At 64.3% G+C, this 57,671-nt stretch carries 37 protein-coding genes, 4 tRNA genes, 3 rRNA genes, 1 other RNA gene, 12 pseudogenes and 1 other annotated feature; of the genes and pseudogenes, 17 read left to right on the plus strand and 40 right to left on the minus strand.

Annotated elements, in window-relative coordinates; all coding sequences use genetic code 11:
• Together AD428_RS03850 and argS are read right to left on the minus strand one after the other, a co-directional pair.
• Window positions 1–239, minus strand: a pseudogene (locus AD428_RS03850) (SPOR domain-containing protein); the annotation flags it as partial.
• A 9-nt stretch (window positions 240–248) separates the two neighbouring features.
• Window positions 249–1,935 (minus strand): annotated as a pseudogene (gene argS, locus AD428_RS03855) (arginine--tRNA ligase).
• A gap of 236 nt (window positions 1,936–2,171) precedes the next feature.
• Between argS and AD428_RS03860 the strand changes: the two are divergent.
• Together AD428_RS03860 and AD428_RS03865 are read left to right on the plus strand one after the other, a co-directional pair.
• On the plus strand, window positions 2,172–2,519 hold the full coding sequence (locus tag AD428_RS03860) for a DUF1840 domain-containing protein (RefSeq protein ID WP_053244253.1): 348 nt from the start codon (window positions 2,172–2,174) through the stop codon (window positions 2,517–2,519).
• 82 nt (window positions 2,520–2,601) lie between these two features.
• Window positions 2,602–2,919, plus strand: a complete 318-nt coding sequence (locus AD428_RS03865) for a hypothetical protein (protein WP_053244254.1) — start codon at window positions 2,602–2,604, stop codon at window positions 2,917–2,919.
• Between the two features lie 84 nt (window positions 2,920–3,003).
• On the opposite strand, the gene AD428_RS03870 is transcribed toward AD428_RS03865, so the two are convergent.
• The 7 genes and pseudogenes from AD428_RS03870 to AD428_RS03895 all read right to left on the minus strand — a co-directional run bounded on the left by AD428_RS03870 (window position 3,004) and on the right by AD428_RS03895 (window position 9,046).
• Entirely contained in the window at window positions 3,004–3,804 is an 801-nt protein-coding gene (locus AD428_RS03870; RefSeq protein WP_053244255.1) for a carbohydrate ABC transporter permease, read from the minus strand.
• Window positions 3,801–4,676, minus strand: coding sequence for a carbohydrate ABC transporter permease (locus AD428_RS03875; RefSeq protein ID WP_053244256.1), 876 nt, complete (start codon window positions 4,674–4,676; stop codon window positions 3,801–3,803). The genes AD428_RS03870 and AD428_RS03875 overlap by 4 nt, the downstream gene beginning before the upstream one ends.
• A gap of 12 nt (window positions 4,677–4,688) precedes the next feature.
• Window positions 4,689–5,984: an ABC transporter substrate-binding protein gene (locus tag AD428_RS03880; protein ID WP_053244257.1), complete on the minus strand. Its 1,296-nt coding sequence runs from the start codon at window positions 5,982–5,984 to the stop codon at window positions 4,689–4,691.
• A gap of 32 nt (window positions 5,985–6,016) precedes the next feature.
• The gene (locus AD428_RS29235; RefSeq protein ID WP_235489036.1) at window positions 6,017–6,649 is read right to left on the minus strand and encodes an ABC transporter ATP-binding protein; all 633 of its coding nucleotides are present in this window, start codon (window positions 6,647–6,649) and stop codon (window positions 6,017–6,019) included.
• Window positions 6,650–7,072 (minus strand): annotated as a pseudogene (locus AD428_RS27440) (ABC transporter ATP-binding protein); the annotation flags it as partial.
• Between the two features lie 123 nt (window positions 7,073–7,195).
• A pseudogene (locus tag AD428_RS03890) lies at window positions 7,196–7,992 on the minus strand (phosphodiesterase).
• 40 nt (window positions 7,993–8,032) lie between these two features.
• A complete protein-coding gene (locus tag AD428_RS03895; protein WP_053244258.1) occupies window positions 8,033–9,046 on the minus strand; it encodes a LacI family DNA-binding transcriptional regulator in 1,014 nt (337 codons plus the stop codon).
• 292 nt (window positions 9,047–9,338) lie between these two features.
• Between AD428_RS03895 and AD428_RS03900 the strand changes: the two are divergent.
• A pseudogene (locus AD428_RS03900) lies at window positions 9,339–10,672 on the plus strand (amidase).
• Window positions 10,673–10,762: 90 nt separating this feature from the next.
• Here AD428_RS03900 and leuA read toward each other — a convergent pair.
• Window positions 10,763–12,472, minus strand: a complete 1,710-nt coding sequence (gene leuA, locus AD428_RS03905; protein WP_053244259.1) for a 2-isopropylmalate synthase — start codon at window positions 12,470–12,472, stop codon at window positions 10,763–10,765.
• A gap of 395 nt (window positions 12,473–12,867) precedes the next feature.
• Window positions 12,868–13,747, minus strand: a pseudogene (locus AD428_RS03910) (tripartite tricarboxylate transporter substrate binding protein).
• On the opposite strand from AD428_RS03910, the gene AD428_RS27445 reads away from it, so the two are divergent.
• Window positions 13,650–13,850 carry a hypothetical protein gene (locus tag AD428_RS27445; RefSeq protein WP_235489038.1) on the plus strand — a complete coding sequence of 67 codons (201 nt, stop codon included), beginning with the start codon at window positions 13,650–13,652 and terminating at the stop codon, window positions 13,848–13,850. The pseudogene AD428_RS03910 and the gene AD428_RS27445 sit on opposite strands and share 98 nt — an antisense overlap.
• Window positions 13,851–13,902: 52 nt before the next feature.
• Here the strand turns inward: AD428_RS27445 and AD428_RS03915 are convergent, their stop codons facing one another.
• From AD428_RS03915 to rng, 10 genes and pseudogenes are all read right to left on the minus strand, one after another.
• Window positions 13,903–14,694 carry a hypothetical protein gene (locus AD428_RS03915; RefSeq protein WP_053244260.1) on the minus strand — a complete coding sequence of 264 codons (792 nt, stop codon included), beginning with the start codon at window positions 14,692–14,694 and terminating at the stop codon, window positions 13,903–13,905.
• Window positions 14,691–16,484, minus strand: a complete 1,794-nt coding sequence (locus AD428_RS03920; protein WP_053243763.1) for an ATPase, T2SS/T4P/T4SS family — start codon at window positions 16,482–16,484, stop codon at window positions 14,691–14,693. The genes AD428_RS03915 and AD428_RS03920 overlap by 4 nt, the downstream gene beginning before the upstream one ends.
• On the minus strand, window positions 16,481–17,044 hold the full coding sequence (locus AD428_RS03925; RefSeq protein WP_053243762.1) for a hypothetical protein: 564 nt from the start codon (window positions 17,042–17,044) through the stop codon (window positions 16,481–16,483). Before AD428_RS03925 ends, AD428_RS03920 begins: the two co-directional genes overlap by 4 nt.
• The gene (locus tag AD428_RS03930; RefSeq protein WP_053243761.1) at window positions 17,028–18,371 is read right to left on the minus strand and encodes a hypothetical protein; all 1,344 of its coding nucleotides are present in this window, start codon (window positions 18,369–18,371) and stop codon (window positions 17,028–17,030) included. Before AD428_RS03930 ends, AD428_RS03925 begins: the two co-directional genes overlap by 17 nt.
• Window positions 18,372–18,373: 2 nt before the next feature.
• The gene (locus AD428_RS03935; RefSeq protein WP_053243760.1) at window positions 18,374–20,089 is read right to left on the minus strand and encodes a hypothetical protein; all 1,716 of its coding nucleotides are present in this window, start codon (window positions 20,087–20,089) and stop codon (window positions 18,374–18,376) included.
• 28 nt (window positions 20,090–20,117) lie between these two features.
• Window positions 20,118–20,942: a toxin co-regulated pilus biosynthesis Q family protein gene (locus AD428_RS03940; protein ID WP_053243759.1), complete on the minus strand. Its 825-nt coding sequence runs from the start codon at window positions 20,940–20,942 to the stop codon at window positions 20,118–20,120.
• Between the two features lie 39 nt (window positions 20,943–20,981).
• A complete protein-coding gene (locus AD428_RS24330; RefSeq protein ID WP_235488640.1) occupies window positions 20,982–21,335 on the minus strand; it encodes a hypothetical protein in 354 nt (117 codons plus the stop codon).
• The gene (locus AD428_RS03950) at window positions 21,319–21,609 is read right to left on the minus strand and encodes a hypothetical protein (RefSeq protein WP_152967943.1); all 291 of its coding nucleotides are present in this window, start codon (window positions 21,607–21,609) and stop codon (window positions 21,319–21,321) included. The genes AD428_RS24330 and AD428_RS03950 overlap by 17 nt, the downstream gene beginning before the upstream one ends.
• Window positions 21,610–22,018: 409 nt before the next feature.
• The gene (locus tag AD428_RS03955; RefSeq protein ID WP_369798663.1) at window positions 22,019–23,134 is read right to left on the minus strand and encodes a tyrosine-type recombinase/integrase; all 1,116 of its coding nucleotides are present in this window, start codon (window positions 23,132–23,134) and stop codon (window positions 22,019–22,021) included.
• A gap of 157 nt (window positions 23,135–23,291) precedes the next feature.
• A pseudogene (gene rng, locus AD428_RS03960) lies at window positions 23,292–24,777 on the minus strand (ribonuclease G).
• Between the two features lie 1,030 nt (window positions 24,778–25,807).
• Here rng and AD428_RS03965 point away from each other — a divergent pair.
• The 3 genes from AD428_RS03965 (at window position 25,808) to AD428_RS03975 (ending at window position 27,655) form a co-directional block, all read left to right on the plus strand.
• Window positions 25,808–27,338: ribosomal RNA gene (locus tag AD428_RS03965) — 16S ribosomal RNA — on the plus strand.
• Between the two features lie 131 nt (window positions 27,339–27,469).
• Window positions 27,470–27,546, plus strand: a tRNA-Ile gene (locus AD428_RS03970).
• Window positions 27,547–27,579: 33 nt separating this feature from the next.
• A tRNA-Ala gene (locus AD428_RS03975) sits at window positions 27,580–27,655 on the plus strand.
• Between the two features lie 318 nt (window positions 27,656–27,973).
• Window positions 27,974–29,356: a sequence feature (most likely nonfunctional fraction of RNA operon), on the plus strand.
• Window positions 29,357–29,542: 186 nt separating this feature from the next.
• Here the strand turns inward: AD428_RS03975 and AD428_RS03985 are convergent.
• The 5 genes from AD428_RS03985 to AD428_RS04005 all read right to left on the minus strand — a co-directional run bounded on the left by AD428_RS03985 (window position 29,543) and on the right by AD428_RS04005 (window position 36,079).
• Window positions 29,543–32,424: ribosomal RNA gene (locus tag AD428_RS03985) — 23S ribosomal RNA — on the minus strand.
• A 318-nt stretch (window positions 32,425–32,742) separates the two neighbouring features.
• Window positions 32,743–32,817: transfer RNA gene (locus AD428_RS03990), tRNA-Ala, on the minus strand.
• 33 nt (window positions 32,818–32,850) lie between these two features.
• A tRNA-Ile gene (locus tag AD428_RS03995) sits at window positions 32,851–32,927 on the minus strand.
• Between the two features lie 131 nt (window positions 32,928–33,058).
• Window positions 33,059–34,589 (minus strand): 16S ribosomal RNA (locus AD428_RS04000).
• A 1,013-nt stretch (window positions 34,590–35,602) separates the two neighbouring features.
• The gene (locus AD428_RS04005; protein ID WP_053243999.1) at window positions 35,603–36,079 is read right to left on the minus strand and encodes an Lrp/AsnC family transcriptional regulator; all 477 of its coding nucleotides are present in this window, start codon (window positions 36,077–36,079) and stop codon (window positions 35,603–35,605) included.
• A gap of 157 nt (window positions 36,080–36,236) precedes the next feature.
• Between AD428_RS04005 and hppD the strand changes: the two genes are divergently transcribed.
• Entirely contained in the window at window positions 36,237–37,349 is a 1,113-nt protein-coding gene (gene hppD, locus AD428_RS04010) for a 4-hydroxyphenylpyruvate dioxygenase (protein ID WP_053243998.1), read from the plus strand.
• 123 nt (window positions 37,350–37,472) lie between these two features.
• Here hppD and msrA read toward each other — a convergent pair whose 3' ends face one another.
• The 3 genes from msrA to ilvD are packed head-to-tail and all read right to left on the minus strand — an operon-like array spanning window position 37,473 to window position 40,083.
• Window positions 37,473–38,027 carry a peptide-methionine (S)-S-oxide reductase MsrA gene (gene msrA / locus AD428_RS04015; protein ID WP_053243997.1) on the minus strand — a complete coding sequence of 185 codons (555 nt, stop codon included), beginning with the start codon at window positions 38,025–38,027 and terminating at the stop codon, window positions 37,473–37,475.
• A gap of 51 nt (window positions 38,028–38,078) precedes the next feature.
• Window positions 38,079–38,414 (minus strand): c-type cytochrome, encoded by a 336-nt coding sequence (locus AD428_RS04020; protein ID WP_053243996.1) that lies wholly within the window; start codon window positions 38,412–38,414, stop codon window positions 38,079–38,081.
• Window positions 38,398–40,083 (minus strand): dihydroxy-acid dehydratase, encoded by a 1,686-nt coding sequence (ilvD, locus tag AD428_RS04025; protein ID WP_053243995.1) that lies wholly within the window; start codon window positions 40,081–40,083, stop codon window positions 38,398–38,400. Before ilvD ends, AD428_RS04020 begins: the two co-directional genes overlap by 17 nt.
• A 131-nt stretch (window positions 40,084–40,214) precedes the next feature.
• On the opposite strand from ilvD, the gene lgt reads away from it, so the two are divergent.
• Window positions 40,215–41,003, plus strand: coding sequence for a prolipoprotein diacylglyceryl transferase (lgt, locus tag AD428_RS04030; RefSeq protein WP_053243994.1), 789 nt, complete (start codon window positions 40,215–40,217; stop codon window positions 41,001–41,003).
• Here the strand turns inward: lgt and AD428_RS04035 are convergent.
• The 4 genes from AD428_RS04035 to AD428_RS04045 all read right to left on the minus strand — a co-directional run bounded on the left by AD428_RS04035 (window position 40,978) and on the right by AD428_RS04045 (window position 42,827).
• Window positions 40,978–41,733: an SIMPL domain-containing protein gene (locus AD428_RS04035; RefSeq protein ID WP_053243993.1), complete on the minus strand. Its 756-nt coding sequence runs from the start codon at window positions 41,731–41,733 to the stop codon at window positions 40,978–40,980. The two genes, lgt and AD428_RS04035, sit on opposite strands and share 26 nt — an antisense overlap.
• A 103-nt stretch (window positions 41,734–41,836) precedes the next feature.
• Window positions 41,837–42,021, minus strand: a non-coding RNA gene (ssrS, locus tag AD428_RS24335) — 6S RNA.
• 48 nt (window positions 42,022–42,069) lie between these two features.
• Window positions 42,070–42,381 carry a cell division protein ZapA gene (locus AD428_RS04040; protein WP_053243992.1) on the minus strand — a complete coding sequence of 104 codons (312 nt, stop codon included), beginning with the start codon at window positions 42,379–42,381 and terminating at the stop codon, window positions 42,070–42,072.
• The gene (locus AD428_RS04045) at window positions 42,381–42,827 is read right to left on the minus strand and encodes a hypothetical protein (protein WP_053243991.1); all 447 of its coding nucleotides are present in this window, start codon (window positions 42,825–42,827) and stop codon (window positions 42,381–42,383) included. Before AD428_RS04045 ends, AD428_RS04040 begins: the two co-directional genes overlap by 1 nt.
• A 586-nt stretch (window positions 42,828–43,413) precedes the next feature.
• Here AD428_RS04045 and AD428_RS04050 point away from each other — a divergent pair.
• From AD428_RS04050 to AD428_RS04065, 4 genes are all read left to right on the plus strand, one after another.
• Window positions 43,414–43,875 (plus strand): tripartite tricarboxylate transporter TctB family protein, encoded by a 462-nt coding sequence (locus tag AD428_RS04050; RefSeq protein WP_053243990.1) that lies wholly within the window; start codon window positions 43,414–43,416, stop codon window positions 43,873–43,875.
• 17 nt (window positions 43,876–43,892) lie between these two features.
• A complete protein-coding gene (locus tag AD428_RS04055) occupies window positions 43,893–45,398 on the plus strand; it encodes a tripartite tricarboxylate transporter permease (protein WP_053243989.1) in 1,506 nt (501 codons plus the stop codon).
• A gap of 181 nt (window positions 45,399–45,579) precedes the next feature.
• Window positions 45,580–47,184 (plus strand): gamma-glutamyltransferase family protein, encoded by a 1,605-nt coding sequence (locus tag AD428_RS04060; protein ID WP_053243988.1) that lies wholly within the window; start codon window positions 45,580–45,582, stop codon window positions 47,182–47,184.
• 71 nt (window positions 47,185–47,255) lie between these two features.
• Window positions 47,256–48,161, plus strand: a complete 906-nt coding sequence (locus tag AD428_RS04065; RefSeq protein WP_235489030.1) for an NAD(P)-dependent oxidoreductase — start codon at window positions 47,256–47,258, stop codon at window positions 48,159–48,161.
• A gap of 52 nt (window positions 48,162–48,213) precedes the next feature.
• On the opposite strand, the gene AD428_RS04070 is transcribed toward AD428_RS04065, so the two are convergent.
• Window positions 48,214–48,846: an FMN-dependent NADH-azoreductase gene (locus AD428_RS04070; protein ID WP_053243986.1), complete on the minus strand. Its 633-nt coding sequence runs from the start codon at window positions 48,844–48,846 to the stop codon at window positions 48,214–48,216.
• Window positions 48,847–48,985: 139 nt separating this feature from the next.
• On the opposite strand from AD428_RS04070, the pseudogene AD428_RS04075 reads away from it, so the two are divergent.
• Window positions 48,986–49,920: pseudogene (locus AD428_RS04075) on the plus strand (LysR family transcriptional regulator).
• 39 nt (window positions 49,921–49,959) lie between these two features.
• On the opposite strand, the pseudogene AD428_RS04080 reads toward AD428_RS04075, so the two are convergent.
• From AD428_RS04080 to AD428_RS04090, 3 genes and pseudogenes are all read right to left on the minus strand, one after another.
• Window positions 49,960–50,891 (minus strand): annotated as a pseudogene (locus AD428_RS04080) (2-hydroxyacid dehydrogenase).
• A gap of 179 nt (window positions 50,892–51,070) precedes the next feature.
• A complete protein-coding gene (locus AD428_RS04085) occupies window positions 51,071–52,597 on the minus strand; it encodes a tripartite tricarboxylate transporter permease (RefSeq protein ID WP_053243985.1) in 1,527 nt (508 codons plus the stop codon).
• 6 nt (window positions 52,598–52,603) lie between these two features.
• Window positions 52,604–53,083, minus strand: a complete 480-nt coding sequence (locus AD428_RS04090) for a tripartite tricarboxylate transporter TctB family protein (protein ID WP_200907973.1) — start codon at window positions 53,081–53,083, stop codon at window positions 52,604–52,606.
• 225 nt (window positions 53,084–53,308) lie between these two features.
• On the opposite strand from AD428_RS04090, the pseudogene AD428_RS04095 reads away from it, so the two are divergent.
• The 3 genes and pseudogenes from AD428_RS04095 to AD428_RS04105 all read left to right on the plus strand — a co-directional run.
• A pseudogene (locus tag AD428_RS04095) lies at window positions 53,309–53,944 on the plus strand (pilus assembly protein CpaE); the annotation flags it as partial.
• A gap of 54 nt (window positions 53,945–53,998) precedes the next feature.
• Window positions 53,999–55,362: pseudogene (locus AD428_RS04100) on the plus strand (CpaF family protein).
• Window positions 55,359–56,291, plus strand: coding sequence for a type II secretion system F family protein (locus AD428_RS04105; protein ID WP_053244262.1), 933 nt, complete (start codon window positions 55,359–55,361; stop codon window positions 56,289–56,291). Before AD428_RS04100 ends, AD428_RS04105 begins: the two are co-directional and overlap by 4 nt.
• A 206-nt stretch (window positions 56,292–56,497) precedes the next feature.
• On the opposite strand, the pseudogene AD428_RS28745 reads toward AD428_RS04105, so the two are convergent.
• The 3 genes and pseudogenes from AD428_RS28745 to AD428_RS27460 form a co-directional block, all read right to left on the minus strand.
• Window positions 56,498–56,726: pseudogene (locus AD428_RS28745) on the minus strand (TadE/TadG family type IV pilus assembly protein); the annotation flags it as partial.
• Window positions 56,713–57,162, minus strand: a complete 450-nt coding sequence (locus AD428_RS27455; protein WP_053244263.1) for a TadE/TadG family type IV pilus assembly protein — start codon at window positions 57,160–57,162, stop codon at window positions 56,713–56,715. The gene AD428_RS27455 and the pseudogene AD428_RS28745, both read right to left, overlap by 14 nt.
• Window positions 57,129–57,617, minus strand: coding sequence for a prepilin peptidase (locus tag AD428_RS27460; RefSeq protein WP_053244264.1), 489 nt, complete (start codon window positions 57,615–57,617; stop codon window positions 57,129–57,131). The genes AD428_RS27455 and AD428_RS27460 overlap by 34 nt, the downstream gene beginning before the upstream one ends.
• Window positions 57,618–57,671: the final 54 nt, after the last annotated feature.

A 57,671-nucleotide genomic window follows, 5' to 3' on the forward strand; every position in this document is an offset into this window, starting at 1 on the left:
GGCCGTACAGTCCGGCGTTGGGGTCGGGCGCCTGGGCGGCGGGTCGGCAGCTTGCCGCCCGAATCCTGGCGGCTGGCGCGGTCCACGAAGGGAACGGGGGCCTTGGTGACATAGAACGCCACCACCGCGGCCACGATGAGCCCGAGCAGCAGGCCGGCGAGCGCTCCGTACAGGGTGCTGCCGCTCTCGCCGGAGCGTCGGCCGCCGGAGCGCCGGGAGGTTTTTTGCTTGGTTGCCATGTCCCGATGTTACATCCGCTCGGGCGCGGACACGCCCAGCAGCTGCAGCCCGTTGGCCAGGACCTGGCGCGTGGTGGCGGCCAGGCGCAGGCGCGCCAGTTTCAGCGCCGGATCGTCGACCAGCACGCGCTCGGCGTTGTACCAGGCATGGAAATCCGAGGCGCAGTCGCGCAGCCAGAAGGCGACGTGGTGCGGCGAGAGCTCCTGGGCGGCCAGGGCCACCATGCCGGGGAATTCCGCCAGGCGCTGCATGAGGGCGAATTCGGTGGGCGCGGTCAGCAGGGAGGGGTCGGCGGCGGCGATGCCGGCCGCCGGCACGCCGGCATTGTTCACCACCGAGCAGATGCGGGCGTGGGCGTACTGGATGTAGTAGACGGGGTTTTCGTCGCTCTTGGACAGGGCCAGGTCCACGTCGAACACGAATTCGGTGTCGGCGCGGCGCTGGATCAGGAAGTAGCGCACCGCGTCGCGGCCCACCCAGTCGATCAGGTCGCGCATGGTGACGTAGCTGCCGGCGCGCTTGGAGATCTTCACCTCTTCGCCGCCGCGCATCACCTTGACCATTTTGTGCAGCACGTAGGCCGGGTAGTCCTTGGGTATGCCTTCGTTCAGGGCCTGCAGGCCGCGCGCACGCGCGCCACGGTGCCGTGGTGGTCGCTGCCCTGGATGTTCACGGCCTTGTGGAAGCCGCGTTCCCATTTGGCCTTGTGGTAGGCCACGTCCGGCACGAAATAGGTGTAGCCGCCCTCGCTTTTGCGCATGACGCGGTCTTTGTCGTCGCCCGTGCCCAGCTCGGTGGTGCGCAGCCAGAGCGCGCCGCCCTCTTCATAGGTGTGGCCGCCGGCGATCAGGGCCTGCACCGTGGCTTCCACCCGGCCCGAGGTGTAGAGCGAGCTTTCCAGATAGTAATTGTCGAAAGCCAGCCCGAACGCCTGGAGGTCGAGATCCTGCTCGCGGCGCAGGTAGGCCACCGCGAAGCGGCGGATGTCGTCCAGGTTGTCGATGTCGCCGGAGGCCGTCACGGGCTCGCCGTCGCTGGCCTGGATGGTCTTGCCGGCCTGGAAGTCGCGTGCGATGTCGACGATGTAGTCGCCCTTGTAGCCGTCGGCCGGCCATTCGGGGGAATCGGTGGACAGGCCTCGGGCGCGCGCCTGCACGCTGATGGCCAGGTTGTTGATCTGGTTGCCGGCGTCGTTGTAGTAGAACTCGCGCGTCACGTCCCAGCCGCTGGCGTCGTACAGGCGGCAGATCGCGTCGCCCAGGGCGGCCTGGCGGGCATGGCCCACGTGCAGCGGGCCGGTGGGGTTGGCCGACACGAATTCCACCAGGATCTTCTCGCCGTTGCGGGGCGCGCGGCCGAAAGCCTCGCCCTGTCCGGCGACGGCGGCGATCACGGCCTGGCGGGCGGCCGCGGTCAGGCGCAGGTTGATGAATCCGGGGCCGGCGACCTCGGCGCTTTCGACCAGCGCGCGCGCCAGGGCGCGTACGGCCATCAGGGCGTCCACGATGGACTGGGCCAGCTCGCGCGGGTTGCGGCGGGCAGGCTTGGCGAGCTGCATGGCCACGTTGGTGGCGGCGTCGCCGTGGGCGGCGACCTTGGGGCGCTCGAGCTGCACCTCGCCCGGGCGTCGGGGACGGCCTGGGCCACGGCGGACTGGATCAGGGAAATAAGTTGTTTCTGTTGCTCGGGGAGCATGGGCGTCTGGAGAAGTTCTGAAGAAGCGGCGGGGCTGCGGAGCGCGGGACAGGGCGCCGGGGCGCGGGCGGGCCGCCCGCCGCGTGAGCGCCCGCCGCAGGGCCGTCCGCCGCGGGAATCTCCCGAATCATAGCTTGAATCGGCCGGGAACCCCCCCGTAACGGGTCCGGTTGGCATCCCCTGGGCGTTGCGGTAGTGTATTGAAATACTCATCCTTTGCAGCAGGAGACGCGAATATGCTGATTACCTTTCACTCCAAGGTCGTGGCGGAAGTCCTCATGATCACCGACCATGCCGTCGCCCTGTTGCAGGCGGCAGGCAAGTCCTTCGGAGACAAGATCCCCGAGCGCGGTGTCTTCACCGTGGAGCAACTGGGGCCGGCCATTCGCGGAATAGAGCGCGCGATCGAGGCCTACCAGCATGCCCACGAGGATGAGCACGAGGAAGACGACGACAAGGCGCCGGTTCCGCCCATGGCGCGCGTCGTGGGCCTGAAAGAGCGCGCTTTTCCGTTGCTCGACATGATGCGCCAGTCGCAGGAGGCGGGCGTGGAGGTCACCTGGGAGGTTTCGCGGGGCTGGTAGCGCAATGTCGCCGGACGGACATTCCGTTCGGCCGTTTTTGCCTACGCTTTCCGCCTCGACGCGCTTCCAAGGAGCCCAACGCATGCGCAGCGACATCACCATTGTTTTCGACGCCCGGCGATCGGTAGATCTGGTCGCTTACGTGGAACCCTCCCCCCAGCGCCAGAGCGACGCGCGCGACTGGTTCGACAGCGCCTGGGAAACCCTGGGCTGCGAGCCGCTGCGTCCCAGCGGCAAGGTGCTGCTGCTCGACAAGGTGCTGGGCGTGGCCGACGCGCTGGGCTATGACACGCTTTTGTCGGACGAAAAAGAAAGCCGGGAATTCGCCGAGCACCTGGCCCTGGCGCTGGAGCGCCCGCGCATCACGGTGGACCTGCCCGGCCTGACGGTAGGCTACTGACGGCCGGCCGCGGGCAGGGAGACGGCGGCGCAGGAGCCGGGCAGGCCGGTCCCGCGCCGCGCATGCCGGCGCGAGGCGGCTCCGTCAGCGGATGCCCGCGCGCATGAACGACTGCACGAACTGGCGCTGGAACAGCAGGAACGCGATCAGCAGCGGCGCGGCCGACATCAGCGTCGCCGCCGTGATGACCGACCAGTCTATGCCCTGGTCGGTCGAGGAGAACACCTGCAGGCCGACGGTCAGCGGGCGCGATTCCACCGAGTTGGTGATGATGAGCGGCCACAGGAAGTTGTTCCAGTGGTGACTCACCGACACCAGCCCATACGCCACGTAAATGGGCTTGGCCAGCGGCACGTACACCTTCATCAGCACCTGCAGCGCATTGGCGCCTTCCATGCGGGCGGCCTCCTCGAGCTCGCGCGGCACGGTCTTGAAGGTCTGGCGCAGCAGGAAGATGCCGAAGGCCGACGCGAAATACGGCAGCCCGATGGCGAACACCGTGTCGCGTATGCCCAGTTGGCTCATGGAGCGGTAGTTTTCCACCAGCAGCACGTCGGGCATGATCATCAGCTGCAGCAGCACCAGCATGAAGACGAAATCGCGGCCGCGGAACTCGAAGCGCGCGAAGGCGTAGCCCGCCAGCGTGGAAAGCACCAGCTGCGCCGCCAGCACCATCGTCACCAGGAAGAAGGTGTTGAGGAAATAGCGCGGGAACGGCGCCGCGTGCCAGGCCTGCCGGAAGTTGTCCAGCGTGAGCGGGGCGAACGGTTCGAAGCGCGTGGCGTACGCGGGCGGGTGGAAGGCTGCCCAGACCGCATAGGCCAGCGGCAGTATCCACAGCAGGCCCAGCGCCCAGGCGCCCAGGGTATCGAGCTTGTCTCTCATTGGTAGTGCGTCCTGCGGTCCAGCCAGCGGAACTTGACGAGCGCCGTCAGCGCCAGCACCACCAGCAGCACCACGGTCAGCGTGGCCGCATAGGCGGTGTCCCAGAAACTGAAGCCGACCTGGTAGATGTAATACAGCAACAGCGTGCTGGCGTTGTCGGGCCCGCCGCGCGTCATGACCACCACGTGGTCCACCAGCCGGAAGGCGTTGATGAGCGCGTTGATGAGCACGAACAGCGTAGTCGGCATGAGCAGCGGCCACAGCACCCGCCGGAAGTACTGCCAGCGCGAGGCGCCTTCCAGCATGGCCGCTTCGCGCAGCGACGGCGACACCGTCTGCAGCGCGGCCAGGTAGAAGATCATGAAGAAGCCCGATTCCTTCCAGATGGTCACCACCATGAGCGCCGGCAGCGCCGTGTCGCGGCTGCCCAGCCAGTTCTGGCCGTGCATGCCGAACATCTGCATCACCTGCGCGATCAGGCCGTACTGCGGCGTGTAGAAGAACAGCCAGATGTTGGCCACCGCCACCATGGGCAGCACGGTGGGCGTGAAGTAGGCCATGCGCAGGAAACCGCGCCCGCGCAGGTTGCGGTTGACCCAGAGCGCCATGATGAGGGCAATGCCGATCGAGGTCGGGATGGTGCCCAGGGCGAACCAGAGGTTGTTCCACAGCGACTGCCAGAACACGGGGTCGTCGCGCATGACCGCGTAGTTCTCCAGCCCGACGAAGCGCGCGGGGCGCGCGCCCTTGGGCGTGGAGAAAAAGCTGTGCCACAGCGTCGCCAGCGCCGGATAGTGCGTGAACGCGGCGAGCAGCACGATGGCCGGCAGCAGGAGCAGCCAGCCATAAAGCGCATTCAAAGAGCGGCTCATCGTGCTTGGGGTCTACTTGTAGGAACGCAGGATGCGGTCGGACTCGCGCTGCGCGTCGGTCAGCGCCTGCTTGGGCGTCTTGGAGCCGGTCAGCGCGGCCTGCAGGGCGTCGTTCAGCACTTTGGTCACGCGCTGGTTCTCATGCGTGGAGAACTCGGCCACGCTGACGTCGAGCTGGTCGCGCGCCACCGTGGCGGCCGGCACTTCCTGTGCGTATTTCTTCATCTTGTCGGTTTCCCAGGCGGCCGGCGTCACGGCCACGTAGCCGGTGGCGATGCTCCAGTCGGCCGCGCATTGCGGGCTGGTGGCCCATTTGGCGAACTTCAGCGCGGCCTGCTGCTGCTCGGCCGTGCCGCTCTTGAAGATATAGAAATTGCCGCCGCCGGTGGGGCTGCCGCCGCGCTTCTTCTTGGGCATCATCGCCACGCCGAACGGAAAATCGGCGTTCTTGCGCACGTTGGTCAGGTTGCCCGTGGTGGTCCACATGATGGCGGTTTTCTTCTCGAGGAAGTCCTTGGGCGTGGTGCCCCAGTCGATCGTGCCCGGGGGCATGATCTTGTGCTTGGCCGAGAGGTCGTGCCAGAACTCGGCGGCTTCGATGACTTCGGGCTTGTCCAGGAAGGTCTTGTTGCCTTCCTCGTTCATCAGGATCGCGCCGTTGGGCGTCGTGAGCGCCTGGAACAGCCAGTACGCGAACGCGCCGCCCGACGGGATCTCGATGCCCCACTGCGTGGTGTTGCCCGAGGCGTCGCGCTTGGTGAGCTTCTTGCCGTACTCCACCAGTTCGTCCCAGGTCGCGGGGGCGCGCTCGGGGTCCAGTCCGGCGGCCTTGAACAGGTCCTTGTTGTAGTACATGACGATGGTCGAGCGCTGGAACGGCACGCCCCAGGTGTGCCCGCCCGTGCGGCTGTTCTGCATGAAGGCGTCGTAGAAGCCGCCCAGCCATTTCTTGTCTTCCTCGCTCTTGGCCAGGCTGTCGATGGGAACGATGGCGTCCTCGTCGATCAGCGTGAACATGTCGGTCGACAACAGCACCGCGAGCTGCGGCGGCGTGCCGCCCTTGAGCGCCGTCAGCGCCTTGGCGATCGAGTCCTGGTACGAGCCGGCATAGATGGGCTTGATCTTGATCCCGGGGTTTTCTTTCTCGAAATCCGCCACCATGTCGTCGACGATCTTGGTGATCGGGCCGCCCACGGCAACGGGGTAGTAGAACTCCACCTCGACCGGCTTGTTCTGCGCCTGGACGGGCAGCGACAGGCAGGCGGCGGCCAGGCTGGCGGCCAGGGTCTTCAGTACGGTGCGTCGCATGTCGTGTTTCCTTTCCTGTGGATGAGGCGTCTTCAGCGCCCGTTGGTGTCGATGACCGCCGAATCGGCGGCAAAGAAATGCTGCTGCCCGGCCGGCCATGCCAGCCGCAGGTTCTCGCCCGGCTGGGCGCGCAGGTGGCCGCCCACGCGCACGGCCACGCCGGCCGAATCGCCCACGCGGCACACCACGATGGAATCCGCGCCGAAATACTCCACGCTCTCCACCGTGGCGGCGATGCCGGAACCGTCGATGCGGATGTGCTCCGGCCGCACGCCCAGCTTGGACGCCTGCGCCGGCGCGCCGTCGATCACGGCGCCGGGCGCCCCGGCCACCGCCATCGCGCCGTCCTTGGGCGCGAGGCTGATGAGGTTCATGGGCGGCGTGCCGATGAAGCGCGCCGCGAATTCGCTGGCCGGACGCGCATACAGGCCGTCGGGCGTGTCGAGCTGTTCGATGCGCCCGCCGCGCAGGAGCACGACCTGGTCGGCCATGCTCATGGCCTCGGTCTGGTCGTGCGTGACATACACCATGGTGATGCCCAGGCTCTGCTGCAGGGCGCGGATCTCGCGCCGCATCTCGTGGCGAAGCTGGGCGTCCAGGTTGGAGAGCGGCTCGTCCATCAGGCATACCGGCGCCTCGGAAATCACGGCCCGGCCCAGCGCCACGCGCTGCTGCTGGCCGCCCGAAAGCTGGCGCGGGCTTGCGGTCCAGCAGGTGCGTCAGGCCCAGCAGCGTCGCCACGCGCTGCAGGCGGCGGTCGTAGTCGCGCGCGGCTCCTTGCGCACTTTCAGGCCGAACAGGATGTTCTCGCGCACCGACAGGTGCGGGAACAGCGCGTACGACTGGAACACCATGGAAATGCGCCGCTGCGCCGGAGGCAGGTTGGTCACGTCGCGGTCGCCGATGCGTATCGTGCCCGAAGTGGGCGTGTCGAGCCCGGCGATCATGCGCAGCGTGGTGGATTTTCCGCAGCCGGAAGGGCCGAGAAGCACCGTGAAGCTGCCGGCGGGCACCGTGAAACTCACATCCTGAATGGCGGCGGCGCCGGCGTATTGCTTGGTGAGCTTGTCCAGAACAATGGATGACATGCTGTCTCGTAGATCTCGTTATCAGATCCGTGGCCTGCGTGCGATGAAAACCTTTTCATTGTGCAGCGCAAACATGACGGATATGTGGCAAAGGGCCAATAGCGCGTAGTCTAAAGCCCCGCGTCATTCGAAAGGATACGGGCCGGGGTAATCCCCAATGACCGCATGGTGGGTGACGAGGCGGCCGTCGCTCCACCAGTGCAGCTGATAGCCGGGCGGCTCCATGATGTAGCGCAGCGCGGGGCGCGGACCCAGTTCCAGCGCGAGCTGGTGCGCCGTGCCCGGGCACGTGGACGCGATGGTGCCGCCGAAGCGCTGGAAGATCGTGCGGTGCAGATGGCCGCACAGCACGCGTTCCACGTTGGGGTAGCGCGATACGATGGCCTCCAGCTCCCGCGCGCCTTCGAGCAGGCCGATGTCGTCCATGTGCTCGATACCCGTCTGGAAGGGCGGATGGTGCATCAGCACCAGCGTGGGCCGGCCGGGCTGTTCGGCCAGGCGGTCGTCCAGCCATTGCAGCCGCTCGCGGCAGAGCTCGCCGTGGCTCTTGCCGGGCACCACGGTGTCCAGCGCCAGCATGCGCAGCGGGTAACGGTCCACGGCGTACTGCACGAAGGCGCCCGTGCCCTGCAGGTAGCCATGATCGGGAAACGCGGCGCGCAGTTCCTCCCGGTCGTCATGGTTGCCAGGCAGCAGGAAATAGGGAATCTCCAGCGCTTGCAGCGCCTGGCGCAGCGCGGCGTATTGTTCGGGCCGCCGAGGTCGGCCAGGTCGCCCGTAATGAGCGCGCAGTCGGGGCGCGGCGCGAGCGCATTGAGGGTGCGCACCGCCTGGTCGAGGAAGGCGGCCGGGTCGATGACGCCGTAGGCCTTGTCTCCGGGCGAGCGCATGTGCAGGTCGGTGATTTGTGCGATGAGCATGGCGCTTCTGTGGATAACTGCTGTGTATCGTGTTGGAGGGTTATTTGCGCGCGGGAGCGGCGGTGCCGCCCACGACGATGCAGTGGGGCAGCCGGCTGGACTGCGGTTTCTGGCCCTGGATCTGCGCCAGCAGGTTGGCGCAGGCGGCCTCGCCGATGCCGTCGCTGGGCTGGGCCACCGTGGTCAGCGGCGGCGTGAGCAGCGCGCCGAACCGCATGCCGTCGAAGCCGCAGACCGAGATGTCCGCGGGCACCGACAGGCCCAGGGCCACCAGGTCGGCAATTACGGCGGTGGCCAGCAGGTCGTTGGAGCAGAACAGGGCCGTGGGCGCGCGCTTGCCCCACAGGGCCCGCTTGAGCGCCTCGGCGTCGCTGCCCGTGTGGGACTTCATGGCGATATGCTCCACGGTTTCCAGCCCCAGCCGCTTGGCGCAGGCGCGCGCGCCCATGAGGCGGCGCCGCGCGCGGTCGGAAGCGGTGAGCGGACCCGTGACCAGTGCGATGCGCCGGTGCCCCAGCGCGGCCAGGTGGGCCACCATGTCGCTGGCCGCTGCGCGATTGTCGACCGAGGAGTACGGATGGGAGGCCGACTCGTTGTAGACCAGCACATAGGGAACGCCCGCCAGCCGCAGATCGTCCAGCGTGGCGCTGCGCGCCGCGTCGGCCACGGTGAGGATCAGGCCGTCCACCTGGTGATCCATCAGCCCCTGCACGGCCGCGGATTCCACCGCCGGGTCGTAGCCGGTGGCCGTCAGCATGACGCTGTAGCCCGACTGCCGGGCGCGCCGTTCGGCGCCTTCGAAGCATTCCGCGAATACGGGGTTGGACAGCGTGGGCAGGATCAGCCCTATGGTGCGCGTGCTGCCCGAGCGCAGGCTGCGGCCCACGCGGTTGGGGCGGAAACCCGCGCGCTTGGCCACGCTGCGGATGTGGGCCAGGGTGTCGGGATGGACGATTTCGGGCTGGTTGAACGCGCGCGACACCGTGGCCGGCGATACGCCGGCCTTGCGCGCCACTTCGATAATGGAAAAACGGGGCGAGGTACGCGTAGCCATGCCCGGAATGAGCCCGTTAGATGAAAACGATTTCATCATATAGGGCAAATATGAACTTTGTGTTGCGCGCGTTTGCGCTATGCTGGTGCGCACGCAACAAAACAAGGCTTGGGCGCGCAGTTTCTCCAGGGGAAATCGCATGATTCGGTATTTTTCCCAATTGACTCGGCGCGCGCGGGGCAGGGCAAGACGCGGAGCAGCCAATCCGCGCGGCCTGCGGTCGAGGGGACCGGATAGCGTGTGGCACTGGCCGCGCATGGCGCGCGGCTCCGGCAAAGAGGAATAGGACTAAATGGCCATTGCCTTGAACAGACTTGGCGCGCTCGAAGCCGCGCACAAGCTGCAGCGGCGCGAACTGACCGCGGAGCAGCTCGTGCGCGCATGCTTCGCGCGCATCGAACAGCGCGAGGGCACCATCCACGCCTGGACGGCGCTGCAAAAAGACGCGGCGCTGGAACGGGCCCAGGAGCTGGACCGCGGGGCGGTGAGCGGCCTGCTGCACGGCCTGCCCATCGGCGTCAAGGACCTGTTCGACACCGTCGACCTGCCCACCTGCTACGGTTCGCCCATCTACGAGCGCCACCGCAGCGCGGCCGATGCGGCCTCGGTGGCCATCTGCCGCGCCGAAGGCGCCATTGTGCTGGGCAAGACCGTCACCACGGAATTCGCGTCCTACGTGCCGGGCCCCACACGCAACCCGCGCAACGAGGCCTACACGCCCGGCGGATCTTCCAGCGGGTCGGCCGCGGCGGTGGCCGACAGCATGGTGCCTTTCGCGCTGGGCACGCAGACCGCCGGCTCCATCATCCGGCCCGCAGCCTATTGCGGCATCGTGGGCTTCAAGCCCACGTTCGGCGCCATCACGCGCGCGGGGGTCAAGCCGCTGGCCGAGTCGCTGGACACGGTCGGCGGCTTCGCGCGCTCGGTGCCCGACGTGGCGCTCTTCGCCTCGGTGCTGATGCGCGATGCGCGCATGCGCGACCTGGCCTACGACGCCAAGCCCCCGCATCGGCATGTACCGCAGCCTGCAATGGCGCCACGCGCAGTCCGAAACCAAGGAGGCGTACGCGCAGGCCGCGGCCACGCTGTCGCGCATGGGCGCCCGCGTCGAAGAGGTGGCGCTGCCGTCCGAGCATGCCGCGCTGGTGCAGCTGCACGCCGACGTCATGGCCTACGAGGCCTCGCAGGCGCTGGCCTACGAACGCCTGGCCCACGGCGGCCAGATCAGTCCCAAGCTGCTGGCCATGCTGGAGGCCGGCGCGCGCATCACGGCGGAAGAACACATCCGCAACCTGGAGCGGGCGGCGCAGGCGCGGGCCCGCGTGGACAACTGGTTCGAAAGCCACGACGTGCTGCTCGCTCCCAGCGCCAGCGGCGAAGCGCCTTCGCCGACCTGGGCACGGGCGACCCGCAGTTCTGCCGGGCCTGGACGCTGTTCGGCCTGCCCTGCCTGCACCTGCCCTTCGCCACGGGGCCGCAGGGGCTGCCCGTGGGCTTGCAGATGGTCGGCCGGCGCCACGACGACCATCTGCCTGCACGCCATCGGCGCCTGGGCGCACCAGAAGCTGCTGGGAGGCGGCGGGCGGGCCCGATATCGGCGGCTCGCACGTGTGGCCCCGCGGCTGAACGCCGCGCAGCAAAGAAAAGGCCCGCCGAGGCGGGCCTTGTTCTTGGGGCCGCCGCGCGGGCGGCGGGCCGGCGCGGGACGCCCGGGCGTCAGGCGGCTTCCGCGGCCTGCGTTTCGCCGATGTCCACGCCCGTATTCAGGTGGCGGTTGACGGCGCTCAGCACGGCCTGGAACGACGCGGTGACGATGTCGCGGTCGATGCCCACGCCGAAGCCGGTGCCCGAATCGCCCACGCGCAGTTCGACGTAGGAGGCGGCGCGCGTGCCGGTGCCGGTGCCGATGGCGTGCTCGTGGTAGTCCATGATGCGCACGGGCACGTCCAGCGCCGCCACGAAGGCGGAAATGGCGCCGTCGCCCTTGCCGCGCACCACGCGGCGCTCGCCGTTGAATTCCAGCTCGGCCTCGATGCTGAAAAGCTGGCCTTCGCCGCCGGCCGGATTGCCGTCGATGCGATGGCGGATGAGTTTCCAGGGCGCCTTCTGTTCGAGGTATTCGCGGCTGAAGATCGTGTGCACGTCGTCGGCCGTGACTTCGCGGCCGGTTTCGTCGGTGACGCGCTGGATGGCGCGGCTGAATTCGATCTGCAGGCGGCGCGGCAGCACCAGGCCGTGTTCCTGTTCGAGCAGGTACGACACCCCGCCCTTGCCCGACTGGCTGTTCACGCGGATCACGGCGTCGTAGCTGCGGCCCAGGTCGGCGGGGTCGATGGGCAGGTAAGGCACTTCCCAGACGCCGTCGGGTTTCTGCTGCGCGAAACCCTTCTTGATGGCGTCCTGGTGCGAACCCGAGAAGGCCGTGAAGACCAGATCGCCGGCGTAGGGGTGGCGCGGGTGCACGGGCAACTGGTTGCAGTACTCGGCGCAGCGGCGCACTTCGTCGATGTCGGAGAAGTCCAGGCCCGGGTGCACGCCCTGCGTGTAGAGGTTGAGCGCCAGCGTGACCAGGTCCACGTTGCCGGTGCGCTCGCCGCTGCCGAACAGGCAGCCCTCGATGCGGTCGGCGCCGGCCATCACGGCGAACTCGGCCGCCGCCACGGCGGTGCCGCGGTCATTGTGGGGATGCACGCTCAGCACGATGCTGTCGCGGCGCGCCAGGTTCTTGTGCATCCACTCGATCTGGTCGGCGTAGAGGTTGGGCGTGGTGGCTTCGATGGTGGCCGGCAGGTTCAGCACCATCTTGCAGTCCGGCGTGGGCTGCCATTCGTCGGCCACGGCGTTGGAAACCTCCAGCGCGAATTCCGGCTCGGTGGTGCTGAACACTTCCGGGGAGTACTGGTAGCGCCATTGCGTCTCGGGATGCTTGGCCATGTGCTGCTTGACCAGGCGCGTGCCGGTGACGGCGATGTTCTTGATTTCGTCCTTGCTCATGTTGAACACGATCTTGCGGAACGCCGGGGCGCAGGCGTTGTACAAGTGGACGATGGCCTGCTTGGCGCCGGCGGCGGATTCGACCGTGCGGGCGATCAGGTCTTCGCGCGACTGCGTCAGCACGATGATGGTGACGTCGTCGGGGATGCGCTTTTCGTCGACGAGCTTGCGGACGAAGTCGTAATCGGTCTGGGAGGCGGAGGGAAAGCCCACCTCGATTTCCTTGAAGCCGATCTTCACGAGCTGCTCGAAGAAGCGGAGCTTGCGCTCGACGCTCATGGGCTCGATCAGGGCCTGGTTGCCGTCGCGCAGGTCGGTGCTCATCCAGATCGGCGCCTTGGTGATGCGGCGGCTCGGCCAGGTGCGCTCGGAGAAATCACGGGCGAACGGCGCGAAGGGAACGTATTTGGTGGCGGGGTTGGCAAGCATCATCACTACACCTCGGTCGGTATCTTTTGAATCCCGGCGCGGCAGGCGGCCCGATGGCGGCCGCAGGCCATGTTTTTTGCCTGGGTCTGGTCAAAGACCGGCAGGATTCAGGAAAAAAGGGAGAAAACGCGTGTGGCGAGCGTGCGGCTGCCGAGCTACCACGGGGCGCTAGGCCCGGCAACCGATCGGTAGGTATAGCGATAGCGCGAGGGAAGAGGCGGCGCAGAAAGCCGCGCGCAGGCCGGCGACCGGGGCGCTGAAGCGTCCGGAGGCAATCGCGGGGAAGGTGCGTTGTGCGGCCATAGGACGTAAGTCAAACACATTTCCTGCAAACATGCAAATGAAAAGGGCGGGAGAGGGCCGGCCCGACGGCCCTCTCCCGCCGCGCGGCGCGGCGCTCACTGCATGTGCATATTGCCCTTCTTGACGACTTCTCCCAGGCGCTTGCGCTCATTTGCGGCGAACGCCTGGAAACTCGCGCGCGAGCCGCCGCCCGGCTCGATGCTGCTCTTCTTCAGCGCGTCCAGCACTTCCTGGCTTTGCAGGGCCTTCTGCACCGCCTCGTTCATTTTGTCGAGGACGTCGGCCGGCGTGCCGGACGGGGCGTACAGGCCGGCCCAGTGGCCGATGCGAATGCCCGGATAGCCTTCCTCGGCTGTCGTGGGGATGTCGGGCGCGCTGGCCATGCGCTTGTCCCAGGTGGTGGCCAGGGCTTTCAGCTTGCCGCTCTGGATGAGGGGCAGCGTCACGATGCTGGCTTCGGAGGTGGCGTCCACCTGGTTGCCGATCACGGCGGTCACGCCTTCGGAGCCGCTTTTGTAGGCGATGGGCTCCACGGGCAGGCCGGTGGCGTCTTTCATCATCACGGCCACGAAGTGCGGCGTGCTGCCGTTGCCGGCGGTCGAGAAGGTGATGCGGTCGGTTTTGGCCTTCTGGGCGCGGGCGACGAAATCCTTCAGGTCCTTGGCGGGGTTGGCGGGGTTGGCGACGATCACCGAGGGCGTGATGGACAGCAGCGCCACGGGCGTCAGCGCCTCGTCTTTGTAGGGTTGGTCCGAGCGGATGAGGCTGTTGGTCACGGTGCCGTTGCTGCCCACCAGATAGGTGTAGCCGTCGGGGGCGCTGTGCGCCACATGGGCGGCGCCCACCACGCCGCCCGCGCCGGGGCCGGTTCTCGACGATGACGGACTGGTTCAGGACGCCGCCCACCGCCTTGGCGATGATGCGCGCGACCAGGTCGTTGGCGCCGCCCGCGCTGAAGGGCGCGACGAAGGTAATGGGTTTGTCGGGCCAGGCGGCGCTGGCCGGGGCGGAGGAAAGCGCGGCCGAGCAGGCCAGCAGCAGCCCGGCGGCATACCGGATGGGGGTGCGGAACATATGAAGAGACTCCAGGAGCCGGGCGCGCAGCCGGCCTGTCTCGGGCCGGTGGGGGGTTATTGGAATCCTGCGCCGCCCGCGGTTGCGCGAGCCTGGCCCGCCAGTATAGAGCCGCCACGCTGGCGCGTGACTGAAACGAAAACGGCCGCCAGGACGGCGGCCGTACGCGGGCGGGGCGGGAGACGGTACAAGCGGTATACCCCCCAGGTGTCGAGCCATCGTCGGATCCTGCCGTCCCAGTGCGGAAAGGACAGAGGCAGAGCGATGACAAGTCCCGCCGACAGGAGCCACAAGATGATGCCGTGTTCTCGAACCCACTCCGCATAAGCGAAGAACGACCGTGCAAACGGTCCGTAGAACCGTTGATCCACGGGCGGGAAGGCCGCCAGCAGTTCTGGCGCCGACACATAGGGAACCACGACCATGGCCACGAGCCAGAACACGATCAGCGAAACCACACCGGCCAGCAGCGTCCACTTGAGAATATCGGCGAGGGTTCTTGTCAGGCGTACCAGCGCGGCGATGTCCCGCAGGCCTTCGACGAGAATGGCATCCCCTCTGTGCTGAAGTGCCGCGATTTCAGCGACTTCCCGCTGCGGCAGCGTGCCCAGGGTCGCCTGTCCAAGCTCGCCGCCATCGGCCAGATTGAACGCCCAGCGCGCAGACAGGAAGCCGCGGGCCGTTCGCGGACCGTAGCGGCGGGCGTCAGCTTCGAACATGCGCAGCAGGGTCCGCTGTCCGGCACTGTCCGCGATCATGTCCGCGAGGTAGTCGTACCAGTCCGCTCGATGCTTAGCGAACTGATTGGCTGCCAGCTTTACGCGCAGCCGCCCAAGGAGAGATCTCATGGCGCCTTTTCCATGTCCAGGGTGGCGAAGGCCACAAAATGCTGCTCGAGGTCGCGCGGATCGATGGCCCCCTGGCTCATCTTGTAAACGGCGCATTCCATTGCGGTCTTGCCATGCATGTTGGGATCGTCGTAGGCCGCGGTGCGTTGCGCCTGGAAAATCTGCAGCAGCCGCAGTTCATCTCCGTGCGAAATGGCGCGCAGGGCCTCGGGATCCACGCCCGGCTCGAAGATCTCGGCCACAACCGTCCGACCGGCATAGCCATACAGCTCTGGAATCGCCTTTTGCCGGCAATGCGCGCAGCCTTCAGGGTTCCGTATGCGAATGCTGTCGTGGCCGATCCGGTAGAGTCGCTCTATGCGAGCCATGTATCGTCTCCACCAATCTCCCGACCGTTGCACCCCGATGGGGTCCGCCGCTCCCGAGAAAAGGGCGTTTGCCGGCAACGCGCACTCGCACAGCACCGGCAGGAGCGTTTGGTGAGCCAGAAGCTTCAGGAAGCGGGGGGATCCGAGTACATCCCAAGGTATGCCGATCTGCACGGATGCCAAGCGCTGCGGGATGCTGAGCGCACCGCCCACGTGCAGCGTCGTATAGCAACTCGATCCGGCCTGGGTGATGTCCTGAAATGCCTGGCCAGTCAGCGTGTCCCGGATTTCCCCGAGGAACACGTCGCTTGCGGCGGCCCTCTTGAGCGCCATCAGCTTGGCCTGAAATGCTTCCTTGTCTGCGTCGGTGTGGCTGCGGGACAGGCTGGCCTGTAGTGCGCCGGGGAACCGCTGTTCGGCCGGATCTTCGATGGACATTTTCTTGCGAGTGGGGGGCAGTCGCACGATCAGCTGACCGATGGTGGTCGTTTTGCCGGAGCCCGGTACGCCGCCTATGACGATGGCGCCACCCAGGCTCTGCATCGCCCGCTCGAGCTGTTCGACCTGCGACGGCAGGAATCCGAGGCTGGCGAAATCGACCGATTCGACCTTGGCATCGAGGTCAAGGGCGCGGATGGTAATGGACGGTCCGGTGTCAGCGACGAACGATCCCCAGCGCAACAGGTAATTGCGGTCATCGATCACCTCGTAGAATCGTCCCTGCTGCTCGACCTTGGTGCTGAACACCGCACCATTGCCGCCGGAGACGTCTTGCCAGCCTACGTGGGCCATTTCCAGCATCCGATCGGTGGGCATCACGAGATGGGCCGGCGTGACGTACTGACCGTCGATCGTCGCGCTCACCTTGGACAGCGTGCTCGTCATGTCGATGTTCAAGTGGAGGTCGCTGGCGCCGTTGCGAATTTGCCAGGCGATCAAGTCGTGAAGGCCAGTGCGGACTGCGGACCGACCGCCTTCGGTCACCAGCTTGGCAGCGAGGTCTTTGGCTCCCAATCGCTCGCGCACGAGGGTGAGGAGCACGACGGGTGCCACCGTGTAGATGACGACACCACGGCCGTGCCGGTCGGCATGTTTGGCACGTTCCAGCACGGCCCGGAAGATATCGGAATCCAGTTGGCCGCGCTTAACGAATACGGCGTACTGGTCACCCTCCAGCTCGGCGACGCAGGCAATGATCGCGGCGTCGGGACCGGACCAGTCGACCTTGAGCGCCCGGAAACGCGGATGCAGATCTGCGATGTCCTTCATCGTGCCCAGGTCGCCGCGCGGCTCATCGGGCGGGCGAACGTCCAGGTCTGCGGGGTCGTGAATCAAAGGCGTTTCGGCTTCGGCGGTGGTAGGGCTGCCTTCGGCCAGCAGGCGCGGGGCCAGCTGGCGGAACCATTCAACCAGCGATCTCATGGGTGAACCTCGTTCAAGCACACGGAAATCTGCGTCTGCTTTTCGGTTTCGTGACGGTTGTCAATGAAGATGGCGCACGGGGTTGCGATCTTCACCAGGCGCAGGCCTGGATCGTGGCCCATGGCCGGAAGGCGCTGGCCGGCTCGGTACATTACGTCGCGACCATCGACGTCGACGATGGCCGAGATACTTCCGCCCACGCCGACGATGCCCTTGAGGCGCGCCGCCCGTGGCCGCGGCTTCGGCGGCTCGACAGGCTCACTGGCGTCGCCGGGATTGGAATCAGGAGCTGCTGTCGTTACCTGCAGTTGGTTCGTGGCGGAGACGCTGGCTCTGGTGCTGGCGGCATGGCCCTGGGCAAGCCGCTCATTGGCCAGAGCCCGTCGTGCGTCTTCCTCCAGCAGCTCCCGGACCAGGTGCGCCGGCGGCGCCGGCGGCGGGGCCGGAACGACCTGCAGGTTGATGGATTCAGCGGAGGTGGTCATCGGCAGAACAGGGGCAGCCAGCAGCCCAAAGACCGCTGACAGGCGGACGAATCCCGAACTAACGGGGTTGAACATAAAGAACTCCTTCAAGCGTGGCAGCAAAGCTGCTCGCGGTGAGCTTGGGCTGCGTGTCCGGCTGGTAACGCACCTGCAACTGTGTCAGCGCGGTGCTATCGGGCAGCGCGAGGCCATAGAACGAGCGCAACGGTGCATTGATCGTGAAGCTGCGCATGGCCGGGACCGTCATGTCCGCAGGCAGTGGTACGGGCTGTTCCAGGCCATTGGGTAACTGGATGTTGGGCACCCGGATCGGCACGGCCTTCGGGGGGTCGAGCTTCACATCCTGCAGCGCGGGACTGAGGGCCTGCCAGCTGGGAATCCAGATGCGGTCCAGATCACCGGCGACGGGCACTGCGGCCAGCGCCAAGGGCTTGGTGGTTCTTGTCTCATCCATGGGCCAGCTGGCCTTGGCCGTGCCCAGTGTGGGGAAGGACACCTTCCAGGAGACAGGCAGCGCGGCCCTGAGCGAGTTGTTATCTGCCAGCAGGCCTCGCACGTACTCGGCGGAGCACGAGCCCGCAGCAGGCTGGCAGGACGCTTCGGCCAATTGCCACCGCCCCGGGTTCACGGGGACATCCGCCACCGCGTTCAACAGGCGGTTCAGGCCGGCCTCTCCATCCGCTTTGGTGCTTCGCGCCCAGCTGTCCAGCGCCTGCTTCCAAAGCGCATGCGCATCGACTGCGGTACGCATCGCTTCAAGCCGCTGACGTTCTTGGGCCTGTTTCTCTTGCCACCAGGTCTGGACGGTGTCCCACGCGACATACGCGAGGATCAATCCGAACACGACCCACCACATGGGCGAAATCATGGACAGCCGGAATGCCGCTCTGCGCAACGACGATTGTGTGTTGGCTTGGCTTGCCAGCTGATTGAACTGGAAGGGTGCAGCACCCGGTCGGTCCGTGCCGTGCAGGACGGCGTCCCGGTAACGCTGCAGTAGACCTTCCAGCGCCTGATTTGCCGCATCGGCATCCGGCAGTATCCGGTCGCCGCCTGTCTGTACCGTGCCATCGACGGCGACGGTGATCCAGAAGCCGCCCTGCGGCAGTTCGGCGAACGCGATGTGCGTGCCGTGCCTGTACAGTTGGGCGAAGGCGGCGGCCGCCGAGTACAGGCGGGTTTTTGCCTTGGCCCGACGGTCGCGGCCCTGGGCGATCAGCAGACCGACCACGAGGCTGCGCGGGCCCGCCTGCGTGAAATGGGTGGCGCCGGCCTGGTGCGCGGCCTTCATGGCCGCGGCGGTGAGATCCTGGCCCAGCACCGCCTGCCAGCTCATGCCGACCACGAGCGCATTGTGCGTGCCGGCGATGGGGATGGTTTGATAGCGCTGTTGCCTTGCCACGATCAATATCCTTCTTCGGGAATGGCAGTCATCAGAAGCAGCGTGATCTGCTTCTTATCCTGCGCGGCGTCCGATCCGCCGAGGGCGATCGGCGCTTTGTCGTCCAATCGGCGGCGCGTGCTGGTGCCGGCGGACTGCTCGAACCCACCGATGAGGGCCGGCTGTCCAGGGCGAAGCTCAACCTGCTGGATCGCGCCCTGACCGCCGATGTTGGCCTGCTGCACGAAGGAGGGGTAATCCGGCGAGCCGAATTCCAGCTTCTGCAGTGCGCCGATCATCCGTGTGTCGTCGTACGAGACGGTGAGCTGCACGCGACCATCATCCTGGGCGTTCGGCACCACCGTGAGGAAGGTGCCAACTGTCTTCTCGTCCTGGGTAACGCTTACGGTCGGGCCCGACGCGTCCGAGTAGCTCTGTGTCTGCTGCAGATCCTTCACGTATGGAATGTTCTGCCGCACCGCCACAGTGGCGGGTCGGAGATTGGAGGCCAGAATCGGAATGCTCGTGTGCCGCACGACCGTGCCCATCTCATTCAGCGCACTCATGAGCAGCTTGGATCCGGCAAACGGTCCACTTCCCACAGTGCCTCCGAGGGAGCCGGCCGCTTTGGTGCCGTCCAGCAGGGCACCAGGCGCGTCGCCCGCCGCAGCGTTTCCTCGGCCCAGGCTGTTGTAAATCAGGTGCCAGTCCAGGGCTGCCTGGCTGGTCTGGTCGAGTTGGACCGTGATTTCCTCGAACAGCATCCGCACGCTGCGCGACATGATTCGGTTCTCGGCTTCCAGGAATTGGGCCACGGCATCGAGTGCGTCCTTCGTGTCGGTGACGACGATGCTGTTGGCCGCGCCGGCGGCCGCTTTGACCACCCCGGCCCGCGTCAGGTACTGGCTCACCTTCGTCAACACCGCTTCGGCCGGCGGTGTTTGCCCTGCGGTCGAGTATTTCGACCGGTTCTGCGAGGCGAACTGTCCATCATTGCCTTGCGAGCCGCTCTTGCCGGACAGGCCCAATTCAAGGCTGGTCTCCCCGGTCAGCTCCAGGGCCTTGACGTAAAACGTGCGCGTTTCGGTTCGGTAAAACCGGATCGCACCGACCTTGTCGTCATAGCGCCAGTAGACGCCCAGGCGCAGCGCGACGGAGTCCAGGATTGTGGAGAGCGGGGCCTTGCCTGCCGGCAAGGGCTCCATCTTCGTGCGTGCCACCCCCGGGGGCAGAGCGGGGCCGGCGATGCGGTCCACGCCGGTCTCGGGGACCAGGGCAGGAACGAGCGTGTCGGCGGTGGCCGGGGCGAGCTCGCGGGCAGTGATCGCCATCTGGTCGGAGCCAAGGCGCGGCAGGAAGTACTCCCGCGGCAGCAACGCATCAGGCGCGACTTGGGTCGGGATGCCGGTGGCGAGCTGGATCCGTTCAGCCAGGGTGCTCAGGTCGGTGGCGCCGCCTTCGAACAGCAGGGTGGTGTTGACGTTGGCACGCAGTGCGGGCGGCAAGGAGACTTCCCGGGCCAGCGGTTGGGGCCGGCCTGCAACCCAGGGAAGGTCGACGGTCTGGCCTTTGGCGCGCTCCGGGTCACGCACCTGCTCCCTGAACGCATCGAGTTTCTCGTGGCTGCTGGAGCGGGCGGAATCCGCGCGCTCGGCGATGCGATCGGTGGCCTGGAGGGCGGAGCAGCCGGCTAGCACGAGGAGCGCGAGCGAGGCCGCCACTTTGCGATAAGCGGTCATTGGGGATTCCTGTTTTGGGGGGCCGCGCTCAGGGTTGCAGCGTTGCGGCTGGGGCGCGGTTGCAGCTGCGGGTGAACGGGATTACACGCAGCACGCGATTGGCATAGAAACATGGCCGCACGGGCGATTCGGTCATGGCAATGGCCTGCGAAAGCGCCTGGGTGGCTTCCTGGAACGATTCGGCTTCGAACTCTGCCGGTGCCTGGATGGGAAGGTCGAAGTTGAGTTCCCACTGATCGGGACCGAAGGTCCAACCCGCCTTGGCCGCCCAGCGCGTCAGAGCCTGGCGAACCGTGCCGTCATCGGGACTGAGGTGCCAGACCTCCTTGACGACGATCGGTTGCGGTGCGGGCTCCGGTGCCGAAGGCGGCACCGGCGTGCTGTCGGCACTCGTCGGAAGGCTCGCTAGGGCGTCTGTCGTCGGAACGAGAGCAGAGCTGGCCACGATGGGCGCGTTCGTTTCAGCCATCGGTTGGACGGCGTCGGTCGGCGCGGTGGCGAGTGCTTTGTCGGAGGTCGCAGGAGCGGCGGCCGGCGTATGCGGTTTGGGCGGTGCCGGCGGCACAGGGATCGCAGGGGGCTGCGGCTTGCCGGAGACGGGTGTGGAAGCCGCCGGCACAGGCGAGGTGGCCGATGGACTCGCCTGGGCGGTCTGGTCGAGCGCAATCTTGACCGGCTCGGCAGGTGCGGGGGCCGAGGCGAACTTGTCCGCGTCCTGCGTCTTGCGCGGATCGCCGTGATTAATGGCCACCCGATTGCTGTCGTCGGGCATCGGAGGGGCCGGCGGCACAAAACCGCAGGCCGAGAGAAGGCAGGCCACCGTGAAGGCGGTGGCCAGAATTTTGGCTTGCATGATTACTCCAGGGATATGTCGGCCGGACTGGCCAGGCGGTTATTCCGGCAGCTCCTGGTGCCGGTCAGGGGTCCAAGGGCGGACGCCCTGGCGTTCGAGTTCGGCGTGGACAGCTCGCAGATCGCCCGGCGCGGCTGCGCGGCGTGCCAGCAGCAGAAGCTCCGTGAGAATCGGTGCCGTGCCGGCGCGTTCAGGCTGGGCCGCGTCTGGCCCTGCATCCAGCAGGGTCAGCCGGAGCTGCGCCACCTGGTCCGCGACCGTGTCTTCAGTTTCCAGCCGAGCTCGTAGATACTGCGACAGGCTCATGCCTGAGTGTTTGGCGGCTGCCTCGTACCGGCGATGAGCATCGGCAGACAGGCGAAAAGTTACCGGGCATTCAAGCAGTTGCCGCATGGAATCGGCCCTCCTCCACGACGATATGTCCGATGGCCTCGGCGAATGCCCGGTGAAACGCCGCCCGGCGGATCCGGTACTCCACCTGGCTGTCTTTGCGACCGGCGCAGTGCTCCCGGAAACGCTCGTCCCGGAACTGAGCGGCCGTCAGCTCGGTTTCCGTCTGGAACCAGAGCCGGGCGGCGTGCCGGGCGGCGCGGGCGGTGGAGGGGAATTCATAGGGCGCGTCAAAGCTGCGGGGCGCGCGCGCGCCCGCCACGTGTGGATGCCTCATGGGAAAATCCTGGGTTGCCCGCGGGGGGGCAGGAATGCCGCCAGGGGAGCGGCCGGCGTTGGGAAGGGGTGTGCAGCGTTGCTGCTGTGTTATCCACGGGGCGCGAAGAGCGCGCCGCCGAAGTTTTGATTCAGACGGTTACGGGCATGCCAAGGGTGTCACTCGTGACTACGCGACTGTGTGGACAAATCAACGGGACCAAACTCGGCGGGCTACGCCAGAGAACGCAACCGTGCTTGAGCGTTCCTGGCTTGCACCACTGCACCGCCGTCGGAGCCCTGACACTTCACCAAATGGTCTGCCCAGCGCGTGAGTGCGTCGCATCGCTCCTTCCAGTAGCTGTACTGATCGTAGATCCCCTCGACGCCCGTGAGCTTATGGTTCAGGCACATTTCAGAAATGTCTCGGCTTACACCAAGCGCCCGCATATGCGATTTCGCCGTGGAGCGCAGATCGTGCGGGGTGAATCGCCGGATGTTGGGCTGGTGGTTCTGGATCCAGTAGTTGATGGCTCCCCACACGCCGTCCTTTCCAATGGGCGCGTCTCCGCCGTGCGTCTTGAGCCTGGCCACCGAGCGCGCGGCACAATGTACCGGGAACCAAGGGCGAGGCTATCCAGTTCTCGGAACCATTCGACCACCGGGGGGGCCAGGGGGATGTCTATGGCCGGCCCGGTCTTCGACTCAGGGATATGCCACAGCCCGGCGCCCAGCCGCTTTATCGTTAGTTCGTCGGTCCTGATGTTATGTCGTAGAGCGGTGCTGAACTCTGACACGCGCACGCAGGTTGCCGCGATGATCCACACGCTCAGCTGGTTCTGCCGGTTCATCTTGGCATGCATGAGTTCGGCCAGCTCATCATCGGTGAGCATCAGGCGCACTTTGGCCTTCGGTCGCTTCCCGATTACCGCCTCCAGGCTGATACCCAGCCCTGGGTTGACCTGTATGATGTGCTGGCCGGCGGCATGCTTGAACACCTCCCTGATGACGATGTACAGGGTTTCCGTCTCGCGCCATCCCGACTCATGGGTCTTGAACGTTCCCTTCGTTTTGCTGATCAGCTCAATGACGTCGGCGTGGTTGATCTCCTCTGCTGACCGCGACCCCCATTCTTTGTCGATCCGTTCCAGTTGGCGCTTGTAGGTACGGTTCGTCGAGCGCGATAGGTGCCGAAGGACCTTCTTTTCGTAGTCCTCTATCAGCCACTTTATGGGCTTGGCGGCCTTGGCCTTCTGCTTGGCCTTGCGCTTCTCCGCTGCTGGGTCTTTGCCGGCGTCAATCATGGCGCGCAGCTGGCCAGCCTCCTTTCGCGCTTCGGCCAGGGTGATATCCGGGTAGTTGCCGATGGTGACCTCGCAACGGCGGCCGGGCATCCGATATCGCAGCACCCATGTAGCCGTTCCGGCTTTCGACAAGGTGAAGGTCAGGCCGCCGCCGTCTGATTTGGCGAGCGGCGCGCCGGCGCGGATCCAGGCCTTGATCTGGACGTCTGTTAGCAGGCCTTGCAGTACTCGCTTTGTCGCCATGACTCCCTCGATTTGGGTAGCTTACGTGCATAGCTACCCACTTAGCTACCCTTTTTTGCGAGATGGGAGGATAACGCGTGAGAGGTCCAGAAAGAAAGCCGCAAGTGTTTATGCGGCTTTCCAGGGGGAGCTGATAAGTGGTGAGAAGTCCAGAATACTAGATCAAGATTATGTCGTACTGTTCCTGCGTATAGCCGCCCTCGACTTCGAGCGATATCCGCTTGCCGACGAAATCGCCCAGCATGGCCAGATGCTGGCTTTCTTCTTCCAGGAACAGGTCCACCACCTGCTGCGACGCCAGGATGCGGAATTCCTTGGGGTTGAACTGGCGCGCCTCGCGCAGGATCTCCCGCAGGATTTCATAGCAGACGGTGCGCGGCGTGCGCACCGTGCCGCGCGCTTCGCACATGGGGCAGGGCTCGCAGAGCTGGTGCGCGAGCGAATCGCGCGTGCGCTTGCGCGTCATTTCCACCAGGCCGAGTTGCGTGAACCCGTTGACCGTCATGCGCGTGCGGTCGCGCGCGAGCGCCTTCTTCAGCTCTCCCAGCACGGTTTCCCGGTGTTCGGGATCTTCCATGTCGATGAAATCGAGAATGACGATGCCGCCCAGGTTGCGCAGCCGCAGTTGCCGCGCAATGGCCTGCGCGGCTTCCAGATTGGTCTTGAAGATCGTGTCGTCGAAATTCCGGCCGCCCACGAAGCCGCCCGTGTTCACGTCCACGGTGGTCAGCGCCTCGGTCTGGTCGATGATGAGATATCCGCCGGACTTGAGGTCCACGCGCCGCGACAGCGCGCGCGCGATCTCCTCGTCCACGTTGGCGGTATCGAACAGCGGCCGCTCGCCGCTGTAGTGCTCGATGCGGTCCACGACCGAAGGCGTGTACAGGCGCGCCCATTCGCGCAAGGCGGTGGTGGTGGTGCGCGAGTCCACCAGAATGGAGTTCGTGTTGGGGCCGACCATGTCGCGCAGCACGCGCTGCGCCAGCGTCAGGTCGCGGTGCAGCAGCGCCGCCTGCGGGCTGGGTGCGGGCGGCCGCCTGCACGCTGGCCCACAGTTTGCGCAGATACTCCAGGTCGGCCGTCAGTTCCTCGTCCGTCGCGCCCTCGGCCTGGGTCCGCACGATGAAGCCGCCTTTTTCCTCGGGCGGCACCAGCGCCTGCAGGCGCTCGCGCAACTGGATGCGCTCGGCCTCCGAATCGATCTTCTGCGAAATGCCGATGTGCGGATCGTGCGGCAGATACACCAGCATGCGTCCCGCCATGCTGATCTGCGTCGACAGCCGGGCGCCCTTGGTGCCCAGCGGATCCTTCACCACCTGCACCATCAGGGTCTGGCCCTCGAACAACAGCTTTTCGATGGGCGTGGGCGGCAGGCCCTGGCTGCGCTCGCCGCGGTTCTCGCGCAAGTCGGCAATGTGGATGAACGCCGCCCGTTCCAGCCCGATATCGATGAATGCGCTCTGCATGCCGGGCAGCACGCGCACGACCCGCCCCAGGTAAATATTGCCCACGTGGCCGCGCTGGATACTGCGTTCCACATGCAGCTCCTGCACCGCTCCCTGCTCCACCAGGGCGACGCGCGTCTCGAACGGGGTCACGTTGATCAGGATGTCTTCGCTCTGGGCGATCACGGCGGGGGGCATGGGGGCATCATCTCCTGGCAGGGAAGGCGAATGGTAAACGCAAGGGCCGGGCAACGCCCGGCCGCTACGTATATATATAGATACCTGGCCCCCGAGGGAAGGGCCGCGGCAAAAAAACAGGGTGCGATCCCACCATGATCTCTGTATCTGTTTGCCGGCATTTAATGGCTTTTCATGAAACCGGCATGACAAGTCCGAAATCTATGCTATAGTCTCGCTCCCTTGCCGCTGGGCCCGGAAATTGAAGCGGGGCGGTGCGGCAGGGCAAGGCAAGGCGCGGGGTTCTGCGGTGCAGGGGGCCACGTGATTTTTGCAAGGCAGTGCGCAATTCAGGCAGAAGTCGGTTGCGTGGTTTGCAAAAGTTATGCTATAGTCTTGGGCTTGGCTGGTGACGCAGCGTCAGGGTTTACCCGGATGGGTGGTCTGGACTGCGTTGGTGGTCGACCGAACGGTAATGCAAAGGCTGGCGATGCGTGTGAGTCCGATGGGGCCGACGGTTGCGGGTTGCGGGAAGCGGTGTGATCGGCGATGTGTTGGTTGCACGGACTGCAAAAATTGTGTTATCGTGTCGGGCTTGGCGGTTGCCGAAACGTCAGGGTTTACCCGAAGTTGTGGTCGAGGTTGTGATGCCGCGATCGCGATAGGGGCCTGGGGTTTCGGGAGCTGCCGAGGCGGGACCTGAAGGGGTGTCGACGGTTGGGTGGGCGTAGGGCGGTAAGCGACGCTGACTTGACAGACGAAAAAAACTTCTTCATAATCTCGTTTCTCTGCTTTGAACGACGCAGCGAGTTGTTCGGCAGGTGGTAGTAGGCAGTTTGCGGTATTTGCTCTTTAACAATTGAACAACCGATAAGTGTGGGCGCTTGGTGCGTTGCACGACACGGGCTTCGGGCTCGTGGCGCGCAAGAAATCAAGTGCTCACTGAAGTGAAGTACCTTAGATGTCAAGTCTAAGCACATACCTCACTTCCTTTGAGCAAGCGACGTGTTTCCGGCTTAGGCCGGGAGTACGACCAAATATCACAGAGATTGAACTGAAGAGTTTGATCCTGGCTCAGATTGAACGCTAGCGGGATGCCTTACACATGCAAGTCGAACGGCAGCGCGGACTTCGGTCTGGCGGCGAGTGGCGAACGGGTGAGTAATGTATCGGAACGTGCCCAGTAGCGGGGGATAACTACGCGAAAGCGTAGCTAATACCGCATACGCCCTACGGGGGAAAGCGGGGGACCTTCGGGCCTCGCACTATTGGAGCGGCCGATATCGGATTAGCTAGTTGGTGGGGTAACGGCTCACCAAGGCGACGATCCGTAGCTGGTTTGAGAGGACGACCAGCCACACTGGGACTGAGACACGGCCCAGACTCCTACGGGAGGCAGCAGTGGGGAATTTTGGACAATGGGGGCAACCCTGATCCAGCCATCCCGCGTGTGCGATGAAGGCCTTCGGGTTGTAAAGCACTTTTGGCAGGAAAGAAACGGCGCTGGTTAATACCTGGCGCAACTGACGGTACCTGCAGAATAAGCACCGGCTAACTACGTGCCAGCAGCCGCGGTAATACGTAGGGTGCAAGCGTTAATCGGAATTACTGGGCGTAAAGCGTGCGCAGGCGGTTCGGAAAGAAAGATGTGAAATCCCAGGGCTTAACCTTGGAACTGCATTTTTAACTACCGGGCTAGAGTGTGTCAGAGGGAGGTGGAATTCCGCGTGTAGCAGTGAAATGCGTAGATATGCGGAGGAACACCGATGGCGAAGGCAGCCTCCTGGGATAACACTGACGCTCATGCACGAAAGCGTGGGGAGCAAACAGGATTAGATACCCTGGTAGTCCACGCCCTAAACGATGTCAACTAGCTGTTGGGGCCTTCGGGCCTTGGTAGCGCAGCTAACGCGTGAAGTTGACCGCCTGGGGAGTACGGTCGCAAGATTAAAACTCAAAGGAATTGACGGGGACCCGCACAAGCGGTGGATGATGTGGATTAATTCGATGCAACGCGAAAAACCTTACCTACCCTTGACATGTCTGGAATGCCGAAGAGATTTGGCAGTGCTCGCAAGAGAACCGGAACACAGGTGCTGCATGGCTGTCGTCAGCTCGTGTCGTGAGATGTTGGGTTAAGTCCCGCAACGAGCGCAACCCTTGTCATTAGTTGCTACGAAAGGGCACTCTAATGAGACTGCCGGTGACAAACCGGAGGAAGGTGGGGATGACGTCAAGTCCTCATGGCCCTTATGGGTAGGGCTTCACACGTCATACAATGGTCGGGACAGAGGGTTGCCAACCCGCGAGGGGGAGCTAATCCCAGAAACCCGATCGTAGTCCGGATCGCAGTCTGCAACTCGACTGCGTGAAGTCGGAATCGCTAGTAATCGCGGATCAGCATGTCGCGGTGAATACGTTCCCGGGTCTTGTACACACCGCCCGTCACACCATGGGAGTGGGTTTTACCAGAAGTAGTTAGCCTAACCGCAAGGGGGGCGATTACCACGGTAGGATTCATGACTGGGGTGAAGTCGTAACAAGGTAGCCGTATCGGAAGGTGCGGCTGGATCACCTCCTTTCAGAGCGAAGTGCGCGTGTCAAGCGTCCACTCTTATCGGTTGTTTGAAATATAGCTGGGATCGGTTGTGGGCGTAGGTAGAGGGACTCCTCCCTGTGCCGGCAACCCGGACTGCTGATCCGAGAGGGATTTGGGTCTGTAGCTCAGTCGGTTAGAGCACCGTCTTGATAAGGCGGGGGTCGTTGGTTCGAATCCAACCAGACCCACCAGGGATTCTGCGCAGTGCGAGCTGTGTGGGGTAAGGGGGTGTAGCTCAGCTGGGAGAGCGCCTGCTTTGCAAGCAGGAAGTCATCGGTTCGATCCCGTTCACCTCCACCATTGCCGGCTGTGGCCGGGGGTGGGCAGGTCTGGGGCCTGGTAGAGGCTAACTCATAGCGCTGTGGTGCATCCGCGGGGTGGTGCAGTGTTATGAGTTGGGTTTTACTCAACAGCTATATTTGTTCTTTAACAATCAGGAAGAAGCACAACAAAGAAAGTATTCACGAGTCGTTTGCGCGAGCGAACGCGGGTGAATACGGGTTGTGATTGCATATATTGTTCCAAGTCTCAAGACTGGGGAGAGATCCCTGGGCTGCTTTGAAACTTATGAACGGCACAAACGCTATACTCAGCGTCCTATAGCCTACAGCGTTATAGGATCAAGCGACTAAGTGCATATGGTGGATGCCTTGGCGATCACAGGCGAAGAAGGACGTGGTAGCCTGCGAAAAGCTGCGGGGAGCTGGCAAACAAGCATTGATCCGCAGATGTCCGAATGGGGAAACCCACTGCGCAAGCAGTATCCCTGGCTGAATACATAGGCCAGCGGAGGCGAACCGGGTGAACTGAAACATCTCAGTAGCTCGAGGAAAAGAAATCAACCGAGATTCCGAAAGTAGTGGCGAGCGAAATCGGAAGAGCCTTTACGATTTAGCGTGTGCGATAGTCGAACGGGATGGAAAGCCCGGCCGTAGCAGGTGATAGCCCTGTAGGCGAAATCGCGCATGTGGAACTAAGCGTAAGAGAAGTAGGGCGGGACACGTGAAATCCTGTTTGAAGATGGGGGGACCATCCTCCAAGGCTAAATACTCGTGATCGACCGATAGTGAACCAGTACCGTGAGGGAAAGGCGAAAAGAACCCCGGAAGGGGAGTGAAATAGATCCTGAAACCGTATGCATACAAACAGTAGGAGCCTCCTTGAGGGGTGACTGCGTACCTTTTGTATAATGGGTCAGCGACTTACATTCAGTGGCGAGGTTAACCGGATAGGGAAGCCGTAGCGAAAGCGAGTCCGAACAGGGCGATTCAGTCGCTGGGTGTAGACCCGAAACCAGATGATCTATCCATGGCCAGGTTGAAGGCACGGTAACACGTGCTGGAGGACCGAACCCACTAATGTTGAAAAATTAGGGGATGAGCTGTGGATAGGGGTGAAAGGCTAAACAAATCTGGAAATAGCTGGTTCTCTCCGAAAACTATTTAGGTAGTGCCTCAAGTATTACTGCGGGGGGTAGAGCACTGTTATGGCTAGGGGGTCATGGCGACTTACCAAACCATGGCAAACTCCGAATACCCGCAAGTAGAGCTTGGGAGACAGAGCACCGGGTGCTAACGTCCGGACTCAAGAGGGAAACAACCCAGACCGCCAGCTAAGGTCCCGAATTATCGCTAAGTGGGAAACGAAGTGGGAAGGCATAGACAGTCAGGAGGTTGGCTTAGAAGCAGCCATCCTTTAAAGAAAGCGTAATAGCTCACTGATCGAGTCGTCCTGCGCGGAAGATGTAACGGGGCTAAGCGATAAACCGAAGCTGCGGGTGTGTACTTTGTACACGCGGTAGGAGAGCGTTCTGTAAGCCTGCGAAGGTGGCTTGTAAANAAAAACAAAACCCCGCAGCGGTTGGGCTGCGGGGTTTTGAGGGATAAAAGCCTGACGATGACCTACTTTCACAGACGTGCGTCCACTATCATCGGCGCGAAGGCGTTTCACTGTCCTGTTCGGGATGGGAAGGAGTGGTACCACCTTGCTATGGTCGTCAGGCGTAACGGGTTGAGCGGCCGGGGTTGTGGGCCAACCGCTCCAATCTGGGAAGAAGCACAGGCTGCGCGCAGCGATCGGGCTGCGCGGCAGCAAGGGTTGTGTTTGCCAAGGGTGCTGGCCGCTGACGAGGCGGCGGGCACATTGAACGGCGCGCTACACAGCAACGCTCATAACCATCAGGGTTATAGGATCAAGCCGCACGGGCAATTAGTATCGGTTAGCTTAACGCATTACTGCGCTTCCACACCCGACCTATCAACGTCCTGGTCTCGAACGACCCTTCAGGGGGATCAAGTCCCCGGGATACCTAATCTTCAGACGAGTTTCCCGCTTAGATGCCTTCAGCGGTTATCTCTTCCGTACTTAGCTACCCGGCAATGCCATTGGCATGACAACCGGTACACCAGAGGTACGTCCACTCCGGTCCTCTCGTACTAGGAGCAGGCTCCGTCAAGTATCCAACGCCCACGGCAGATAGGGACCAAACTGTCTCACGACGTTTTAAACCCAGCTCACGTACCTCTTTAAATGGCGAACAGCCATACCCTTGGGACCGGCTACAGCCCCAGGATGAGATGAGCCGACATCGAGGTGCCAAACACCGCCGTCGATATGAACTCTTGGGCGGTATCAGCCTGTTATCCCCAGAGTACCTTTTATCCGTTGAGCGATGGCCCTTCCATTCAGAACCACCGGATCACTATGTCCTGCTTTCGCACCTGTTCGACTTGTCAGTCTCACAGTCAAGCACGCTTATGCCATTGCACTATCAGCACGATTTCCGACCGTACCTAGCGTACCTTCGAACTCCTCCGTTACACTTTGGGAGGAGACCGCCCCAGTCAAACTGCCCACCATGCACTGTCCCCGACCCGGATAACGGGCCTAGGTTAGAACCGCAAACAAACCAGGGTGGTATTTCAAGGATGGCTCCACGTGATCTGGCGACCACGCTTCAAAGCCTCCCACCTATCCTACACAGGCCGGTTCACAGTCCAATGCAAAGCTACAGTAAAGGTTCATGGGGTCTTTCCGTCTAGCCGCGGGGAGATTGCATCATCACAAACATTTCAACTTCGCTGAGTCTCAGGAGGAGACAGTGTGGCCATCGTTACGCCATTCGTGCAGGTCGGAACTTACCCGACAAGGAATTTCGCTACCTTAGGACCGTTATAGTTACGGCCGCCGTTTACCGGGGCTTCGATCAAGAGCTTGCACCCCATCACTTAACCTTCCGGCACCGGGCAGGCGTCACACCCTATACGTCGACTTTCGTCTTTGCAGAGTGCTGTGTTTTTAATAAACAGTCGCAGCCACCGATTCTCTGCGACCCCATCATGCTCAGCGCGCAGGCGCCTCACACTACCGGGGTATACCTTCTCCCGAAGTTACGGTATCAATTTGCCGAGTTCCTTCTCCTGAGTTCTCTCAAGCGCCTTGGAATATTCATCCCGTCCACCTGTGTCGGTTTGCGGTACGGTCTCGTACAGCTGAAGCTTAGAGGCTTTTCTTGGAACCACTTCCAATCACTTCGCAAGCTCATGCTCGCTCGCGCCACACCCTTGATTCACGCGCCCGGATTTGCCTAAGCGCCATCTTCGATGCAGCAACAGGGACATCCAACACCCTGATGATCTTCCGCAATCCGTCCCCCCATCGCACTGTACGACGGTGCTGGAATATTAACCAGCTTCCCATCAGCTACGCATCTCTGCCTCGCCTTAGGGGCCGACTCACCCTGCGCCGATGAACGTTGCGCAGGAAACCTTGGACTTACGGCGAGAGGGCTTTTCACCCTCTTTATCGCTACTCATGTCAGCATTCGCACTTCTGATACCTCCAGCAGCCTTTACAAGCCACCTTCGCAGGCTTACAGAACGCTCTCCTACCGCGTGTACAAAGTACACACCCGCAGCTTCGGTTTATCGCTTAGCCCCGTTACATCTTCCGCGCAGGACGACTCGATCAGTGAGCTATTACGCTTTCTTTAAAGGATGGCTGCTTCTAAGCCAACCTCCTGACTGTCTATGCCTTCCCACTTCGTTTCCCACTTAGCGATAATTCGGGACCTTAGCTGGCGGTCTGGGTTGTTTCCCTCTTGAGTCCGGACGTTAGCACCCGGTGCTCTGTCTCCCAAGCTCTACTTGCGGGTATTCGGAGTTTGCCATGGTTTGGTAAGTCGCCATGACCCCCTAGCCATAACAGTGCTCTACCCCCCGCAGTAATACTTGAGGCACTACCTAAATAGTTTTCGGAGAGAACCAGCTATTTCCAGATTTGTTTAGCCTTTCACCCCTATCCACAGCTCATCCCCTAATTTTTCAACATTAGTGGGTTCGGTCCTCCAGCACGTGTTACCGTGCCTTCAACCTGGCCATGGATAGATCATCTGGTTTCGGGTCTACACCCAGCGACTGAATCGCCCTGTTCGGACTCGCTTTCGCTACGGCTTCCCTATCCGGTTAACCTCGCCACTGAATGTAAGTCGCTGACCCATTATACAAAAGGTACGCAGTCACCCCTCAAGGAGGCTCCTACTGTTTGTATGCATACGGTTTCAGGATCTATTTCACTCCCCTTCCGGGGTTCTTTTCGCCTTTCCCTCACGGTACTGGTTCACTATCGGTCGATCACGAGTATTTAGCCTTGGAGGATGGTCCCCCCATCTTCAAACAGGATTTCACGTGTCCCGCCCTACTTCTCTTACGCTTAGTTCCACATGCGCGATTTCGCCTACAGGGCTATCACCTGCTACGGCCGGGCTTTCCATCCCGTTCGACTATCGCACACGCTAAATCGTAAAGGCTCTTCCGATTTCGCTCGCCACTACTTTCGGAATCTCGGTTGATTTCTTTTCCTCGAGCTACTGAGATGTTTCAGTTCACCCGGTTCGCCTCCGCTGGCCTATGTATTCAGCCAGGGATACTGCTTGCGCAGTGGGTTTCCCCATTCGGACATCTGCGGATCAATGCTTGTTTGCCAGCTCCCCGCAGCTTTTCGCAGGCTACCACGTCCTTCTTCGCCTGTGATCGCCAAGGCATCCACCATATGCACTTAGTCGCTTGATCCTATAACGCTGTAGGCTATAGGACGCTGAGTATAGCGTTTGTGCCGTTCATAAGTTTCAAAGCAGCCCAGGGATCTCTCCCCAGTCTTGAGACTTGGAACAATATATGCAATCACAACCCGTATTCACCCGCGTTCGCTCGCGCAAACGACTCGTGAATACTTTCTTTGTTGTGCTTCTTCCTGATTGTTAAAGAACAAATATAGCTGTTGAGTAAAACCCAACTCATAACACTGCACCACCCCGCGGATGCACCACAGCGCTATGAGTTAGCCTCTACCAGGCCCCAGACCTGCCCACCCCCGGCCACAGCCGGCAATGGTGGAGGTGAACGGGATCGAACCGATGACTTCCTGCTTGCAAAGCAGCGCTCTCCCAGCTGAGCTACACCCCCTTACCCCACACAGCTCGCACTGCGCAGAATCCCTGGTGGGTCTGGTTGGATTCGAACCAACGACCCCCGCCTTATCAAGACGGTGCTCTAACCGACTGAGCTACAGACCCAAATCCCTCTCGGATCAGCAGTCCGGGTTGCCGGCACAGGGAGGAGTCCCTCTACCTACGCCCACAACCGATCCCAGCTATATTTCAAACAACCGATAAGAGTGGACGCTTGACACGCGCACTTCGCTCTGAAAGGAGGTGATCCAGCCGCACCTTCCGATACGGCTACCTTGTTACGACTTCACCCCAGTCATGAATCCTACCGTGGTAATCGCCCCCCTTGCGGTTAGGCTAACTACTTCTGGTAAAACCCACTCCCATGGTGTGACGGGCGGTGTGTACAAGACCCGGGAACGTATTCACCGCGACATGCTGATCCGCGATTACTAGCGATTCCGACTTCACGCAGTCGAGTTGCAGACTGCGATCCGGACTACGATCGGGTTTCTGGGATTAGCTCCCCCTCGCGGGTTGGCAACCCTCTGTCCCGACCATTGTATGACGTGTGAAGCCCTACCCATAAGGGCCATGAGGACTTGACGTCATCCCCACCTTCCTCCGGTTTGTCACCGGCAGTCTCATTAGAGTGCCCTTTCGTAGCAACTAATGACAAGGGTTGCGCTCGTTGCGGGACTTAACCCAACATCTCACGACACGAGCTGACGACAGCCATGCAGCACCTGTGTTCCGGTTCTCTTGCGAGCACTGCCAAATCTCTTCGGCATTCCAGACATGTCAAGGGTAGGTAAGGTTTTTCGCGTTGCATCGAATTAATCCACATCATCCACCGCTTGTGCGGGTCCCCGTCAATTCCTTTGAGTTTTAATCTTGCGACCGTACTCCCCAGGCGGTCAACTTCACGCGTTAGCTGCGCTACCAAGGCCCGAAGGCCCCAACAGCTAGTTGACATCGTTTAGGGCGTGGACTACCAGGGTATCTAATCCTGTTTGCTCCCCACGCTTTCGTGCATGAGCGTCAGTGTTATCCCAGGAGGCTGCCTTCGCCATCGGTGTTCCTCCGCATATCTACGCATTTCACTGCTACACGCGGAATTCCACCTCCCTCTGACACACTCTAGCCCGGTAGTTAAAAATGCAGTTCCAAGGTTAAGCCCTGGGATTTCACATCTTTCTTTCCGAACCGCCTGCGCACGCTTTACGCCCAGTAATTCCGATTAACGCTTGCACCCTACGTATTACCGCGGCTGCTGGCACGTAGTTAGCCGGTGCTTATTCTGCAGGTACCGTCAGTTGCGCCAGGTATTAACCAGCGCCGTTTCTTTCCTGCCAAAAGTGCTTTACAACCCGAAGGCCTTCATCGCACACGCGGGATGGCTGGATCAGGGTTGCCCCCATTGTCCAAAATTCCCCACTGCTGCCTCCCGTAGGAGTCTGGGCCGTGTCTCAGTCCCAGTGTGGCTGGTCGTCCTCTCAAACCAGCTACGGATCGTCGCCTTGGTGAGCCGTTACCCCACCAACTAGCTAATCCGATATCGGCCGCTCCAATAGTGCGAGGCCCGAAGGTCCCCCGCTTTCCCCCGTAGGGCGTATGCGGTATTAGCTACGCTTTCGCGTAGTTATCCCCCGCTACTGGGCACGTTCCGATACATTACTCACCCGTTCGCCACTCGCCGCCAGACCGAAGTCCGCGCTGCCGTTCGACTTGCATGTGTAAGGCATCCCGCTAGCGTTCAATCTGAGCCAGGATCAAACTCTTCAGTTCAATCTCTGTGATATTTGGTCGTACTCCCGGCCTAAGCCGGAAACACGTCGCTTGCTCAAAGGAAGTGAGGTATGTGCTTAGACTTGACATCTAAGGTACTTCACTTCAGTGAGCACTTGATTTCTTGCGCGCCACGAGCCCGAAGCCCGTGTCGTGCAACGCACCAAGCGCCCACACTTATCGGTTGTTCAATTGTTAAAGAGCAAATACCGCAAACTGCCTACTACCACCTGCCGAACAACTCGCTGCGTCGTTCAAAGCAGAGAAACGAGATTATGAAGAAGTTTTTTTCGTCTGTCAAGTCAGCGTCGCTTACCGCCCTACGCCCACCCAACCGTCGACACCCCTTCAGGTCCCGCCTCGGCAGCTCCCGAAACCCCAGGCCCCTATCGCGATCGCGGCATCACAACCTCGACCACAACTTCGGGTAAACCCTGACGTTTCGGCAACCGCCAAGCCCGACACGATAACACAATTTTTGCAGTCCGTGCAACCAACACATCGCCGATCACACCGCTTCCCGCAACCCGCAACCGTCGGCCCCATCGGACTCACACGCATCGCCAGCCTTTGCATTACCGTTCGGTCGACCACCAACGCAGTCCAGACCACCCATCCGGGTAAACCCTGACGCTGCGTCACCAGCCAAGCCCAAGACTATAGCATAACTTTTGCAAACCACGCAACCGACTTCTGCCTGAATTGCGCACTGCCTTGCAAAAATCACGTGGCCCCCTGCACCGCAGAACCCCGCGCCTTGCCTTGCCCTGCCGCACCGCCCCGCTTCAATTTCCGGGCCCAGCGGCAAGGGAGCGAGACTATAGCACAGATTTTTTGCGTGTGTGGCGAGGCGGGCGAAAAGATCAAAAAGTCCATGCCGCACTGGCGCCGCCTGCCCGCCGTAGCCTGCCCCCCATCTTACTTAACTTATATAGCCCCCTACCCCCTATATATATGCCACCGCCTCCCCTGCTCCACAGGGAGATGCCTGAAAGCGCCTGACGGACCGGCCCCTACAGCCGCAGTTCCGTGGTTTCCTTGATCTGCTGCAGGGCGAAGAAGGAGCGCATATCCACGACGGCGGGGTGGCGCATGAGGGTGTCCATGGCGAAGCGGGAAAAATGCGCCAGGTCGGCGACCTGGATGCGCAGCAGGTAATCCATGTCGCCCGACATGGCGTAGCACTCCACCACTTCGGGCCAGAGTTGCACGTCGCGGGCGAAGTCGTTCATGGGCGCGTGGCTGGATCCGCTGGTCTTGTTGAGGCGGATGTTCACGTAGGCCAGCAGGCCCAGCCCGACCTTTTCGGCGTCGATGAGCGCCACGTATTTCTTGATGAACCCTTTTTCTTCCAGACGCCTGACCCGGCGCAGGCAGGGACTGGGGGACAGGGACACGCGATCGGCGAGCTCCTGGTTGCTCAGGCGCCCGTCGCGCTGCAATTCGGCCAGTATCCGGAGATCTGTCCGATCGAGCTCTATGTCAGACATATTCTTGCCTCCAATAGGTATATTTCGGCAATATTATTGCTCAAACACCACAGTTTTGCGCCATCTTTGCAATTGTCTGCCTGGGTTTCCTTCCTACAATCTCTTCCTCAGACAGGACGCCGAGGCGTCTTCGAACAACGATGCAAGGGAGCAGACAATGAGCAGCGCCTTCCAGCCCTGGGACAACCCGATGGGCACCGCCGGGTTTGAATTCATTGAATACGCCGCGCCGGACCCCGCGGCGTTGCGCAAGGTTTTTGAAACGCTGGGCTTCAAAGCCATCGCGCGCCACCGCCACAAGGACGTGACCCTGTACCGCCAGGGCGGCGTGAATTTCCTGATCAATGCGGAGCCCGATTCTTTCGCGCAGCGGTTCGCGCGCCTGCACGGTCCATCGATCTGTGCCATTGCGTTCCGGGTGCAGGATGCCAACGCGGCGTACAAGCGCGCGCTGGAACTGGGCGCCTGGGGCTTCGATTCGCACAGCGGCCCCATGGAACTGAACATTCCCGCCATCAAGGGGATCGGCGATTCGCTGATCTACCTGGTGGATCGCTGGAAAGGCAAGGAAGGCCATGGCGGCATCGGCGACATCAGCATCTATGACGTGGATTTCGTGCCGCTGGATCCGGCCAACGCCAAGTCCGACCTGACGCACCGCGGCGCGGGACTGACCCTGGTCGACCACCTGACCCACAACGTGCACAAGGGCCGCATGGCGGAATGGGCGGAGTTCTATGAGCGCCTGTTCAACTTCCGCGAAGTGCGCTATTTCGACATCGAAGGCAAGGTCACCGGCGTGAAGTCCAAGGCCATGACCTCGCCCTGCGGCAACATCCGCATCCCGATCAACGAGGAAGGCACGGACGAGAAGGGCCAGATCCAGGAATACCTGGACCTGTACCGTGGCGAAGGCATCCAGCATATCGCCATGGCGACCGACGACATCTATGCCACGGTGGAAGCGCTGCGCGCCAACGGCGTGGCGTTCCTGGACACGCCGGACACCTATTACGAACTGCTGGACCGCCGCCTGCCCGGCCACGGCGAGGATGTGGGCCGTCTGCAGAAGAACCGCATCCTGCTGGACGGCGCCCCCGACGGCGGCCTGCTGCTGCAGATCTTCACCGAGAACCAGATCGGCCCCATCTTCTTCGAGATCATCCAGCGCAAGGGCAACGACGGTTTCGGCGAGGGCAACTTCAAGGCCCTGTTCGAGTCGATCGAACTGGACCAGATGCGCCGCGGCGTGCTCAAGGCGGTCGAGTAAGAACTTCCCCTGGCAGCGCCGGCCTCCTGCATGAGCCGGCGCCGGCCCTTGAAACCTCGCCTGCCCGGCGAGGTTTTTTTGCCATGGAGAACCGCAAGCAAGCCGGCCGGTGCGGCGGCAGGCTCAGCGGCTCAGGCGGTCCTGGAACTGCTTGCGGAACTTCGCCACCTTGGGCGCGATGACGAACTGGCAGTAGCCCTGTTCGGGATGCAGCGCGAAGTAGTCGCGGTGGTAGTCTTCGGCAGGCCAGAAGGTGGCCGGCGGCAACAGCCTGGTGACGATGGGCGCGTCGTAGATTTTCTGCGCCTCGACCTCGGCGATGACGGCCTGCGCCTGGTCGCGCTGCGCGTCGCTCTGCCAGAAGATGGCGGATTCGTACTGCGGACCGACGTCGTTGCCCTGGCGGCCCGGCGTGGTGGGGTCGTGCGTGGCGAAGAAGACGCGCAGCAGGTCGCCGTAGGACAGCACGGCAGGATCGAACTCGATCCGCGCGACTTCGATATGGCCGGTGTCTTTGCCGCACACCTGCTCGTAGGTGGGGTTGTCCACGTGTCCGCCGGCATAGCCGGGCAACACGCTGACGACCCCTTTCAGGTCCTTGAAGACCGCTTCCACGCACCAGAAGCAGCCGCCGCCCAGGACGGCGACCTCACGACCCGGGGTTGCTTGTTCCGCCATGATGATTTCCTTTTCGATGAATGGCCGCTTCAGGCCGGAGCCGGGCCGGGATCAGGGTTTCGCGGGCGCGAGAGAGAGAATCCACTCGGCCAGGCGATGAGCGTCGTCGGGGCTGACTTGCGTCTGCGCCGGCATGGGCACGGCGCCCCAGGCACCCCGCCCGCCGCCGCGGATCTTGCCGGCAAGATACTCCACCATGGCGTCGCCCTGGCCCGCATAGCGTTCGGCCACGCTGCGCAGCGGCGGCCCCACCCGCTTTACGTCCACCTGATGGCAAGCCATACAGGCTTTGCGCTTGGCCAGGTCCGGGCCGGTGGTCTGGGCATGAGCCGCGCCCGTTGCCGCCATGCACAGCAAAATCCCCCAAAAACTAGCTCTCAAACGCATCGGTTACTGCCCCACGGCTCGCGGTGCTGGCGAGCCTGCCGAACTTGGCAAGCACACCGCGTGTATAACGCGGCTTGGGCGGAACCCAGGCCTGGCGACGAACCGCCATTTCTTCGTCGCTGATGTTGAGCTGCAGCAGCAGCTTGTGGGCATCGATGGTAACCGAATCGCCCTCCCGTATCAGCGCGATGGGGCCGCCCACGAAGGCTTCCGGCGCCACGTGGCCGACGACCATGCCCCAGGTGCCGCCCGAAAAACGACCGTCGGTGATGAGGCCCACGCTTTCGCCCAGCCCCTGCCCCACCAGCGCCGAGGTGGGTGCCAGCATTTCACGCATGCCGGGACCGCCCTTGGGGCCCTCGTAGCGGATGACCACCACGTCGCCGGCGACGATCCGGCGCGCCATGATGGCTTTCATGGCCTCGTCTTCGGAATCGAAGACCCGCGCCGGTCCGGTGATGACGGGATTCTTCAGGCCCGTGATCTTGGCCACGCAGCCTTCAGGCGAAAGATTGCCCTTGAGGATGGCCAGGTGCCCCTGCGGATACAGGGCCTGGTCGATGGGGCGGATCACGTCCTGCCCGGCGCGGGGCGACGACGGCACGCCGGCAAGCGTTTCGGCGATGGTCTTGCCGGTGATGGTGATGCAGTCGCCGTGCAGCAGGCCCGCGTCGAGCAGCAGCTTCATGACCTGGGGAATGCCGCCCGCGCGATGCAGGTCGGTGGCGACGTAGCGCCCCGAGGGCTTGAGGTCGCAGATCACGGGCACGCGCTGGCGGATGCGCTCGAAATCGTCGATGGTCCATTCGACTTCGGCCGCGTGGGCAATGGCCAAGAAGTGCAGCACCGCATTGGTCGAGCCGCCGGTGGCCATGATGACCGACACCGCGTTTTCGATGGATTCACGGGTGATGATGTCGCGCGGCCGCAGGTTGCGCCGCACGGCCTCGACCAGCACGCGCGCCGATTCCGCCGCCGAGGCGACCTTTTCTTCGTCCTCGTTGGCCATGGTGCTCGAATACGGCAGGCTCATGCCCAGCGCCTCGAAGGCGGAACTCATGGTGTTGGCCGTGTACATGCCGCCACAGGAACCCGAACCCGGAATGGCGCAGCGCTCTATCTGCCTGAAATCCGCTTCGTCCATGCGGCCCATGGTGTATTCGCCCACGGCCTCGAACACCGACACGATGGTGAGGTCCTGGCCCTTGTAGCGCCCCGGCTTAATGGTGCCGCCATAGACGTAGATGCCCGGCACGTTCATGCGCGCGAGCGCGATCATGCCGCCCGGCATGTTCTTGTCGCAGCCGCCGATGACGACCACGCCGTCCATCCACTGGCCCTGGGCGGCGGTTTCGATACAGTCGGCGATGACCTCGCGCGAGACGAGGGAGTATTTCATGCCTTCGGTGCCCATGGACATGCCGTCGGAAACGGTGGGCGTGCCGAAGACCTGGGGATTGGCCCGCGCCTGGCGGATGGCGGCGATCGCCGCGTCTGCCAGACGCTGCAGCCCGCTGTTGCAGGGGGTGATGGTGGAATGGCCATTGGCCACGCCGATCATCGGGTTTTCGAAATCGGCTTCCTGGTATCCCAGGGCGTAATACATGGCGCGGTTGGGCGCGCGCTCGACCCCCTGGGTGACATGGCGGGAACGTTCGTTGTTCGGCATGGTCTGGTCTCCTGTCGGCCTTCGGGGCTCAGATGCGGCAGACGGGGGCCGGCGGGCGGGCCGGCTCTCGGGGCGCGGGTCTTCGCGGCTTGCCGGTTATTATCATTCAACTTTTTTCTGCCGGGCGGAACATGCTGCAATATCCCCAATTCGACCCCGTGGCCCTGCGCATCGGGCCTCTGGCCATTCATTGGTACGGCCTGATGTACCTGGTTGGCTTCGCCCTCGTTTATCTGCTGGGCCGCCGGCGGATCGTGCATGGGCACGCCACGCCGCTGACCGCGCGCGATCTCGAAGACCTGATCTTCTACAGCGTGCTGGGGGTGGTGCTCGGCGGACGGCTGGGCTATGTCCTGTTCTACAAGCCCGACTACTACATGGCGCACCCGCTGGAGGTCCTGTATCTCTGGGAAGGCGGCATGTCGTTCCACGGCGGCCTGATCGGCGTGATCCTTGTGATGTTGCTGTTCGCGCGCAAGAAGTCGCTGCCTTTTTTCGCGGTGAGCGATTTCATCGCGCCGCTGATCCCGCTGGGGCTGGGTTTCGGCCGCCTGGGCAATTTCATCAACGGCGAGCTGTGGGGCCGGCCCGGCAATGTGCCGTGGGCCATGGTGTTCCCGCAAAGCGGCGACGGCCTGCCGCGCCATCCGTCGCAGCTCTACGAGCTGGGGCTGGAAGGCATCGTGCTCTTCGCGCTGATGTGGTGGTTTTCCAGCAAGCCGCGCCCGCTGGGACAGGTGAGCGCGCTGTTCCTGATCGGCTACGGAACCTTCCGCTTCCTGGTGGAGTTCACCCGCGAGCCGGACAATTTCCTGGGCCTGCTCGCGGGCGGGTTGAGCATGGGCCAGTGGCTGTCCCTGCCCATGGTGGCGCTGGGCGCCGTGCTCTTCGTGTTTACTGCAAAACGATCGTCCCATTGACGGCCACGCTCACCGTGACGTTGCCCGCATCGAGGGGAACGTCCGGGCTGTAGGCGCCGCCGGCGTCCTTGGCCATGGCCTGGGTGGCCATCATGCGCGGCATGGGCGCCGCGCCGCCCGAACCGCCGAGCTCGAGCTTGCTCAGGCGGTAGCCCGTGAATCCGAACGCGTTGGCGGCCGCCAGGGCGCGCTCCTTGAAAGCCTGGGCGGCTTCCTTGAGCAGCTTGCGCTCTTCGGCCTCGCGCGCGGCGCGCGACAGCGAGAAGCTGATGTTGCTGATGGCCGTCTTGTCGGACAGCCTGGACGCCAACGCGGCCGCGGCATCGAAATCCTTGGATTCGAGAATGATCTCTCCCTGGCCGCGCCAGGAGCTGATCTTGCCCTTGTTATTGGTATTGGGCCAGACGTGGAAACCGCCCGTGCGCACGTCGACGCCCTTGGTTTCCCGCGCGCGCTTGGCGACGTCGTCCAGGGCGGCGGTGAGCTTCTTGCCGGCCGCGGGCTGGTCGGGCGCATCCACTTCCGCGGACAGCGTGATGCGGACGGTGTCCTGCTTGACTTCGGAGGAGGCCATGGCCTGCAGCGTCATTTCAGGTGCGCGGCTGGCCGGCGCCTCGGCGGCCGGGTTGTCTTGCGCCTGCGCGAAAGCGGGCTGGGCCGCGCCGATGGCGGCCACGGCCGCGCACGCCGCGCCGAGACGGGTCAGCGAGGAGAGTGGATTCTTGAGCATGGACGGGTCCTGGAAGCGAGGACAAGGAAGGGAAGGAAAAAACGTCTGGGAACGTCCGGGGAGGGATCCGGAGCGACCTGCGCCATGGCAGGTCCGCCAGGAAAGATGCCCCACCTGTGCCGTCTAGGCCGGCATCTCGAACCGTGAGGTTCAAGGTGGTCGCGTTCCGTAGAGCTTCGGGTTCGTCTACGGGAGACGATCGCGCCCGCTCTGCACTCCCGCAACCAATATGCCATAAGACATAGGTTCAGAGAATGTATGGCCAAGTCACGAACACGGCAGGGACAAACTGAAAATACTGCGTGGAACGGTACTGCGCCGCGCCGCCCGCGGCGGCTACAGCAGCTTTTCCTGACCCGACAAGGCGTCATCGAGTACTGCGTTCATGTCCTCGATTCTACGCTTGAAGTCGCCGACCGCCAAACCGCCCAGCGGGCCGTCGGGCGCCTTCATGGCCAGCAGCTCGCCCGCGATCTGCAGGGCGGCCATGACGGCGATGCGTTCGTTGCTCGACACCTTGCCCGTGCCCTGGATGCGCAGCATGAGCTGGTCTACGTGCCGGACCGCGGCCAGCAGCGTGGGTTTTTCCTCGGGCGAGCAGGCCAGCGAATAATCGCGCCCGAGTATGGTGACATCTATGCGTTCCATCAGTGTTGCTCTCCAGACGGCGCGCCCGGCAGGCGGGCCAGCACGGCGTCGATGCGCTCGCGGGCCGAGGCGGCCGCCACGCGCAGCCGCTGCAATTCGGTGTCGCGGCTCTGCAGGCTGCCTTGCAGCTCGCTCTCGCGGGCGGCGTAGCGGGCTTCCAGCGACTGGCGCTCGGAGATTTCACGCGCGAGCTGCTCGCGCAGGGAAGACTCGACCTGCTGCGCCTGCTCCAGCATGGCGCTGACGGCGCCGTCGTGATCGCGCAGCTTCGCTTGCAGCTCGGTGATTTCGGCTTCGCGCTCGGCGGCCCGCTGCTTGAGCGTGCGCTGTTCCGCTTCGAAGTCATTCACGCGTGCGCGCAACGCGTCACGCTCGGCGTGGAGTTGCCGGGTGCGTTGCACCAGTTGCCCGATCCGGGCGGCGAGTTGGTCTAGGTCTTGCAGCATGGGCGCTATCGTAAACCATCCTGAACCTGATCGGGCCTCTTCACGCAAGGTGAGAAACCCGGCAATATTCAGTAGGAAATGTCTCTGGGATTACTGCGGGCTATCGCGCGGCGCGAACGTTAACCGATTCCGGCCGCACTGGAAAAGTCCTGTTGGAACCAGGGATTCATCCTTGCGGCGGATGGACAAAACCAAAGCGTGCGGTCCCGTCCGCGCGCGCCGGCAACGAACATGCCCGCACCGCCGCAACCGCCGGCCGCGCCGAAACCGCCACAGCCGCTTTCGCTTTTCTTTCGCCTAACTTTCACTTAGCTTTCAAATAGCCCTCAATCTGGCCGCCCCGTAACATTTGGGGGTCAGGAGTTCCCGTATTTTAGGGAAAACCCCAAGCTTTCACACAGCTTACAGGGTTTGCAGCATGCCGACGCTCCATTACCATTCGGCCTTTCAAGAAGCCCGGCCTTCGCTTTCATAAGAATTCATGGCACGCCCAAGTGCCTTTTTTGTGCCTGTCATTTGTCTTTCGGCATCCCGGCAGCGCCACCCGTTTTTTCATCTACATGCTGTAAACAGGAGCCAACCAATCATGCAGCTACGAAATCGACAGGATTTCTGGTCGGGGGTGATGTTCATCGCCCTCGGACTGGGATTCGCCTGGGGCGCAACGAGCTATCAAATGGGCACCGCGGCCCGCATGGGTCCGGGATACTTTCCTTTCTGGCTGGGCCTGGTGCTCGCGCTGCTGGGGGCGATCGTCCTGCTGGGCTCGCTTTCCAAGAACGCGGAAGACACGCATGTCGACAAGTTCGACTGGCGCATCGTATTTCTCATCGTCGGATCCGTGATCTTCTACGGCCTGGTGCTGAAGTTCCTGGGCGTATACATCTCGGTCTTCCTGCTGGTGGTCATCTGCAGCATGGCCAGCCATGAGTTCAACCTCAAGGTCGCTGTCGCCAACGGCATCTTCCTCGTCGTGTTCACCTATCTGGCGTTCATCAAGGGTCTGGGACTCATCTTCCCGCTGTGGCCGTCGTTTCTGGGTAATTAAGTAAGGAGCTACCGGTCATGGAATTGCTGGATCACCTGATGATGGGTTTCTCGGTGGCGTTCACGCCCGAGAACCTCGCCTACGCCCTGCTGGGCTGCATTCTGGGCACGCTGATCGGCGTGCTGCCGGGCATCGGCCCGGTTCCCACCATCGCGATGCTGCTGCCGATCACGTACGTGCTGCCTCCGGTGGCCGGCCTGATCATGCTGGCGGGCATCTACTACGGCGCGCAGTATGGCGGCTCGACCACGGCCATCCTGGTCGCGCTTCCGGGCGAAACGTCCGCCGTGGTGACGGTGCTGGACGGGCACCAGATGGCGCGCAACGGACGCGCGGGCGCCGCGCTGGCCATCGCCGCGCTGGGTTCGTTCTTCGCCGGCTGCGTGGCCACCCTGCTGCTGGCCGCCTTCGCGCCCCCGCTGGCCGAGGTCGCCTTCAAGTTCGGCCCTGCGGAATACTTCTCGCTGATGTGCCTGGGCCTGGTGGGCGCCGTGGTGCTGGCTTCGGGCTCGCTGCCCAAGGCCATCGCGATGATCATCCTCGGCCTGCTGCTGGGCATGGTGGGCACCGACGTGAACTCGGGCGTGGCGCGCTATGACTTCGGCATCCCCGAGCTGCAGGACGGCATCGACTTCGCCATCGTGGCCATGGGCGTGTTCGGCTTCGCCGAAATCATGACCAACCTCGAGCAGAAGGAAAACCGCGTCGACATCACCGACAAGATCGGCTCGCTGTACCCCAACAAGCAGGAATTCAAGGAAGCGGCCCCGGCCGTGGTCCGCGGCACGGCGCTGGGTTCGGCGCTGGGCATCCTGCCGGGCGGCGGCGCGGTGCTGTCCTCGTTCGCCTCCTATACGCTGGAAAAGAAGATCTCCAAGAATCCGGAGCGCTTCGGCAAGGGCCACCCCGCGGGCCTGGCCGGCCCCGAGTCGGCCAACAACGCCGCCGCGCAGACCTCGTTCATCCCGCTGCTGACCCTGGGTATCCCGGGCAACGCCGTGATGGCCCTGATGGTCGGCGCGATGACCATCCACAACATCCAGCCCGGCCCGCAGGTCATGACCAGCCACCCCGAGCTGTTCTGGGGCCTGATCGCCTCCATGTGGATCGGCAACCTGATGCTGGTGGTGCTGAACCTGCCGCTGATCGGCCTGTGGGTCAAGCTGCTGAAAGTGCCCTACCGCATCCTGTTCCCGGCGATCCTGGTGTTCTGCACGATCGGCGTGTATTCGCTGAACTACAACTCGTTCGACATCTTCACCACCGCCATCTTCGGCATCGTGGGCTACCTGTGGGCCAAGCTGAAGTGCGAAGGCGCCCCGCTGCTGCTGGGCCTGGTGCTGGGCCCCATGATGGAAGAAAACTTCCGTCGCGCCCTGCTGCTGTCGCGCGGCGACTTCTCCACCTTCGTGACGCGCCCGCTGTCGGCCACCCTGCTGGCGATCGCGGTGTTCCTGGTGGTGCTGGTGGCGCTGCCCGCCATCCGCAAGAAGCGCGAAGAAACCTTCGTCGAGGAAGACTGATCCGCGTGCTCCGGACCGCCCCGCGGGCGGTCCCACGCGATCTGGAACCCCGGGGCCCGCCCCGGGGTTTCTTTTTGCGCCATCGTCACAAATTTCCAATAAAAACAATGCGCTACAAAATGTGCAACCCCGGCGGACTTCTACGTTAAGCTACGGGTTTACCCCCAAGCGATCGTTCGCCATGAATTTCGACTGGAGCAACCCCTATCTCACGACGCGGATTCCAGTATTTGCCCGCAACATCGTCGCAACCTCGCAGCCCCTGGCCGCTCAGGCCGGACTGCGCATCCTGTCCCAGGGCGGAAACGCCGTGGACGCGGCCATCGCCGCGGCGGCCACGCTGGCGCTGACCGAGCCGGTCAGCAACGGCCTGGGCTCGGACTGCTTTGCCATCGTCTGGGACGGCTCCCGCCTGCACGGGCTCAACGCCTCCGGCACCGCCCCCACGGCCTGGAACCCCGATTATTTCCGCCGCAAGCACCAGGGGCGGATCCCCATGCGCGGCTGGGACAGCGTGACGGTGCCCGGCTGCGTGGCAGGCTGGGCGGCGTTGCACGAAAAACTGGGCCGGCTCGCGTTTGCCGACATCCTGGCGCCGGCCATCGAGTATGCCGAACGCGGCTTTGCGGTAAGTCCCGTGGTGCAGCGGAAGTGGGCCGCGCAGGCCGACCTGCTGCAGCCCCAGCCGGGCTTCGCCGAACACTTCCTGCCGCGCGGGCGCGCGCCGCAGGTGGGCGAACACTTCGTGCTGCGCGGCGCCGCCGACACGCTCAAGCGCATCGCCGCCACCACCGGCCGCGATTTCTACGAGGGCGAAACCGCGCACAAGCTGGTGGCTCACGCCCAGGCGCACGATGCCGCGCTCACGCTGGCGGACCTGGGCGACTATGCGCCGCAGTGGGTCGAGCCCATCGGCATGGCCTACCGCGGCCACACCGTGCACCAGATCCCCCCCAACGGCCAGGGCATCGCGGCGCTGATCGCCCTGGGCATCCTGCAGCACTTCGACCTGGCGTCGCGGCCCGTCGACCATCCCCAGACCCAGCACATCCTCATTGAAGCCGTGAAGCTGGCCTTCGCCGACGTGTACGCCCAGGTGGCCGACGCGCGCCACATGCGCGTCACGCCCGCGCAGATGCTGGACCCCGCCTATCTGGCGCAGCGGGCCCGCCTCATCGACCTGGACCGCGCCCAGGACTTCGCCGCCGGCCATGCGCCCCAAGGCGGCACGGTGTATCTCACGACGGCGGACCGCTGCGGCATGATGGTGAGCTTCATCCAATCCAACTACATGGGCTTCGGGTCGGGCGTGGTGGTGCCGGGCACGGGCGTCAGCCTGCAGAACCGCGGATGCGGCTTCAGCACCGAACCGTCGCATCCCAACGTGGTGGCGGGCGGCAAGCGGCCTTTCCACACCATCATTCCGGCGTTTCTCATGCGCGACGGCGCGCCGCTCATGAGCTTCGGCGTCATGGGCGGCAACATGCAGCCGCAAGGCCAGGTGCAGGCGCTCGTGCGCATGCTCGATTACGGCCAGCAGCCCCAGGCCGCCTGCGACGCGCCGCGGTGGAAGTGGAATCACGGGCTGGCGGTGGACGTGGAGCCGGCGCTTTCCGCCCAGGCGGCACAGGGCTTGCGGGTGCGCGGGCACGTGCTCGAAGGCATGGACGATCCGTATATGGATTTCGGCTCGGGCCAGTTCATCTGGCGCCTGGGGGATCCCGCCGTGGACGGCTACGTGAGCGCCAGCGACAGCCGCCGCGACGGACTCGCCGCGGGCTTTTGATTGCGTTAAGGTTAGGGGCTGTTCGCCCTACGGCCTTTTCTCACCATCCCATATCAAGCGGAGCCTTCTGCATGGCATCGATCGGCACCAAGAACTACGAACCCACCGTGGCCCGGAAAGTCGCCTTCCTGGGCCTGGGCGTCATGGGGCTGCCCATGGCCGGCCACCTGGCGCGCGCCGGGCACGACGTGACCGTCTACAACCGCAGCCCTGGAAAAGCGCGGGCCTGGGTCGAGGAATTCGGCGGGCGCAGCGCCCCCACCCCGCGCGAGGCAGCGGCACCGGCGCGCAAATCGTGTTCGCCTGCGTGGGCAACGACGACGAGTGGCCAGCGTGGTGCTGGGCGCGGATGGCGCGTTTGCGGGCATGGCCCCGGGCGCGGTGTTCGTCGATCACACCAGGCCTCGGCCGACGTGGCGCGCGAACTGTACGCCAAGGCCAAGGAACTGGGGCTCAACTTCGTGGATGCCCCCGTTTCCGGGGGCCAGGCGGGCGCGGTCAACGGCGTGCTGACCATCATGTGCGGCGGCGAGCAGGCGGTGTTCGACGCCATCAAGCCGGTGGCCGAGGCGTTCGGCCGGGCGGTCACGCTGGTGGGCGCGCCGGGCGCAGGCCAGCTCGCCAAGATGGTCAACCAGATCTGCATCGCGGGCATCGTGCAGGGCTTGTCGGAAGCCATTGCGTTCGGCCAGGCCGCCGGACTCGACATGAAGCTGGTGCTCGATGTCATCAGCAAGGGCGCGGCGCAGAGCTGGCAAATGGAGAACCGCGGCGGCACGATGGTCGACGACAAGTTCGACTTCGGCTTTGCCGTGGACTGGATGCGCAAAGACCTGGGGCTGGTGCTGGCCGAGGCCCGCAACAACGGCGCGCGCCTGCCCCTGACGGCCCTGGTCGACCAGTTCTATGGCGATGTGCAGAAAATGGGCGGCGGCCGCTGGGACACCTCCAGCCTCATCAAGCGCCTGCGCGACTGACCCGCGCTCCGGCAAACCCGGCCCCGCACCGGCGCGAGGCCGCCGCCGGGCTTCAGGCAGCCTGCAGGCCGTCGACGGGCGCGTGCAGGCCGAGCGCGTCGATGCGTTCCCGCGCCTGGGCGAGCCCTTCCAGCACCGACGCCTCGCCCATCGCCATGCCTTCGGCGGCGATGAACGTCACGTTGTCCATGCCCAGAAAGCCCAGTATCTGGCGCAGGTACGGCGTCAGCGTGTCGGACGCCGTGCCCGCGGCCTTGCCGCCCCGCGACGTCAGCACGACGACTTCCTTGCCCTTTACCAGCCCTTCGGGCACGCCCTCTGGCGTATAACGGAACGTGACTCCCGCACGGGCCACCTGGTCGAGGTAGCTCTTGAACTGCGCAGGCAGGCTGAAGTTGTAGACAGGCACGGCGAAAACGATACGGTCGGCCTGCATCAGCTCGGCCACCAGCGCGTCGCTGCGCTCGACGATGCGTTGCTGCTCCACGCTGCGGGTTTCCGGCGGCGTGAAGAGCGCGCCCGCGGCGGCTCCGTCGAAGTACGGAATGGGATCGGCCGCCAGGTCGCGCACGGTAATGCGCGCGGCGGGATCGCCCTGCTTCACGCGCAGGACCAGGTGATCGGCCAGCTTCCGGCTGTGGGAGCGCTCGCCAAGAATCGAGGACAGGATGACGAGGGTATGCATGAGGGATATCTCCAGGTTCGGTCGCCCGGCGCCGGCGATCGGACCGGCGGCTGCGCAGGCATGGGCTCCACTGTAGACCCTCGAATTATTTACATAAACAGGGGTATGATGAACTGTTCGTTCCACTGATAGAACAGCCATGCAAGACCTCAACGATCTCTATTATTTCTCCCAGGTGGTGGAGCAAGGCGGTTTCAGCGCCGCGGCCCGGGTGCTGGACATCCCGAAGTCGCGCCTGTCGCGCCGGATTTCGCATCTGGAAGAAAACCTCGGCGTGAGGCTGCTGCAGCGGACCACCCGGCGGTTGCGCCTTACCGCGGCGGGAGAACGCTATCTGCGGTATTGCAAGGAAATGGCCGCCTCCGCACGCGCGGCCGAAGACGCCATGCGGCAGCTGCAGGCCGAGCCGGCCGGACCCGTGATCGTCAGCTGCCCCGTTTCCATTGCCCAGGACGTGCTGCGCCCATCCTGCCCGAGTTTCTCGACGCCTGGCCGGCGATTTCGGTGCAGCTGCTGGTGACGAACCGCCGCGTGGACCTCATCCGCGAAGGCGTGGACCTGGCGCTGCGGGTGCGCACCAAGCTCGATACCGACGCCGAACTCGTGGTGCGCCGCCTGGGAACGGCGCGCGGCACGCTGGTGGCCAGCCCGGGTTACGTACAGCGCCATGGCGCGCCCGAGACGCCCCAGGACCTGGCCTCGCACATCACGCTCAGCTTCAGCGATCCGCAGAGCGAAGTGCACTGGCCGCTGCGCAACGACAAGGGCGAAGAGGTCGTGCTGGACCTCAAGCCCCAGCTTTCGTGCAACGACTTCATCGTGCTGACCACCGCCGCGGTGCGCGGGCGCGGCATCGCCCTGCTGCCATCGATCGCCACGCGCGAGGCGCTGCGGCGCGGACAGCTCGTGCAGGTGCTGCCGCAATGGCAGTCTCCCGAAGGCATCGTGCACTGCATCTATCCGTCGCGCCGGGGCATGATGCCAGCCGTGCGCACGCTGCTCGATTTTCTTTCGCAGCGCCTGCCCGAAACCTACCAGCGCATGGAGCGCCTGCCCGCCGCGAACGAAGACTAGGACGCGCCGGCTCCGAAAAGCCTGGCCCGCTCCGGCCGTTCAATAGCCCCGTCCGCGCTCCACCACGCCGGTAATGGCTTCGCCGCGCATGAGAGCCGCCACCTTGCCGGCGATCTGCGCGATGCTTTCGTCGCGCAGGGTGCGGGCGGCGATGTGCGGGGTGACGTGCACGCGCGGATCGCGCCAGAACGGATGGTCGGCCGGCAGGGGCTCGGTGCGGAAGACGTCCAGCGTGGCGCCCGCGATCTCGCCCTCTTCCAGCATGGCGACCAGGTCTTCCTCGACCAGATGCTCGCCGCGCCCCACGTTGACCAGGTGCGCGCCCGGCAGCAGGCGCGAGAGGGTGTCGCGGTTGAGGATGTCCTGCGTGTCGGGGGTAAGCGGCAGCACGTTGATCAGGAAGCGGGTGCGCGCCAGGAAATCCGGCAGGGCCTCGCGGCCCGCGTAGACCTCCACGCCGGGAATCTCGCGCGGCGTGCGGGCCCAACCGGCCACGGGATAGCCGAAATCGGCCAGCACGGCGGCCACGCGCGCGCCCCACTTGGCCCAGGCCCAGCACGCCCCACGGGCCAGTCGGCCTGGCGCGTGCCGTCGCGCGTGTCCCAGTGCTGCCGGGCCTGCGCCTGGTCGAAGGCTTCGAAGTCGCGCTCGACGCGCAGCAGCGCATACAGCGCGTACTCCGCCATCTGCACCGCCATGCCCGCGTCTTCGAGGCGAACGATGCGCACGTGCGGCGGAATCTCGGGCATCTTGAGCAGCGCGTCGACGCCGGCGCCGAGATTGAAGAGCGTGTGCAGCCCGGTTTCGTGGGCGAAAAGCTCGGCCGGCGGACGCCAGACCAGCGCGGCCTGCGCGCCGGAGGGCGGCCCCTCGGGGTTCCAGACGGAAATGCGGCAGCCGGGCATGGCGGCTTGCAGCAGCGGAACCCAGGCGTCGGGGTCGTGATGCGGACAGGCGAAAAGAATGTGCATGGGCGTCGGAAGAAAATTCGGGCCTACGGAAACGCAAGCATGAGGGATCGCGGCGCGCAAAGCAAACGGCCCGGCGCAAGCGGATCAAATGCAAAAACCCCCGAAGGTTGGATTCGTCCAACTTTCGGGGGCCAGTTCACAGGGCCGGGCCGTTCGATTGCCGCACGGCGGCGGCCGCGTCAGGCGGCCGGAACGGCCAAGGGCTTCTTGCCCTTGCCGCGGCCGCGCCGGACAAAGGCCCAGACCTGCACCAGGATGAGCAGCGCGCTGGCGGCGATGAACCACGCGCTGATGGGACGCTCGACGAACACCGACAGGTCGCCGCGCGACAGCAGCAGCGCGCGGCGGAAGTTCTCTTCCACCATGGGGCCCAGCACGAAGCCCAGCAGGATCGGCGCCACGGAGAAATCCAGCGACATCAGGATCGCGCCGATCACGCCGAAGGCCAGCACTTCCCAGATCTGGAAAAGGTTGTTCTGGGTGCTGAACACGCCCACCGCGATGAAGAACAGCGCGGACGGGAACAGGTAGCGGTACGGCACCTGCAGCAGTTTCACCCACACGCCGATCAGCGGCACGTTGAGCACCATGAGCAGCACGTTGCCCACCCAGAAGCTGGCGATCAGGCCCCAGAAGATGTCCGGGTGCTCGGTGATGAGCTGGGGACCGGGCTGGATGCCCTGGATCAGCAGCGCGCCCAGGATCAGCGCCATTACGGCGTCGCCGGGAATGCCCAGGCTCATCGTGGGAATGAAGTCGACCTGCGTCTTGGAATGCGAGGACGCCTCGGGCGCGGCCACGCCGGCGATCATGCCGGTGCCGAATTTCTCGGGCGTCTTGGACACCTTGCGCTCCAGCGCATAGGCCACGAAGGTAGTGATGGTCGGGCCGGTGCCGGGCATGGCGCCGAAGACCGTGCCCACCATGGTGCCGCGAACCATGGGCCAGAAGGCTTTTTTCAGTTCCTGGCGCGACGGGCGCATGTCGCGCAGGCTGAGCTTGGCGCCGCTGCCGATGATGGACATGCGGTTGACGCTCATCAGGAAGTCGGCCACGCCGAACAGGCCCATGGAAATGGCCACCAGCTCCAGGCCGTCGGAGAGGTCGAGCAGCCCGAACGAAAAGCGGATGGTGCCCGTGTTGACGTCCGTGCCCACCACGCCGCACATGAGGCCGAAGATGGTCATGGCCACACCCTTGAGCGGCGAGCCGCGCGACATCGTGGCCCCGGCCAGCAGGCCCAGCAGCATGATGGAGAAGATCTCCGTCGGGCCGAACTTGAACGCCACTTCCACCAGCAGCGGCGAGGCGAAGATCATGACGATGATGCCCACCGAGGCCGCGAAGAAGGAACAGATCATCGTGATGCCCAGCGCCGTGCCCCCCTTGCCCTGCTTGGTCATGGGGTAGCCGTCCAGGCAGGTCACCGCGTGCGGCGGGTGCGAAGGCAGGTTGAGCAGGATCGCGCCAATGGCGCCGCCGTACTGCGAGCCGTAGAAGATGCCGGCCAGCATGAGAATGGCGGGCACGGGATGCATCACGTAGGTGAGCGGCAGCAGAATCGAAATGGCCGACAGCGCGCCCATGCCGGGCAGCACGCCGATGAGGTTGCCCACCAGCACGCCGAAGAACGACCACATCAGGTTGTGGAGCTGGAAGGCAACGCCGAAGCCGTACCAGAGGTCAGTCAGGGATTGGGAAATCATGGCGCATCAGCCCCAGCGAAAGAGCGGAAGCTGCAGTTGCAGCGCCCACCAGAAAACGACCACCGCGATGACGGACATGCCCACCGACAGCAGCAAGGCCTGCTTGATCGTGTTGGTCCGGTCGCCCAGGGCGGAAATGAAAACGATGGCGAAGGTGGCCGGCAGCAGGCCGCCGTAGTGGCCCAGCAGCAGGAACGCCAGGATGCCCAGCAGGATGCAGATGCCGCCGCGCAGGTCGGGCAGGCCGTGCGGATGGCCCTCGACCGGCGCTTCCGCTTCGTCGCCGCCGCTGCTGCGCGCCGACATGGCGATCAGCAGCCCCGTGAGCGCGAGCAGTCCGCCCAGCGCGGCCGGAAAGAATCCCGGTCCCATATGGCTCAATGTGCCGATGTGGTAACCGGTGCCCCCGTAGATCGCCCCCAGGCCGATCAGGACCATCAGGGCGCCCCCGTAGTAGTCCTTTCTATTTGATGTTTGCACTTCCATCCTCCAGATGCAGGGCCGTGCCGGCCCTCGATGCGGCGCTCGGGACGATCGCCGCCCGGCCCTTGACGACAGGCCGGCAGGCAGATTACGGAAGGAAGCTGCTAATCCGCTTTCTATAGACTGTCTGCTTCCTGAATCCGGGGGTAATCCCTGATCGCGTCGCGGGCGGGACGGGCGGCTTTTTTGAAAGCGGAAGCAACGCGGAACGGGAAGGCACGTATCGGCGATTTCCATTTCGCCGAGGCGGCCCGCAACCTGAAGCGCCTCGACGCCACGCTGCTGGGTTCGGTGCTGCCGCGTTCCGCCAGCGGACTGAGCGTGCTTGCGCTGCCGCGCGACGTGGAACAGATGCGCGAAGTATCCCTGGCGGACTCGCTGCTGGTCTTCGAGCGCCTGCGGCAGCATTGCGGCGCGGTGCTCACCGATGCGGGCGGCTTCTCCAATGCCAAGTTCATCGCCGCGCTGGCGCGCGTGTCCCAGTACGTCTGGCTGGTCACGGATCAGAGCGTGGGCGCGCTGGTTTCGCTGGCCGGACTGCTGCAGGACCTCGAACGCCTGCACGTGGAACGCGCCAGGCTGGGGCTGGTGGTGAATCGCTACGACGAGCGCTACGGCATGACGGCGCAGCAGATCGCCGAACGCTTCGGGCTGGCGCTGGTGGGCACGCTGCCCGAACGGACGCTGGCGCTGATGACGTGCACGAACCAGGGCCGCCTGCTGCATGAAGAGGCCGAGCGCGACATCTATGTGCGGGGCGTGCAGGCGCTGGCCGACCGGCTCTGCGCCGAGGCGCACGCGGCGCGCGCCGGCTGGCTTGCGTCCTGGTTGCAAGGCATGCCGCGCTGGCCGGCGGCTCATTGATCGGCGGAAGGAATACGTGCGGCGGCACGGGCAAACGACGGACGGCAGACGGACATGATCATGACAGGCACCATCGAGTTCGGCGACGAGGGAGGCGGCGCGCACGCATCGGCCCGCTATCACGAGGTCAAGGGCGCCGCGTACGAGCACCTGCTCTCGCGCATCGAAGAGCTGGGGGCGGAGTTCGGCCGCTGGACCCGGTCGGCCATCCAGGAGTTCGTCGACATCGAGGTGGCCAGCTTCGTGCGGTTGAGGCGCCTGCCCGTCAACGAAGGCGAGGTGCGCGACATCGCCGAGGCGCTCACCAAGGAACTGGCCGGACTGGGGCCGCTGGAGGATCTCCTGGCCGACGCGTCGGTCGAGGACATACTCATCAACGGCTACGACAACGTGTTCGTCTCGCGGCGGGGCGTGCTGGCGCGCGAGAGCCTGCACTTCACCGACAACCAGCACGTGCTGCGCATCGTCCGGCGCATCCTCGCGCCCATCGGCCGCCGGCTGGACGAGTCCTGCCCCATGGTCGACGCGCGCCTGCCGGACGGCGGGCGCCTCAACGTCGTGATCGAGCCGCTGGCCGTCGACGGGCCCATGGTGTCGATCCGCAAGTTCCGCCAGGATCCGCTCAAGCCCGCCGACCTGCTCGCCCTCGGCACCTTCGATGGGGAAATCCACCGGCTGCTCAGCGAGGCCGTGCGCAACCGCTGCAACATCCTCGTTTCCGGCGGCACCAGTTCGGGCAAGACCTCGCTGCTCAACGCGCTGGCCTTCTTCATACCCGAAACCGAGCGCGTGGTGACGGTGGAAGACACGGCCGAACTGTCGCTGAATCATCCGCACGTGGTGCGGCTGGAGGCCCGGCAGGGCGGCTTCGACGCGCCGGCGCCGTCAGCATCCGCGACCTGATCCGCAACAGCCTGCGCATGCGTCCGGACCGCGTGGTGGTGGGGGAAGTCCGCGGCGCCGAAGTGATGGACATGCTGCAGGCCATGAATACCGGCCACGAAGGCTCCATGGCCACCATACACGCCAATTCCCCGCGCGAATGCCTCTACCGCATCGAAATGCTGGCCGGCTTTGCCGGTTTCCAGGGCAGCGAAGACAGCCTGCGGCGCCAGATCGCCAGCGCCCTGGATTTCATCGTGCAGATCGGGCGCCTGTCCAACGGCAAGCGCCGCGTGCTGTCGGTGACCGAGGTCACGGGCATGGGCGACAACGTCATCTCGACGCAGGAGCTGTACCGGCACGAAGCCTATGTCTGTCCCGAAGGCGAAGAGAAAGACCGCTGGAAATGGCTGGGCATACATCCGCACACGCCCAAGCTGGCCCGCTTGCGCACCGAGCCGCGCAAGCCGGACGGCGCGGCCGCGGACGGGCCCGAAGACGGCGGCGGAGGCGGATTCTGGAGCCGGAGGCGATGACGATGCTGGCTTACGTGCTGGGCGGCCTGGCCCTCGTCTCGATGCTCGCCGCGCTGCTGCTGTGCGCGGCACGCGCAACAGCGCGCGCGCCGACACAGGCCAGCTCGGCCTTTCTCGAAAAGCGGCTGAATCCGGGCGCCGCGTCCGCGGAAGGGACCACGCCGTTCGCGCGGAATGCGCGTCCGATGCGCTCGGGCCTGGCGGGATGGGACAGGCTGCTGCTGTGCGCGGGCGTACGCCAGAGCCCGGCGTTCTACGGCAGGCTGGCCGCGCCGGTTGCCGCCGGCACGATGCTGGCCTGGCTGCTGCTGGGACCGCTGTCCGGCGCGGTGGCGCTGGTCGCCTTGTCGGTCGCGGCGTATTTCACGCTCTGGCTCAAGGGCGAGAAGCGCATGCGGCGCATGGCCGCGCAGCTTCCGGCCTTCCTGGACAACGTGGTGCGGCTGGTCACCATCGGCAACAGCATGGCGTCGGCTTTCCAGACGGCGGCCGAGGCGGCCGAAACGCCGTTGCGCGAAGTCGTGGCCACCGCGGCCGGCCTGAGCCGCTCCGCCTGGGAGCTGGACGAGGCGCTGGTCCACGTGTCGCGCATGTACGGCATGAAAGAGCTGTACGTGGTGGCTTCCGTGGTTTCCATCGCCCAGCGTTTCGGCGGCCGCAGCGACCAGGTGCTGGAGCGCATCGCGGCCTTCATGCGCGATGTCGGCCAGGCCCGCAGCGAGCTGTCGGCGAGCTCGGCCGAGATCCGCATGTCGGCGTGGATACTGGCCTTGCTGCCGCTGGCCGTGGGCGCTTTCATCATGGCGGCCAACAACGATCTTTTCATGGGCCTGTGGCGGGATCCGGCCGGTTTCCGGATGCTGGTCATCGCTATCTGCCTGCAGATCGGCGGTTCGTACTGGCTGTACCGCATGGTCAGGGGAATCTAGGGGAAAGGGAAACCATGGCCGCGATAGCGCACCTATCTCCCGCGACGCTGCTGGGCCTGGCGCTGCTGCTGGCGGCGGCCGCGCTCCTGGTCCTGGCGGCGTCCCTGTTCCGCCGGCTGCGGGAGCAGAACCGGACCCGCCAGCTCGTGGACGACGCGCTGGCGGCGCGCAGCCGCCGGGCGGCCCCGGACACCGCCGGCCAGCGNGAGCCTCGTCGAGCTGCGCCTGCACCGCGGCGCGCGCGCCTTCGGAGGCGGCCGCGGCCAACTGCTGCTGGAGCCAGAAGATCAGCCCCAGCCCGATGATCGCGAACAGGAACATGAAGAGCGCCATCAGCACCAGCGAGAATTCGAGCGCGGCCACGCCGCGCTGCCTGGCGCGAAGCGCCGGAATGGGCCGGGGAAGAGCGGCGGCGCCCATCTCACTGCACCCCATCCATCGCGCCGCCGAGCCGCACCAGGGCGCGCGCGCGCAGCACCAGGGAATCCGGAACCAGCGCCTGCCCCAGCAAGGGCAACACGGGTATCAGCGGATGCGCGCCGTAGGCATACGACACCGTGACTTCGGCCTGGTCCTGTTCCAGCGCATGGCCGCTGCAGGCGCCGCCGCCGCTGGCCTGGAGCAGTCCGCCGCTGCCGCACACGGCGACGGCCACCGGCGCCGCGGACAGGGTGGCGATCCAGGCCGACAGATCGAGCGCCGCGTCGCGCGCCGCCTGGGCGCGCGCGTCCAGCGCGTCCAGCGATGAGGCCCCCTCCTGCCATTGCAGCATCCGGCGCGCGCCATCCTGCGCCGCCAGGTTGACGGCGTGCTGCGCGGCGAAGACGAAGCCATAGGTCAGGACCCCGTAGAGCACCACGAAGAACACCACGAATACCAAGCCGAATTCGAGGGAATACACGCCGCGCTGAGCGCGGCCGCTCCCAGATAGGCCGCGTAGGGAATCTGCGCCGAACGGGGCGCCGCGCGCACGGCGGGCACCGTGCGCCAGGCCAGCGAGTGCAGCCCGGCCAGCAGGCTCGCGAACAGCAGCGTCAGCGCCAGCGGCGCCAGTCCGAGCGCCAGGCCGATGACGGCCATGGCCTTGATGTCGCCCGCCCCCATCAGCCGGCGGCGCCAGAGCGGCAGAAAGGCGGCGGGAAACAGCGCGCCGGCAGCGGCCTGCGCCCAGCCGGGCCACGATGGCGGATACGCCCAGCCCTGAACCAGCAGGGCCGCCAGCAGCCACAGCGCCTGCGCGCACAAACCGGCCGCCACCCATACGTTCGGCACGCGCCGCCGCCATAGATCGCAGCCGATCAGCACGCCATTCCAAACCGCGAACATTGCCCACCACAATACTTCCCCTGGACGCAAGCTGTCCCCTTTCGCTTTCGATGC

Source organism: Achromobacter sp. DMS1 (assembly GCF_001270295.1).

Bases quoted from the DNA above. Each gene is read 5' to 3' on its own strand.
- AD428_RS03860 (WP_053244253.1), top strand. From the start codon at position 2,172: ATGCTGATTACCTTTCACTCCAAGGTCGTGGCGGAAGTCCTCATGATC.
- AD428_RS03865 (WP_053244254.1), top strand. From the start codon at position 2,602: ATGCGCAGCGACATCACCATTGTTTTCGACGCCCGGCGATCGGTAGAT.
- AD428_RS03870 (WP_053244255.1), bottom strand. From the start codon at position 3,804: ATGAGAGACAAGCTCGATACCCTGGGCGCCTGGGCGCTGGGCCTGCTG.
- AD428_RS03875 (WP_053244256.1), bottom strand. From the start codon at position 4,676: ATGAGCCGCTCTTTGAATGCGCTTTATGGCTGGCTGCTCCTGCTGCCG.
- AD428_RS03880 (WP_053244257.1), bottom strand. From the start codon at position 5,984: ATGCGACGCACCGTACTGAAGACCCTGGCCGCCAGCCTGGCCGCCGCC.
- AD428_RS03895 (WP_053244258.1), bottom strand. From the start codon at position 9,046: ATGGCTACGCGTACCTCGCCCCGTTTTTCCATTATCGAAGTGGCGCGC.
- leuA (WP_053244259.1), bottom strand. From the start codon at position 12,472: ATGATGCTTGCCAACCCCGCCACCAAATACGTTCCCTTCGCGCCGTTC.
- AD428_RS27445 (WP_235489038.1), top strand. From the start codon at position 13,650: ATGACGGACTGGTTCAGGACGCCGCCCACCGCCTTGGCGATGATGCGC.
- AD428_RS03915 (WP_053244260.1), bottom strand. From the start codon at position 14,694: ATGAGATCTCTCCTTGGGCGGCTGCGCGTAAAGCTGGCAGCCAATCAG.
- AD428_RS03920 (WP_053243763.1), bottom strand. From the start codon at position 16,484: ATGAGATCGCTGGTTGAATGGTTCCGCCAGCTGGCCCCGCGCCTGCTG.
- AD428_RS03925 (WP_053243762.1), bottom strand. From the start codon at position 17,044: ATGTTCAACCCCGTTAGTTCGGGATTCGTCCGCCTGTCAGCGGTCTTT.
- AD428_RS03935 (WP_053243760.1), bottom strand. From the start codon at position 20,089: ATGACCGCTTATCGCAAAGTGGCGGCCTCGCTCGCGCTCCTCGTGCTA.
- AD428_RS03940 (WP_053243759.1), bottom strand. From the start codon at position 20,942: ATGCAAGCCAAAATTCTGGCCACCGCCTTCACGGTGGCCTGCCTTCTC.
- AD428_RS24330 (WP_235488640.1), bottom strand. From the start codon at position 21,335: ATGCGGCAACTGCTTGAATGCCCGGTAACTTTTCGCCTGTCTGCCGAT.
- AD428_RS03950 (WP_152967943.1), bottom strand. From the start codon at position 21,609: ATGAGGCATCCACACGTGGCGGGCGCGCGCGCGCCCCGCAGCTTTGAC.
- AD428_RS03955 (WP_369798663.1), bottom strand. From the start codon at position 23,134: ATGGCGACAAAGCGAGTACTGCAAGGCCTGCTAACAGACGTCCAGATC.
- AD428_RS04005 (WP_053243999.1), bottom strand. From the start codon at position 36,079: ATGTCTGACATAGAGCTCGATCGGACAGATCTCCGGATACTGGCCGAA.
- hppD (WP_053243998.1), top strand. From the start codon at position 36,237: ATGAGCAGCGCCTTCCAGCCCTGGGACAACCCGATGGGCACCGCCGGG.
- msrA (WP_053243997.1), bottom strand. From the start codon at position 38,027: ATGGCGGAACAAGCAACCCCGGGTCGTGAGGTCGCCGTCCTGGGCGGC.
- AD428_RS04020 (WP_053243996.1), bottom strand. From the start codon at position 38,414: ATGCGTTTGAGAGCTAGTTTTTGGGGGATTTTGCTGTGCATGGCGGCA.
- ilvD (WP_053243995.1), bottom strand. From the start codon at position 40,083: ATGCCGAACAACGAACGTTCCCGCCATGTCACCCAGGGGGTCGAGCGC.
- lgt (WP_053243994.1), top strand. From the start codon at position 40,215: ATGCTGCAATATCCCCAATTCGACCCCGTGGCCCTGCGCATCGGGCCT.
- AD428_RS04035 (WP_053243993.1), bottom strand. From the start codon at position 41,733: ATGCTCAAGAATCCACTCTCCTCGCTGACCCGTCTCGGCGCGGCGTGC.
- AD428_RS04040 (WP_053243992.1), bottom strand. From the start codon at position 42,381: ATGGAACGCATAGATGTCACCATACTCGGGCGCGATTATTCGCTGGCC.
- AD428_RS04045 (WP_053243991.1), bottom strand. From the start codon at position 42,827: ATGCTGCAAGACCTAGACCAACTCGCCGCCCGGATCGGGCAACTGGTG.
- AD428_RS04050 (WP_053243990.1), top strand. From the start codon at position 43,414: ATGCAGCTACGAAATCGACAGGATTTCTGGTCGGGGGTGATGTTCATC.
- AD428_RS04055 (WP_053243989.1), top strand. From the start codon at position 43,893: ATGGAATTGCTGGATCACCTGATGATGGGTTTCTCGGTGGCGTTCACG.
- AD428_RS04060 (WP_053243988.1), top strand. From the start codon at position 45,580: ATGAATTTCGACTGGAGCAACCCCTATCTCACGACGCGGATTCCAGTA.
- AD428_RS04065 (WP_235489030.1), top strand. From the start codon at position 47,256: ATGGCATCGATCGGCACCAAGAACTACGAACCCACCGTGGCCCGGAAA.
- AD428_RS04070 (WP_053243986.1), bottom strand. From the start codon at position 48,846: ATGCATACCCTCGTCATCCTGTCCTCGATTCTTGGCGAGCGCTCCCAC.
- AD428_RS04085 (WP_053243985.1), bottom strand. From the start codon at position 52,597: ATGATTTCCCAATCCCTGACTGACCTCTGGTACGGCTTCGGCGTTGCC.
- AD428_RS04090 (WP_200907973.1), bottom strand. From the start codon at position 53,083: ATGGAAGTGCAAACATCAAATAGAAAGGACTACTACGGGGGCGCCCTG.
- AD428_RS04105 (WP_053244262.1), top strand. From the start codon at position 55,359: ATGACGATGCTGGCTTACGTGCTGGGCGGCCTGGCCCTCGTCTCGATG.
- AD428_RS27460 (WP_053244264.1), bottom strand. From the start codon at position 57,617: ATGTTCGCGGTTTGGAATGGCGTGCTGATCGGCTGCGATCTATGGCGG.